The organism is Bradyrhizobium sp. (assembly GCF_016219575.1).
In the GTDB taxonomy this organism is placed as follows: Bacteria; Pseudomonadota; Alphaproteobacteria; order Rhizobiales; family Xanthobacteraceae; genus Bradyrhizobium.
The window spans coordinates 1-56388 of sequence record NZ_JACRMG010000036.1; the positions used below are offsets into that span (position 1 = coordinate 1).

Genomic DNA, 56388 nt, shown 5'->3' on the forward strand with positions numbered 1-56388 from the left:
GTGGCACCGCACCTCGAAGGAGAACACCGAGTACCACTCGGTCAAGCTCGACGATCCGTCCTTCCCGGCGCCGATCTACGCCAACCTCTTCAAGGGCGAGACCGACTACACCCTCGTCTGGTCACGCTGACCGACCGCTACCGCGACGGTTCGCCCGCCGAGCCGTCGCGGCTCTTCCCTCGGGATTATGTGGAGCGCGGCGAGCCCGAAACCCGCGGAAAACCTGCACTCAGACGCCACCACTCCGCATAACGCCACGCTTCGCATAATCCGCGCGGCCGACGTAGATGCGGTGGCTCGGAGCGTTATCATTCGACCGGTTGGTCTCGGCGACGATGCGGACGCCCTTTGCCTGCAGGCTCAGGGTGACGATCTCGCCCTGGAAATCGTTGCCGACCTTCTTGAAAGAACCGATGTTAGCCATGTCACTTCTCCTGTTGTGTTTCGAGCCCGCGACCACCGCGGCCTCGATGGCGATCTTTCAGGCCGAGGACGATCGGCGACGCACCCGCTTGCGGGCCGTAGCGCAGCGGAGGACGCCGTTGTGGCGACTTTCTTGCCTCGCGAGGAATGGGCGCACGCCCAGGGGAAGAAAGTCGCAGCAACGGCGTTGCGGCTCAGACGATCGAGGCGAAGCCGGTCTTCGGCCAGATCAAGCCATCAATGAGGCCACGTGCGTCCGCGTGCTGAACCGCAATCTCGGGAGAAGACGTGACCTATCTCGGCTGTGCTGAACAAGGGGTCGGAACGATTTGGCGCAGAAAGAGAAACAATCTGCAGCAAAGGGCGGTATCGCCTCCGAAGGAACGATCGAAATGACGCCGCTCCGCCGCAGTTATGTGGTTGAACCGGAAATGGTCGCGGCTTGGTCAGGGCATTCCGAGGAGGATTGCGCCCCTCCTCACTCAGGTCCCGATCATCCATCGTTCAACAGGCCGATCTACGCTAACCTGTTCGACGACGAGCGCGGCGAAGGCGGTGAACGGTCATCCCTCGCGCGTAGCGGCCGTAAGAATTGGTTGAGACGGCTTCTCCACCGCCCCAACCGAACTGAGCGGGCGGGCCTCCGCAAAAACAGTCAAGCGCGTCCAAGCCGTGCCGGCAACGCAAACCGCGCCGAGGCAAGCGAAGGCCTCACGCCAAGCCATCGAAGATACCCCGATCTGAGACAGGGCGAACACCAGATGATAGCCCGCGACGGCAGCAGGAACAGCGAATGCTGTCGCGATAGCGATGCGCAAGGTCAAGGAGCGACCAACGGCGACGGCGGTCTGACCGAGGACAAGCGTGAGCACGCCACCGGCCGTTCCGATGAGCAACGCACCAACGACACCGGCGCCGCTCTGTAGCGCCATCATCCCGATACTCAACGCGACGAAAAACGGCAGGGCATAAACTGCCAGCGCGAAAATCGCCCAGCAGAACAAACCAATGCCTAGTGTGTTGAGAACAAGCCCAAGAGCGAGCATGGTGGTGGCTCCATGTCATAGATTTGCCGGTCGCGCCTTCCACCACCACCACGGCGCAACTTCAGACATAAGATCGAAACGAGGCGGAGTTGCGGCGCATGCAACTCCGCTTTGAGCGCTTGGAGGCGAGAAGACGGTGCTCACGCGCCGCCGAACTTCCACACGGGGATGCCGAGGCGCCTGGCCTTGTCGGCGAGGTTGTCCTGGATTCCTGTGCCCGGGAAGTGCATGACGCCGATCGGCAGCAGTTCGAGTATAGCATCGTTGCGCTTGAAGGGGGCGGCCTTGGCGTGTTTCGTCCAGTCGGGCTTGAAGGCGACCTGAGGCACCTTGCGGCTGGTCGCCCATTTGGAGGCGATCAGTTCGCCGCCTTTCGGGGAGCCGCCGTGAAGCAGGACCATATCGGGATGCTTTGCGTGAACCTTGTCGAGGCGATCCCAGATGAGGCGGTGGTCGTTGAAGTCGAGCCCGCCGGTCAGTGCGATCTTCGGTCCCGGCGGTAACATGACCTCGGTCTCGGCACGACGCTTGGCCGCGATGAAGTCTCGGGAGTCGATCATCGCTGCGGTCAGCGTGCGGTGGTTCACAAGTGATCCCGATCGAGGGCGCCAGGACGATCCGGTGTGTGTCTCGAAGCGCTCGATGGCCTGATCGCGGAAGAGCTCCAGGCAGTTGCGGCGCTCGATCAACGTGATGCCTTCGGCCGTCAAACGCTCGAGTTCGACCGATCGCACTTCGGAGCCGTTCTGCTCGCGCTGACTCTTCTGTTGCGCCTGCTCGTTGTCGTCGAGTTGGCGTTCGACGCGGTCGACGGCACGATGGAACAGGTTGACGGTCGACCAGAGCAGATCGTCAAGGTCCGGCTCGAGCCGCGTGTCCCTCAACGTGGCGACCAGGGCATCAAAGATGTCGGCGACGGCTACGGCGACGATCTTGCCCTCGGGAAGCGGCCGTGGATCGGGCTGGTCGTCGAATGGGCGGAAGCCGAAGAGCTGCAATTCGGTGAGAACACGATCAGTTGGAGAAGAGGCGTGCGGCGGTTCGATGTCGTCGTGGTCGGTCATGGAAGAGGACCTTTGCCGAATCGGCCGCGCCCATCGCGGCCTTCGTGGCGATCACTCAGACGGCGGGCGGAACGGGCCAGAACCCGAAGGGCCGAAGCGGCAGCGGAGGATGGCGGAGGCCGGCTATTTTGCTTCGCGATGCAAAGCGCGCCGGTCAGGTGGCTAATGTGTCTTCTCATCGCCGGCGCGCGGCGGAAAATAGCCGGACATAGCCATTGCCGGCCCGGGCTGCTTGCCGTCCGATCGCCCTCTAGAAGGCCGAGGTCGCGTCCTCTTCCGGCATTGGCCGCGTCGTGGCCGACCTGTCGACGTCGATCGAAGTACCAGGGCTATTCCGCAGGTACCGTCGATGAATGCACGAAGCTGACGACGTCCTCTGGTACGAGTTGGAGCCGCAACGCTGCTCGGAGGGCCTCGAGCCCGAAGATGTGCAGATCTTCGTTGAAATCACCTAGCCGGGGCGACAGCGCGATCGCTTCAACGCCGGCAGCTTCCGCGCGCTGAGTGAGAGTCGTCTGCACAACATCTCCGGCAGCATCGGCGTCACGAGCGATATAGAGGCGACGCAGGCCAGCCGGCAGCAACATCGCTGAGAGGTGATTGGCCGAAAGCGCTGCGGCCATAGGCAAGGTCGGCAGTGCGTGACGTAGCGACAGCATGGTCTCGATACCTTCGCCAGCAGCGAGCACGTCGTCCACCACACCGAAGCGAACGGCGTTACCGAGGAGGTCGCCCATGGCCCGTCGTGGCGTTTCGACCGGAGCCTTGCCGAGTCGCACGCGATCAAAGGCGTCGGGATCGAGCCAGGTGCGGTGCGCGCCTGTGATCCGTCCATCGAGGTCGGTGACGCAGGCGATCATCGCCGGCCATGTTTCGGTCGGCAAATGTTCGTCCGGCCGATAGTAGCAACGTGGGTGGAAGCGGAGGCTCCCACCATGGTGGATGTGGGCTATTCCGCGACGCTGCAAATACGTCTCGACCACCGTCCCTTCAATCGAGCTGGACATCGCAAAGAGCCGACGAGCCGCCTCTTGCGATCCGGCTTGCGCAAACAAACGAATGGGTTTCGGCGCCAGTTGCTGATCGAGACGAGGCAGCTTCAGAAAGCGCCTCGCCTCCTCGGCGACCTCGCGGAAGTCTCGAAGGCCCAGGCTCTGGCGAATAATGTCGAGGAGATCGCCATGTTCCCCGGTCGCTGCATCAGTCCACTTTCCGGCGGGCCCCTTCGGCGATTCCTGGAGTCGCACGAAGAGCGAGCGGCCCGGTGTATTGTGGACGTCGCCGACCACCCAGTGCCGCCCCGCCCGCTTGCCATTGGAGAGATAGTGTCGGCACACCGCCTCGGCCTCGAGCGCGAGGCGGCCTGCCAGTTCGGAGGCATCGCGGGACATCAGGCGGCCTCCCGTTCACCGATGCGCGCCACGGGATAGCTGTCAAGCACCTTCGACAGGACTTCGACGCCGCTTGTGTCCGTAGACACGAACATGCGCAACTTCCAGGAGATGATCTCGCCAAAAAGGCCGTAAGCACGGAGGCGATCGCGCATCGTGTCGTTGAACCCGGACAATTCGATGCGGTATGCACCCATCACCCGGACACGGCGAAGCTGGAGTCCCTCCGTAAGATCAAGGACGGCTCGTCCCTCCATCAGTGCGGCAAAGGCAGCGTCGGGCGTCAGCGCGGGTGTATCAGCCGCAAGGACGGTTGCGACCCAGGTGGCGGAAACCTTACGGCCGATGATGCGCTCGCCCGCATCGGTCTGAAGGCGATAGACACGGGTCGATTCGTTCGGCAGCCGCTTCCAGATAGGTAGCAGCAGGCCCGCCACCACGTGGATCGTGCTGTCCGTGAACTCGGGGATCTCGGCAAGCTCGGCCAGCCAGGCCGCGGCAAAGCGTTCACGGTCCGCCTCGGCCCAATGGCTCTCCGCCATCATGGTCAGGGGGACTTTGTGCTGCTCCATCGGCCGGATCAGGCGGACGCGCCGCTCGATCTCGCCGTCGTCGAGCATCACGCTTGCCGCCGGCACCTGCACGGCGGCTCGTCCCGAGCGCTCATTGATCAGTAGGACAGCGCGACGATCGGAAAGACGATCGAGAGCGTCATCCAGACGCACAGGATGATTGCGCTGACGCTGCGTGATTGTGAGCAGCCGGGTCTCGGCGCCAGTACCCGGATGGGCATAAATCGTCCGCCGGTCGGTGACGACAAAGCTTTCGGCTCGGAGCGTTTCCAGTCCGACGTCGTAGGTGCCCGACGCGACCGCGCCCTCGATCCGAGCGGTCAAGAGGTGCTCGAAAGCGGAGAACAGAACATTCTGCAGGTCGATGGTAAGCGCCAACAGCCTGTTCAGGAAAGTCGTGATTGGCGGCAGATCATCCCTGAGCCCATTGGCATCCGTCAGCTTCAGGCCGGTCGTATCCTCGAACCTTTCGAGCGAGCATCCCTCGACCTTGCCTCGCGCAAGCAGCGTATAGAGTTGACGCAACGCATCACGACCGTACTGGCTTTCGAGATTGTCCTCGGGCCGGAACAGCCCCTGCCCTCCGGTCTGGCGCTGGCCGCGCGTAATGGCCCCCAATGTGTCGAGCCGGCGGGCAATGGTGCTGAGAAAGCGCTTTTCCGCCTTCACGTCGGTCGCAATGGGACGAAACAACGGCGGTTGCGCCTGGTTCGTCCGGTTGGTGCGGCCAAGGCCTTGAATGGCGGCGTCCGCTTTCCAACCAGGTTCGAGCAGGTAATGCACGCGAAGTCGTCTATTCCGTGCCGACAACTCGGCATGATAACTGCGCCCCGTGCCGCCCGCATCGGAGAACACGAGGATGCGCTTGACGTCATCCATGAAGGCCGAGGTCTCGGCGAGATTGGCCGAGCCGGCTCGACTTTCAACCACCAGCCGGTCGCCCTTGCGGATGACGCGGCGCGAGCGGCCGGTCACCTCGGCGACCACGTCGGTGCCGAAGCGCTGTACGACCTGATCCAGCGCGCCAGGCACTGGCGGCAGCGAGGCGAGCTTCTCGATGAGACGGTCGCGACGAGCGACGGCCTCCCGGCTCTCGACCGGCTGGCCGTCGCGATAGACAGGCCGGGAACACAGATTGCCCTCCGAGTCGGTGAAGGGCTCATAGAGTTGGACCGGAAAGGAATGGGCGAGATAGTCGAGCACATACTCGCGCGGGGTGATGTCGACCTGAATGTCGCCCCACTCCTCGGTCGGGATCTCGACGAGCCGGCGCTCCATCAGCGCTTCGCCCGTCGACACGATCTGGATCACGGCCGCATGGCCAGCGTCGAGATCGCGCTCGATCGATCGAATCAGCGAAGGCGTCTTCATCGAAGTCAGGAGATGACCGAAGAAGCGCTGCTTGGCACTTTCGAAGGCGGATCGTGCCGCGGATCTTGCCTGCCCGTTCAGCGTTCCGGTTTCGCTGGTGATGTTGGCGGCCCGCATCGCCGCGTCGAGGTTGTTGTGGATGATGCTGAACGCATCTGCATAGGCGTTGTAGATGCGAACCTGCTCTGGCGTAAGCTGGTGCTCAACGAGGTCGTACTCGACTCCCTCGTAAGAGAGCGAGCGGGCAGTGTAGAGACCGAGCGCCTTGAGATCCCGCGCCAGCACCTCCATGGCCGCGACCCCACCCTCTTCGATCGCTTCGACGAACTCGGCACGTGTGGCGAACGGGAAGTCGACGCCGCCCCAAAGGCCGAGGCGTTGGGCATAAGCGAGGTTGTGGACCGTGGTGGCGCCCGTTGCCGACACATAAACCACGCGAGCATTCGGCGACGCGTGCTGGAGCCTCAGGCCCGCGCGCCCCTGCTGAGAGGCCGCCTGGTCGCCGCGCTCGCCTTTACTCCCGACCGCATTCTGCATGGCGTGGCTCTCGTCGAAGACGATCACTCCGTCGAAGTCGGAGCCCAACCATTCAACGATCTGCCTGACACGCGAAACCTTTTCGCCGCGCTCGTCGGTCCGCAGCGTGGCGTAGGTGGTAAAAAGGATACCTTCCGAGAGTCGGATCGCCGTGCCCTGGCGGAACCGAGACAGCGGCGTTACAAGCAGCCGCTCCATGCCAAGCGCGGACCAGTCGCGCTGCGCGTCCTCGATCAGCTTGTCGGACTTGCTGATCCAGACCGCACGGCGGCGGCCCTTGAGCCAGTTGTCGAGCAAGATTCCGGCGACCTGCCGCCCCTTGCCCGCGCCGGTGCCATCGCCCAAAAACCAGCCGCGGCGAAAGCGGACGGCATTCTTGGCGTCGTAACGCGCGGCGGCCACGACGTCAAAAGTCGCATCGACGGTCCAGGAACCCGCAAGAAACTCGGAATGCGCTTCGCCGGCATAGATGATACTCTCGAGCTGCGCGTCCGACAGAAGTCCATCTGCCACCAGACTCGAAAGCAGGTGCGGACGGTAGGTCGGTTTCGGTGGCGCAACGGATGCCATCGCTGCGGACTGCACGAGCTTGGTCGGATGTGCGCACGATCCGGGAATACGGATCGACTGCAATCCGTATTCCTCATAAAGCGCATCGGTCATTCGGGCGCCTTCCGGCGGCGACCATTCGACCGTCTCGTAGATCAGCTCTACGCCTTCAGGCGCTGCGCCGCTCGAAGTGGACGATGGGCGTGGCGAAGAGACGCCGACCGATCGCGATATCGGAGGGCGCTTGGTGATGTCGACCACTACCGGCGTGACAACGGGTAGCCTCGGAGGCACCTGCTGTGTCACCCAGTCAAGCAAGGTGGCGACATCGCTCGCCATGCCTGGCGAAGCAGGAAAAACCTTCGGATCCGCGGTGGGCTGCTTGTCGATCACAAGCAGCCTCGTGCCCGTCTGGGTTCCGTGCTTGGCGTAAACGGCGCCGTCGATGGCGGCAGAAAACACCACCCGCCCGCGTTCCTGGAGGCGAACGAAAGCATCGGTCCATACCGGGTTATCCGGCGCAAGGTTCTCGCCGGTGATAGCGACGAGACGACCGCCGTCGCAAAGGCGTGCCAGGGCTGAAGCGATGTGCCGTACAGCCGCGTCCGACATCCGTCGATCGACATTCGCCACCGCCGAGAACGGCGGGTTCATCAGGACGACGCTCGGTACGACACTCGCATCGAGGTGGTCATCGATGTAGGCGGCGTCGAAGCGCGTGACTTTAGTATTGGCGAACAGATGGTCGAGCAGTGCCGCGCGGGCCTCGGCCAACTCGTTCAACATCAGGGCGCCACCGGCGAGCTCGGCAAAGATGGCGAGCAAGCCGGTTCCGGCAGAGGGCTCCAGAACACGATCGGCAGGCGTGATGACGGCTGCCGTGCATGCAGCCAGCCCAAGCGGGACCGGCGTTGAGAATTGCTGAAACGCCTGACTGTCCTCGGAGCGTCGCGTATGGGTCGGCAGACAGCTCGCGATTCTCGCAAGCATCGGCAGCATGGCAGCGGTCGAGCCAGCCTTGGAGCGGATGGCCGGGCCGAACTTGCGAAGGAACAGAACGGTTGCCGCCTCGCAGACGTCATAGGCGGTCTTCCAGTTCCAAGCGCCGGCCGCGTCCGAGGCGCCGAAGGCCGCCTCCATGGCGCTACGCAGAACGGTGGCATCGATGCGACGGCCGCGTTCGAGATCAGTCAGGAGCTGCCGCGCGGCCCTAACGGCGGCAGAAGTGAGACTTGCAGCGGCACGCATCGAGAGCGGCGCGGCGGCGGCGCCGCCGGCAAGAGATTCGGTCATGGCAGGATTTCTCGGGAGAGCGGGAACGGTCGAACCGCCCGGCGCTCTCCTTAAGACCGCGGCGATTCAAACCCTTCCCGGCCCGGCTCTACCTCTCAGCCGTCGCCAATAAAAAGGGGACCGGCGCTCTGCACCGGTCCCCAAAACTGCAGGACGGCCGGAGCCATCCCGCTCTGTGATGTCACTCAGCCGCATCGAGCCGTTGCGGATCATCGTCGCCGGCGTTCGCCCGATCCTCCTCGTCGTCGGCGAGGAAGTCGGGCAATGGGCCCGCTTCACCCTCCTCTTCCGTTGGCGATGCGTTGGGCTCGACGAGACGCAGCGGCTCCGGCAACCAGCCCGAGCCATCGAGGAGGCGCTCGGCCTCCTTGGCCATGTCCGCCTTCTTCAGGTGGTCGATCAGTTGCGCCGAAGACTCGCCTCTTGCTTCCCGCACCGCCTCCAGAATGCGGGGTTTGGTGACCCGGCCGAGATAGTTGTCGGCAGTCGGTCTCCAGCCAGCCTGGACCATGTCGAGGCCGACAGCGCGGGCCAGCACCTCCGCCTGGTCGAGCCGCGTGCGGACGCCATGAGTGGAGACACGGCCCTGATTGTAGCGGTTCGCCGGCTCATAGAGGGCGTTGACCGCAAATGACGCACAGTGAGCGAACAGGGACGCCTGCGCCTCGCCGTCGAGCGCTGTGAGCGCATCCCAGAGATCTTTTTCGCTCTTCGGCAACCGTGCTTTCCAAGACCCATGCCGCGCCTCGACAGTCTTCGCAGACGCGCTTTCCCTCAGCCCCGGGGCTTGAGCTGGAAAGGTCGGCGTGTGAAGTCCGATCTCAAGACAGCTTCCGGACGACGCGAACCGGTAGAAGGCCGTCAGCACGAAGTTGTGCAGAACCGCCTGGAACGCGACGGCAGGATTTTCTGCCAACGCATCCCGCAATGCCAGTGTACGATGCGCAGTCAGCTCGGTGATGAGCCGATCCGGCAATGGCCTTGCCGCATCGTCATCATCTTCCTCGGCATCGGCCGGGTGAGCGGCGACTGCGATCACCGTACGCTGGACCGAAGTGCTAGCCTCTTGCCCTTCGGTCGACGACGGATCGGCACCCTGCCCGACATCGGGATCGATTGCCGGCACGTCATCCTCTGGCCTGACGTAACCCCGGTCCACCGAAAGACGTCCTTCGGAATCGATGCTGATGAAGACACCGGCTCGGGCGATCTCCGTCGGATCGTAGAGCACCGGCCGGTCTTCGAACGCCATCAATGCCGACTCGATTTCGCCGAGACGCTGATCGACCTCATCGGGCAACTCGTCGGCATCCTGATAATCGGATTCAAGTTTGGCCTGCTCGGCGTTGAGCGCGTCGATGGTGGCCTGCTCCTCGGGGGATAGGCCCACAGGTTTGCCCTCGAGCTCGCGATGGCCCCGGGTGTGATCGAAGGGGAAATCGACGGCCACCGAGATCCACTTCCAACCTTCAGCGGCAATCGTCTCAGCCTCGACCTTGAGTTTTTCGGTTACGAGACGATCAAGCAACGGGATGTCCTGAAGCCAGCCGCCGTCATCGGGCTCGAACAGATCCCGCAAAACGCCGCCGCCGGCTTGCTCGTAAGCAGCGAGCCCAATGAACTGCGCGCGTCGATCAGACGCGCGGACGGTGTTCTCGGTGAGCATGCGTCGGATTTGATAGGGCTCATCGTAGCCAGAGCGGCTGACGTTTTCCCAAACCTGCTCTTGGCGAGCATGATCGCCAGTCACCGAGAACGCCATGAGCTGGTCGAGGGTCATGCCGTCTTCGGCATAGACTTCGTGCAGCTTTGGCGACACGGACGCCAGCCGCAGTCGTTGCTTCACGATGGCCGTCGTCACGAAGTGCCGGGCCGCGATCTCCTCCTCGGGCAAGCCGGCGTCGAGCAAGGTCTGAAACGCTCGGAACTGATCGAGCGGATGGAGCCCAACCCTCTCGTCATTCTCGGCAAGCGAATCGTCTTCGGCAATACCGCCCTCGCGCACGACGCAGGGAACGGGCTGCGTCTTGGCCATGCGCTTTTGCTTCACGAGAAGTTCCAGCGCGCGGTAGCGCCTGCCGCCGGCCGGGACCTCGAACATGCCAGTTTCGTTGCCCTCTGCATCGACGATGGCCCGGACATTCAGGCTCTGCAACAGGGTACGCAGCGCGATGCTCTCGGCGAGCTGCTCGATCGAAACGCCAGACTTGACGCGCCGGACGTTGGACTGGCTGAGCACAAGCTTGTTGAAGGGAATATCCCGGGATGGACTGAGTTTGATCTTCTGGGCGCTTGCCATGTCGGATTCTCCATGACGGGCGGCCGAAAGACTCTCTCTCGGCCTCCAACCCGTCACGAAAATCCCGGCTCTCCTCTTGCTCTTGACGACTCCGCAGTCAGCGTACCGCGCGTTGCGTACTAAATATCCCACGGAGAGACTCTTCGGCCGAAGCGCAGCGGAGGCAAGAGAGAAGGCAGCCGACGAAGGGGCAGTGATAGCGACGCGGGCATGAAATGACCGCGGGCACCGAGGCGACTGCAGTCGCGAGACCGGTTAAGAAGGCACCCGCGTTCGGGGCAGTGATAGCGGCGCCGGCATGCAATGCCGGCGGCCCCTAACGCGAGAGCCTCCGGCGAGCGACACCGTATGGCGCAAGGGATCGAAGCCACCGGCCGAGACGCCTCGGCGGCTCGGTTCACGAGAGCCCGGTCCGCGACCAGCGGATGCGCCCACGATCAATACGTGACGTTATCTTCCTGCGGCCAATGGAAGATGAACAACATCAATCGGAAAAAATGCTGTCCAGCAACCGGGCAAGCCTAAATCCGGCCTTCTGCAGCTGCTCCCGGACAACCGGCTCATTCGCGGCCAAATAGTCCGTGTCGACCGCTACGCTGCCCTCAGGCTTGTCGCAGGATGCCCCTTGCACGACACAGTATCGTGTCGTCGTGGATACGGTGATGGCGAAGGACTCATTGGCCCATTCACGCGGGTCGGGCGAACTCCACTTCGTCTTCATTTCTGGCGTCATCGCCTCGATCAATTCCGTCGCGGCGTCGGACACATCCGGTCCGACCGCGCCCAAAACAAGGCAACTATCCCACGCACTATGAAGATTGCCTGAGCATTGGCCGGTGACCCGGATATTGTTGCCTCCACGGTCATCCTCAAAGGACACATGGAGCGGTTGATGAACATCGCCCACCCAATGCCCGAGCGATTTGAGCGCTATCAGCCGGTCGACTGCCTTCTCATGCCTGGATTTGACGATCCTGGAATCTTTCAGGATGGCCTGCACCACGCAAGCCGGAGCTTGCGGGCATTCGTCGGATGCTAGCCCCGTCGAATTGCGTGTCAGATTGACAAAGTGCTCCGGGGCACGAACGCGTGGATGATCCGGGAACACGCAGGACTGCGAGAACGTGTCAAATTGGGTGTCGGCCTGGATCAGCTTACGAACGGCAGCGCGGGTGTCCGGCTGAACCAGCCTGAAAGCGATCTCGCAGATAATCTGATGCCCCTCGTCACCCCAGGCCAAGGCTTTGTTGCAGGAGGCAAGGACGACGACCAAAGCCAAAACGACGCCGCGCATTCCAACCTGCCTGTCCGATCAGTGCCCCTTTATCTCCCCTATTCTGCGTTTGGGAAAGAAAAATTGGGAACGCGGAATTGCTGGGCATGCACCAAAGCCTGGCGCAAGATCGAAGGACACGCGGCGACCCAAGGATGAGCCGAATCAGCGAACCGCCAGTACCAACAAGAAAATAGGAATCTCCTTCAGCAACTCAGTGACTTGCAACACGATCGAATGACGACCTCGCTAGATCGATTTTTCCGCTGCCGACATGCTATCGGTTCGGCAGGAGGCACAAATGACCGACCCGAGAGACGTTATTTGCGCTGCAATCCATTCTGCTTTTGTAAAATATCCCCGAGAAGATGACCCTGCTTCGCACGACCATTGGATGCAGCCTGAGGAGTGCGCGCACCTGACCAAGGTGGTACTGGCCGAGCTGGAAGCGAATGGCTTCCAGATCGTGAAAAAGTCCGCCTGCCACACGTCCGCTCAGTTAAGCTTCGACGCGCCAACCGGGTTAGGCTGCGGCTGCTCCAGCATTTTTAAGGAGGCGTCGATCGCATTCCTGAGATGCACCGCGGCGGCAGCGCTGCACCGAAGTCGTCCGCAGGACACGAACCGGACGTCTACCGTGTCGTCCTGGTGCGGGACGAGAATGCGGGCACCCAGCTCAACCTGCACGATGCCGCTCATGACCCCGTACGCAGGAGCAATATCAAAGTAGATTGTTGGGGCGTCGTTGCTGTTCTCGAAGGATGGCACCGAGCCCTTGCCGGGCGGATCGGTATCGACAGGGTCGGCCACGCGCTGGCTCCTCAATTCTGACCGGAAAGGCGCAGGCTATCCGAACGATTTGATCGTGTCAGGTACGTTCGCTCCCCTGTTGCCTGACGACAACACGCAACGAAATTTCCGCCGAATCGGAGCGATAGTCGCGATCACAGTCAGCATAAGTTCGGGCACAGAGCACGTAGTGGCCAAAGTCGTGGGCTGCGATGAACCTCTTCCAACCTCAGGGTGCCTCGCATCTGCTCCGATTGCGGCGCTGAGGAGCCCGGACACCTCCTGGCGGCAACCTCGAGCAATCTGGCTGCATCATCTTCCAAGGCTCGCTCGATACCAGCACGCCGATCATCGTGATGCTGCTGATGATGATGATGATCATCATCGGCGCCCAATAATGACATGCGGGCGTGATCGAACACCACGCTGCCGATCATCATCCTGCTGGCGATCGTAGCCGGAAAACCACTAGTTCCCGCTGAGCTGCCGATGGCATTGTTGGGCTCTGGCGGTCAGTTGCTCAGCGAGGCGCCCGATGATGGCGTTATCCAGGCCGTCTTTCTGCACTTGTGCTCGCACGGCAGACACAACGTCAGGAAGCTGTTCGGCCATAGAAATCAGTCCGGCGATGACCTTGTCCGGATCAAGGCGCGTTTCACGGGCGAACTTCTGCCAATGGCGCAAGCCAATCAGGCTGAGCTTGTATTCGCCGCCGATTTTCATCGCGAGCTTGATCTTCTGCATGTCGACGTCATCGTAGGGAAGAATGCTGGCGATGTCGTAGAGCGGCGCGAGCCGCACGTGTGGACCGCCAGCCAGCAGTAGCGAGTAATTCTTGGCATGCGCATCCGTACCCGCAATGAGCCAGTTGAAGCCCAGCGCGTCGACAAACGTGTCAACGTCGGCGACACGATCCGTGGAGTAGGTGCGCAAAAGCTCGATAACATCGACGGGGCTGGGGCCGCCTTCGTTTTGATACTTGCTGGTCGGCGGGATGCCGAGCGCCTGGCAGATATCCTCCTGATGAACACGGATGATCGCATTCCCGCTGAACTGCCGATCGTAGCGCTCGATGACGATGGCGACTTCTTCTCCAAAGCGCATCACCTTGGTGTCGGCGACGGGCAGACCGAGATGGCCCGCAAGCAGGAGGCATATGTGCTCATTTTCCGCATGTCCGTCGAAATGTCCGGTTGGCGGTTTTAGGATATGCGTCGTCGGAATGCGCCCGGATGGTATTCCCCACCTGCCCTTTTGCAGAAGCAAGGCGGTCTTGGGCTGGGCGCCCGCAAGGCTGAATTGTCCGGTGTCGCGCGGCAGCCGCCATGCGGCGTGATCCTCGCGCAACGCTTGCAGACGCTTGGCGATCGCCGCCTCGTCAAGCCATTCGACCTTGTCCTCGGCCCCGCTTCGCAAGGCTGCCAGCCGATCGGGCGTGACGAACTGGACGGCACCTGCGCAGTCCTCACCTACATGGGAGATAAGGGCAAACACGTTGCGCGCCGACACCTGAAATTTCTTGGCCCACCGCTCGAGCACCCGCTCGTTGTCGGGCAGAAGTCCCCAGAGGAAGGCCTGTACGCGAGAAGGACCATGCTCTTCGGCAGCAAGCGGCATGGAGAGCGACAACGGATAGGCTCCCTCGGCTTGGCGCCAATCTTCGTCATAGACGAGGGTGAGCCGGCCGCGGGCATCGTTGCGCACGCGGCCAACTTCCCGGCCATCCAGCAGAACAACGAGTTCGCTGGTCATGCCTTTTTTTTCCTGGCCCTGGCCACGATGGCATTGATATCGATGCCAGGCTTGGTGATGCGCCGGGCGGGTGTTTGTTCGGTGCCCGCATCCAGACGGATGTCGAGGGCATCAAGAGCGCGGAGGATCAGCCCGAGCTCAGCGCGCGCGTGTCCTTGCTCGACCTCGATCACCCATTGCCGGCTGACGCCAATGCGTTTGGCAAGCGTCGATTGGTCGAGTTTAAGCTTCTTGCGCCGGTCGCGAAGAATGGCGCCGAGTTCGGCAGGTGTACGGATGAGCATGCGATTTCCATATGTCAGCGTTCGCTTACTTTAGCATATGTCAGCGTTCGCTAACAATCTGAAAATGTCAACGTTCGGCAACAAACCGAAAATGTTATCGATCGTTGACATGAAGACCAGCGATTAAATTCCAATTTCCTCATTTATTTCAATTCGTTCAGCCAACAATCCGCGACGCTCAGATTTCTCTTAACCTCTCGTTGATAAATTGCGACCTAGGCGAATTTCAAAGGAGAAGCCGGGTGCTTATCGGCGTGTACGAGGAAATCTGGTCGTGGCCAGTCCGGCCCGACTCCCAGCCGACGAGCAGGCGTCCCGTCGGCGCCGCCGACGGATACGCCGCCGCCTGCACCCTGGCGCAAGCGATGGCCGGAAAATTTAACCGTTCTGCCTTCGTCGGCGAATATGACTATTGGTGGGGCCACAACGAGGACGCACCACAACTCTATCGGTATGTGATTAGACCTGCGTAGATTCGACTTATGAACCAAGAAGCCGTTCGGCATCGATGGCTCGGCTCCTTCGAACCGTTGAAGCACGACCGGGACATAGTCGTCGGGGTCTTCAGTCTCCGAGTTGCTCCTCCCAGGCATCGCCTGCCCCCTGGCTCTCGGCGGCTTCCGACCACATATAACTGCTAAGATGGCGATAACGCTTGGTAATGTATATGAAAGTTCGTCTTCGCCTCCCACTAGAATCCGTGTTATGGTTCGCTCATGACTGATAGGCGCAAAGGCTCCAGCGTCAATTCCTCCTCCCGCATCTTGGGAGACAAGACTTTTGCGGCCATTTCGGCTGTCGAAGGGTTGAAGCTGGGTAAGGCTTCTAGGGAGCGCCTGTCGGCCCTCAACAAATCAAAACTGACGCCCGCTCAAAAGCGGGCTGAGGTATTGAGGGCGTACGTCCAACCTAAAGGCCGCTAACCGAATTGAGCGGCTACGACGTATCCGACGACCCCTATTGCTACAAAGGTACATCCGTCCTTAAGAACAGAGCCCGCCTCAGGGATGCGAAAACCCTGGACGCGTTCGAACTCGAAATGATGGCGTTGAGATCGCGAGAGCCCCTACCTGAGGGACGCTTTACGCCAGCGCATTATAGAAGCGTCCATCATCATCTGTTCCAGGATGTTTATACCTGGGCCGGGAAGTACCGGACCGTCCGCACAGCAAAGGGAGGGAACTGGTTCTGCTACCCCGAGCACATCGCCTCAAGCATGAATCAGTTGTTCAAGAAGCTTGAGCCTCCGGCGTTAAAGCCTGGCGCAAGCGCAGCAGACTTTTTGGATGCAGCCGCCGATTTCTTGGCTGAACTCAATGCTATTCATCCGTTTCGCGAAGGGAACGGTAGATCCCAGTTAGCTTTTATGCATCTTCTCAGTCGCCATACCGGCCACCCGCTCAACCTTGATCGAGTCGACGCCAAAACCTTCCTGCCCGCGATGATCGCGAGCTTCCTTGGTAATAGCGGACCGCTCAGGAGCGAATTGCAAAAGCTGCTGTGACGGTCGGCTATTCGGTGCCGGCCTGCCGGGCCAGCAGACGACGCGCGCGCGCAAGCCGGGCTTTCAGGTCCTCCTGAAAGGCGGGGTCTTTGCGCCGACTTTCGATGTGCTCGCTGATGGCGGCACGAATCACATCCGAAACGGCACGCTGCTCGACTGATGCAACGGTCTCAAGCGCTTCGGCCTGTTCTTCGGTCAGGCGGATGGTCATCGCTTTGCTGGTTTTCATGGCTCCATGAATGCACCTGAACACCGGACTTGTCAAGTGGCTTGGAGTCATGGTATCTTGGTATCATCTAATGGAGGTACCACGATGGCTGAGCATGACGACGAACCCGGACGGGAAGCCCGCGAGAAGGAACTGGACGCCTTTAAGGAACGCCAGATTCGCGAGCTGCGCGAGTTCGAGGAACGGCAGAAGAAGGAGCTGGAGGAGTTCGGGCGCCGGGAGCCGGAAGAGCTGAAGGAACTTGAGGAGCGGCAGCACCCGTACGAGATCAAGATCGACCGCACCGAGTTCAAGGTGAAGGAGCACTTCCTGACGGGCGCTCAGCTTCGGGCGCTGCCCAACCCACCCATCGGCCCTGACCGTGACCTGTTCGAGGTCGTGCCGGGTGGCTCTGACGTAAAAATCGAGGACACGCAGAAAGTGAAGATGCGCGATGGCCTGCGCTTTTTCACCGCGCCCGCGCAGATCAACCCGGGCCTCATCTAAGGAATGACCGCAGTGCTGCCTTCACACGACATCGAATATCTGAACATCAAGGCCCCCGGCCATCAGATCACCGCAGAAGGCGGCGTTATCTGCGTGCTCGTTCCGTCGTACCCCCTTCCAAAGGGGTTCGATCAGGAAGCTAGCGATCTCCTCCTGCGCCTGGCTCCCGGGTATCCCGACGTACCGCCCGACATGTGGTGGTTTGATCCACCTGTACGCCGAACAGACGGCGTTGTGATTCAGGCAACCGAGGCCCGCGAGGGTCATCTCGGACGCCAGTGGCAACGCTGGTCGCGGCATTTCCAACCGGGCCAATGGCGCTCGGGGATCGACTCGCTTCAAAGCTACTTCGCCTTGATCAGAAACGAGCTGCTGAAAGCGGCGCCGGGGGGATCATGACAATCACATTGGTCCTGACAGAGCCGCTGTTCCAGGAAATCGAACAGACCGCTAGACTTTCGGTGGAAACCGCAGGCGTGCTGCTCGCGGGAATCGCCCGCGCGCCGAATGGCGATATCCGGCTTCTCGGACGTGGAATGCGCTGGGTGCCGCAAGACGCCTATCTCGCGCGTGAAGGCGATCACCTAGCAATCGCGTCGCAGGGTTACGTCCCTGCCCTAGCCGAAGCCGAGTGTATTGGCGCCATTCCGATCTGGTTTCACACGCATCCCGGCACAGTCGGTCACCCGACACCGAGCATGGCCGACCGCAAGGTCGATCAAGATATCTCCGACCTTTTCCGGCTACGTTCGGGCTCGGAACTATACGTCACGCTAATCGCGTCGCCGCGCGATGATGGAATCACCTTCACAGGCGAGGTGCATTTCGGCGACGGCGGGCAGGCGCCGATCGACCGCTTGTGGTGTGTCGGCGACAAGTGGCAGCTCGTCCACCCGTTCAATTCGACCGCTCCGTGGATTCCCGCGATCTTTGACCGGAGCGTCCGCGCATTCGGCCCTGATATCCAGCAAACGCTTGGCGCACTGCGGGTAGGCATCGTTGGCTGCGGCGGCACCGGGTCAGCGGTCGCCGAGCAGTTAGTGCGTCTCGGCGTTCGCCACCTCACCATGATCGACGCCGATACGCTGACCGAGAGCAACATCACGCGGGTCTACGGCTCAACATCTGCCGCAGTCGGCAAATCGAAAACGGCGGTGCTGCAAAGCCACCTGACGGCGATCGCGCCCGATCTTGAATGCCATACCGTGGCGGCAATGGTGACGCTTGAGAAGACGGCGCGCGAGTTGATCCCTTGCGACGTTGTCTTCGGTTGCACCGATGACAACGCCGGCCGCCTGGTTCTGTCCCGATTCTCGACCTTCCTGGCTACCCCCGTTATCGATTGCGGCGTGCTACTGGGCGGCGATGGAGCGCTGGCAAGCATCAACGGCCGCGTGACAACCCTTACGCCAGGTGGGGCTTGCCTCGTCTGCCGCGACCGGATCGACCTTGCTCGCGCGCAAACCGAGCTGCGAACGCCGGAGGAGCGGATACGGCTTGAAAACGAAGGCTATGCGCCCGTCCTGGGAGGCGTTGAACCAGCGGTGGTGACGTTCACCACGAGCATCGCGTCTGCCGCAATTAACGAGCTCCTGGAACGCCTGATCGGCTTCGGGCCCAGCCCAAGGCCAACGGAGGTTCTGTTCCGCTGGCACGAGAGAGAAATCTCAACCAACAACGCGAAGCCGCGACCAGGTCATTACTGCAACCCGGAAAGCCAGAAGATCGGCAAGGGCGAGGGTAATCCCTTTCTTGAACAAGCGTGGCCCGGGGCATGAAGATTCGTTGGTGGCAGTGGCGATGGATCGACTGGCTTCCGCAATGGCTGACACATCTGCCGCGGTGGCAGTGGCCACGGCTCGACTGGCTTCCGCAGTCGCTGACACGTCAGCCGCTGCTGTACTGCATCGGCAAGGTCGAATCGGCTGATGAAATTCCGGAGAAGCTACCGAGCAATACGGCTGTCGCCGTCGGCGCCCTAACGCGGCCGAAATGGATTGCGTTCGACTGCCCCTGCCGAAGCGGCCATCGCATCATGCTCAACCTCGATCGTGGGCGCAGTCCGTTCTGGCAAATATCTGGGGTTGAGGGTCCTCTTTCGCTTTCGCCAAGCGTGAACTACTATGATGGCCGACGCAGATGTCACTACTTCATAAGAAACGGGAAAGTCGACTGGATGAAGGATTCGTTCGGTGAGTGATGACGTTCAGGAGCCCCTTCCGGCGTCTGAGACGACGCCGGCAAAAGCTGAGCGTCCTCTCACGAAGACGCCAATGTATGCGGCGATGAACGCAGGTCGCTACCAACGCCAGGAGCTCATCAAGCAGATAAACGCATCCGAAGGCACAAAGCTTATCTGCTACATTTCAAGCTTGGAGACCGAGATCGACCGTAACGATGTGATTGGGTTTGTGGAGATGCTCCACAACATTCCCGAAAATACGCCGATCGATCTCCTTCTCAATACCGGCGGCGGTGACGTCGACGCCTGCGAGAAACTGGTCAAGCTCGTGCTGGCAAAAGCCGGCACGAAGCCATTCCGCGTGATCGTGCCCGACCTAGCGAAGAGCGCCGGCACTCTGATGGCGCTCGCCGCCAGCAAGATCATCATGAGCACCACCTCCGAGCTTGGCATGATTGATCCACAATTCCTCCTGAAGGATGCTCGCGGCAACGAGCTGACCTATTCTGTGATGGGCTATTTGGAGGCTTACGAGGAACACTGCGAAGTGATGCGCAAGAATCCTAACGATCCAATCGCGTTGTTGATGCTTGATAGTTTTGACGCCCGGACCGTTAAGAAATTTCAGGGCATCCGCGACCGCGTGAGGACGTTTGCCGAGGACATGCTCAAGCGTCGCGGCGCGCCGAGTTCGACGATTTCCCAGGCGCTGATGAGCGCCAGCCAATGGAAAACACACGGCCAACCCATTGACTACGCCGACGCGAAGCAACTCGGGCTGCCCATCGAATATCTCCCGCCGGATGACGAGCGTTGGAGCCGCTATTGGGAGCTGTATTGTCTTCTTCGCCTTGAGACGCAGGAAGGCAAGAAAATTTACGAGTCGGCTTACGCTTCACAAATTGTGTGAACGCCTTATAGCTTGGCGAGCAACGGCTGAACGAATTGCATCGTCAGCGGCTCGTGCGCTCTGCCGTCATCCCAGCTCATCGTCAGCCAGTTGGTCGAAGTCGGGTACGATATGACGATCCTTCCCGGTCGATATCGTGCTCCACGCAGAAACGGATATTTGCTCTCGTCCAGAGGTTCGAGCAGCAACACGAAGCCTAGACCTAAGATGTTTAGCGCCAGTGCTTCGATATCCTCCTGGGCATTTGTCAGGGGCTGCAGCTGGAAGCGTGTATGGTTGAACGTTCGGTCGCCTGTGTTCATGGTGCAATAGAGACCAGCACCCTCCGGCCACTCGCGGGGATCGTCGAGCATGTCCAACAGCGCTGCGTCACGCGAGAACGCGCCAGATAGCGGCGCACTGCCCCTAGCAAGATTCTTCGAGACCGCCGCCGCCTTGGCTGTCTTTAGCAGCCAACGTTCAAGATCATGCCCCGAGACAAGGGAGTGTCTCGATCCCGCTTCCCCCTCCAGATATGACTTGAGCGAAGCGAAGAAATACTTGGCAGCATCATCGAGCGGATGAAGAGCGCTGTTGTGCTTGGTGCAAAGACAATTCGTCGTAAGGTTTCCAGGAGCCAAAATCTTTTCCTCGCCTGGCGGAAGCCAGGGAAGTCCGCCAACCGAGAAATCGCCGTCACCCATTAGGACTCGGATGACCGACTCCGAGATAATGTGCTCGCCCGAGATAGGGCCGACACACGAACCCAGGTCACGCATATAGCATTTGGCGACACTCGATGCCTGGGGAAGCGCTCTCAAACCAAGGACAGTGGATGGCTTGTGCCAGTCCTTGCCATTGAAACAACACAGCCACCCCGAACGCGTCTTACCGCACGGGCAAGGGCTATTCAAAACGGCTTCTCTTTTTCGCTTTGCTTCGCCCACAGCTAGATCAGGCCTTCACTCGCGAATTGAATACTGCGATCCACGCCTCATGCTCGACCTTGAGACTTTCGACGATGGCCTTAACCGTCGCATCATTAATAGCCTGTGGCTTTCCATGACTGAACTCGTTTCTGCGGCGATGAACGTCTTTCAGTAGGTCAGCCACGTCACCAAATCCCTGCGCTCGAAGATCATCAAAATAGTTTGTCCCGAAAAACACCTTGTACAAGTCGTAGAGACGGGCTCCGATTCCGGAGTAGCGCCGCAAAGCGTCGTCTAAGACCTGCTGTGGAAGTGAGCGCATTGCCGAGCGGTGAAGTCGCTCGATGCGAGTTTCGAAGTAGCTCCAGAACAGCAACACCAATGCCGCTTGCGCTGACGGGCCCTCCGCATCTTCGAAATGCATGAAACGCTGAAATTCAACAACTGGACGCTCCCATTCGCGCTGAAGCATTTGGAGATAGATATAGTCCTCGTAGCGACTTTCCGCGCCCGCAAACGCCGCAGGTACGACAACCGTTCTGCCATCAATGGTAACAGTCTGAGGCGACGTGTCGAACGGAGCACCACCGCATGCCGGACAAGACTGATTAAACCTGCGAATGCCGGGGCATTTTCCTCCGCATGAAACGTAATCTGACCAAAGGCTCGCCCACGACGTTCCGGCTAGCTCATCGTACCACATTTGGAGCACTCCGCAGCGTCAAGAGACAACCTTGCGCCGTTGTTTTACGTAGCCCCTAGGTAGCTTCGGCCTCACGCGGACCGTACCCTTACCAAGGGAGCTACGGCACTCAGCACTTCGTGCCGCTGACCGTCTCGGAAAATAAAGTGATTGGAGCCGCCCTTGCTGAGCTCCGCGTGAAGCGCCCGACTTACCTGAAGCTGCGTTGGCTCCATCCACGCATACATTCCGGCATCAATCACCTTATCCGACAGGATGTCGATGAACTGGTTGTGCCGGCTACCGACGGCAAGCTCCCATTTTTGGCCAAGGCCTTCAGCCAGACTGTCAAACGTGATGATCTTGAAATCATCCGCTTCGACGGCCTTTACAAGCTGCCGACGGTGCTCGTTTCCCTCGTATTCTGCCCGCCGTCCAAATACGAGAACGAATTTATTGTAGGTTGGATTCTTGGCCATGTGGCGCGGCACCTGAATAGCGCTGACGGTTGAGAGAAACCCGGCCTTGTTTTGATCTGATAGAAACCACGCCTTCCACTGGTTGATCTGCTGCAACGCGTGCACGAAGTCCCCGTGAAACTCGTTGGTGTTACCCTTAAAGAAACGCGATGACGGCGTTTCAAGCTCGATAAACACAGCATTCCAATCATCGGTGCTCTTCGAGAAATAAAAAAAATCGGTCTTGTAGTCGGCGCCGAAAGGGAGCTTACGGAGAACGAGGCTGAGTCCGATGCCGTGGTTCTGCACGAACTCGCGCGGAATGAATCGGGTGTGCTTTTCGAGGTAAGCTTGGTAGGCCTGCTCCTCGCGTGTTTCATCGAGCAGAGCCAGGTACCGCGCGCGTTCTTCATCCAAATCCATCGTGGCTCCGGGCGTTGCTTTTTTGCTCCACTATCCCAACGATCGTTGACTGGGGCAAAGCCTATTCCAAGAGACGCGTGGCTAAGGGATTTTCTCTTAAACCAACTTGACCACCGCTCGGGCGGCAGTCGGGATCGAACCGGTCTCCGCCGATAGTCTCCGCAAAACGGGAATATTCGCGAACGAGGCCGGAGACTTTCGGCGATTTCCGCCTCATGTCGAGCGAACCGAGAGTCCAGAGACAAACCTGAATACGCGAAAAGCCCGGATTTGCCGGCTGTGCTCGCGTCTCTTGGGGAGCCTGGCCGAAAGCGGGAATGGGTGGCTGGGGCGGAAAGGATCGAACCTCCGAGGGGCGGAATCCAAGTTCGTCACGACGCTGAGCGAAACCAGGACTGTTCGGTTGAACGATCGAGCTCTCTTCCTCTATCGGCTGAACAAAATCTCCGCACTCGAAGCGATCCAAAAGAGCCAAAGCCGGTTGAAGCTTGTTCATGCGGCCCCCCGGACTAATATTTCGTTCGGACGTAAGTCCCGTAGGTGCCGTAGCACTGGTAGCCGGCGCGGTTTTTATGCGGCCGCAGCGTTCCGTCGTAGCTCTTGCGCTCAAACAGCTTACCACAGACCGTGCAACGAAAGACGTAGGTGGTGGTGCCGCTGGACGCCCGCGATCGGCGGCGCGTCGAAGTTCGCGGCGCCGCATTACCCGCGGGCCGTAACGTTGGAGGGATCGACCACGGGCCGGTCGGCGTCAACTCAATCGGATAGCGTGGCGAGAACGTTGTCTGCGTCTGCGAGACCCCGAGAATGCCGTCGAGGCGATAGCTACGCGGTTGACCATCTTCCGCGCGAACGGCCATCAACAGAACATCGCCAGCGCGGGAACGGCGCAGCGAGTAAGCTTCGATTGCGCGTGTCGAGCGTTTACCCTTCTGGTCGCGGTAGTCGATGTTGACCAGCAGCCGGTTGACAGCCGCGAACCGAATGATCTCGATGAAGGTTTGGCCGCGCGATCCTGCCGGAAGACCGATAATGCGCTGACGGATGATTTCGTCGGTCGCCCCGCCCATAGGCGGCATCATCGGCAGGACCGGCGCCGCAACCTGGCCGTGGAGCCACTTGAATATCTCCGGCAAAGCGTCCCAGAAGGACGTGATTGGCAGCAAAGCCGGAAGCTGATGGTTAAGCATGCCAGACCAGCCCGCCTCGACATCGCCGCGATGGGGCTCGATGTCGGCAAGCTGCGGCAGTTGGAGGCCCTTGAACGCGCATTTCTCTCGCAGCACTGTGACGAACTGCTGCTGCTCGGGCCGGGCGTCGGCGTTCCGGTAGAGGTTGACCACGTCGTAAAGGTCGCGCGGCCGGGTGCGCTCGGCGAGGGCCCTGAATTTCTCGGCGAAGGCTTCGACATAGTCGTAGGCGAGCACCTCGATCCCTTCCTCCGGCGCGTCGGAATAGGGATGGAAGATTTCCACGGTCTCGGGGTCCAGGACGACGCGTTCATCGGCGGTCAAGTCGAGCTTGATGCGTGACAAGGGCCGCGTTGGCGAAACCGGTCCCTTGTAGCTGATCTTGCCCTGGCATGAGAGGTTACCGCGCGGATTCTTGAGGATTTCGAATTCCAGCTGGTCGGCGGGGATTTCGATGCCGGTCTCGTCGTAAACCCAAGCGCCGACTTCGGCGAAGACGCGCTTAAGAAGGGCTTCGTCAAGATGCGCCTCGTTGCGCAGCGTAAAGTCGAGATCCTCGGAGAATCGGTAGGTCTCGAAGAAGCATTTCTTAAGACAGGTTCCGCCCTTGAAGATCCAGCTTTCGGCAAGCTCCTCATGGGCATAGATGCCGGCGAGCATCCAGCCGAGGACATAATCCTTCTCGATGACATGCGGGTTGAGCGATGTCTGCTCGGCGAGGTCGAGGATTTCGCGCCTGTCGATCAATCCATAGCTCCGGGCGCCCAGGATGGCGGAATGAGGAGCCGCCATCTTGAGATGAGTCGCTTGCAATCCAAAGCAGGATCGAGCTTGGCGTTGCCTGCCGTCAGGCGCGCACGGCAGAGTTCGATGAGCGCGGTGCTGTCATCGCGTCCTTCCGCGAGGAAGCCAAGCCGCTTGAACACGGCGCCGTTGCCTAGCTGATCGCCGTATTCGATCAGCTTCTGATCCATTCGGTCCGATCGTTTGAAGTACACATCGAGGCAATCCGACACTTGCTGAATGCCGCCGCCAAGCGCGGGATCGTCGAGCATATCGATGATTGTCCGGTGAACGTCGGAGACGGACACCTTGGTGTTGTGGCGCCAAATCGGCTTGGTTCCGAAGATTTTTTCGGGCTTCAGGTGCTTGAGCGTGAATTCGAAGCCCTGCTTCGTCTGATGCCTCTCGCGGATAGCTTGTCCGGTGACGACCACGATGTCTTTGAAAATCTGCTCGGTCAGATCCCAATGCTCCGCGGCGGTACGGCCAGCGATATAGGCGGGCGCGAAGAGCGCGGGTACGAGAACCCAGGCATCATCGAGAACCCGTTCCGAACCGAGCGTGTCGATCGAGGCCGGGACATAGGCGCCAGACCCGACCCGGCGCAGCCAACCTTGCTCACGCCATCGTGCGAGGCGCTTGGCGGCTTCGGTTCGCGAAACAGCGAGCGCCTTCGTCACGTCGGCAATTTTGATCACGTCACCCGATCCGGCGAGAACTTGCCGAAGTTGGGCGCGGCCACGAGGCAATTGGGACGCGTTAGTACTTTTCATGAGCTATTTTTCACGAAAAATGGGAACTATCGCACTTATAATACACAAATCTGAAGCAAAAATAGATATTATAGGCAAGACAAATCGCAAAATTTGCGAATTTTTACATATAAAATGCACAGTTGCTCGTCAACCTCGCAGCAAAGGAGGTGCCATTCGTCCCATTTGTACGCCACGGCTACCCAGAAGCCATACCTGCGCTCTAGATCTCTTTCTTGCTGGAGAAGCCTACGATGTTATTGCCTCAGACCGATCGTGGTTCGGGGCGGAGGCATGGGCGGCAAGGACGAAAAAACTCGGATCGAGGCATTTGGGACGCCACGTAGTCGGAAAATGCCGCTCTCCACGAACCGCCGCCGCAAGAATCGTGGCATGCCGCCGCCCGCGACGTTCGATATCGACACGCTGCCGGGCAGCTCTAATTTGACCGCACTCGAGGCGGCCGCGGTTATCCGACGCACGCCCGGAGCGCTAGAGCAGTGGCGGCGCGATCCCAACCACCCGCTGAAATGGCGCTACGTCGATGGCCGCCCGCTCTATCGTGTCGATGCGGTGCGCGATTATCTGGCCAGATGCGATAAGACCACTACGCCGACCCAGCCGCATAATGCTCGCGGAGACGGCCGAGCAGCTCGGCCTTGATGGGATCGAGCGGATTCGTCCGCTGCAGGCGCACGACCTTGCCGACCCGTTTCGCGCCGACCAACTCCGCGATGTAATCATGAGCCGCTTCGAACGCCATCTTGCGGATGATCCACTGTTCGTCGTGATTGTAGACCTGATCGATTCCACGCGGCTTTTGCCCGACACACAGCCGCTGGATTTCGTTGTCGTAGCCGCAGCGTGACATGACGGTGCGCAAGCTGCGCCTTAAGTCATGCATGGTGAACTTGGCGACACCCGCTTCTTTGACCAAACGATTGACCATCCTGGTGAAGCCCGACATCTGGCCACCGGTCTTCGGTGACGGGAAGACATAGTCGGACGTCGCGCGCTGGAAATGTTTTGCGGCCGCAAGCACCTCGTCAACGAGGTGAGTACGCGGCACGTCGTGGTGCAGGCCCATTTTGGTCCATGCCGCATCGAAGGTGATGCGGTCATCCATGATGTGCTTTCGCCACTCGATCATGGTTGGCTCGCTACGGCGCGGGCCACCGAGCAGGCACATGCGTGTTAGTTGCCCAAATGCCCCGAGCTTGCCGGATGCGTGCCAGACCTTGATGATTTCTTCATCGGTCAGTGCGCGGCCCTTCGTTCGGCGTCCGACCCTCTGCGCACGGGTTTCCTTGGGCGCGCGATAGCCGGCGAGCACGTTGTGCTCGACGTAACCTTCAGCGACGCACCATTCGAGGAGGGTGTGCACGTGCTTGCGCAAGTCCTTGGCTGCACCGCGCTTACCGGTTTTGGCGATCTTGTCGACTGCCGCCATGATTTGCCGTCGGGTCAGCTCGGCAATGGCGAGATCGAAGTGATCCTTAAGACCCCGTCGCAGCGCCGACATTGCCGGTTTCCAGTTGACGACCTGGCGTCCGGTCAGGGACGTTTCGTAGGGCCCATCTTCAATGATCAGGGTCGCCAGCGTGGTGCACTGCTTCTCAGCCAACTGTTGTCGCTTGGCCTCGCGCTTGGCGTCGTTTGGATCGACCCCTATGACCACCTCGCCAGCGGCGATGGTAGCGGCCTTGCGTGCTGCCTTCTCGTTGAATTTGGGCCATGCGCCCAGGGTCTTGCGTTGGGTGCCTCTCATCCCAGGCTTGGTGAAAAGGTAGACCCAGGTCCGGCCGCCGGTGGCGCGCATGCGCAGGGCGAGGCCGGGCAGCTTGTCGTCGTGGAGATAATGGTGCGCCTTACCCGGTGGCAGGGTGGCGTTGCGGATCACTGCATCGGTGAGTGTCAACTGGTTGGTCGGCTCCGTCATTATCCCTGCGCTCCCTGTCACGGTGTGCCCCGTAGCCGCCCGGATCATCCAAGCGAAGGGAAAGTGGTCATTGACTTTCCTTCGCTTTTGCCGCCTCGGGGCACACCAGCGTGGAAGGCCGCCCCTTGGAGGACAGAGGGGGCACAGACCCTCCCCGATTTGTGTGCCCCAAGGGAAGATGACGCGGGGGCACAGCGGGGGCATACAAAATGTAGTAAGGTCAGCTATGGCCTATTATGGCCGCATGTGGCGAAAGTACCTGCACTATAAAGACTTCTCCACCTTTTTACTATGGCTGGCTCAGGTTGGCTAGAGTCTACGGATTGTGGTTCACACGGGAGAGGTCCAAGGTTCGATCCCTTGTGCGTCCACCATTCCTCCGCCCCTTCCAAGGCAATCTCATTCAAGCGCAACGGCCCCGCGGTGCCGTGGACACGCACGCCACCAGCCGAGCAGCAGGGACGAACCTCGTGATATACATCGTGCTGGTTGCCGTGATCGGCATCCTGCTGCTGCAAGGGACCGGCGCCATACCGCTCGACAGCGTCGGCGGAGCGCTGGTGATCGCGACGGCTGTTCTCGCCGGCACACTGGCTGTCGCGATCCACGAGGCGTGGACGAAGAGGCGGGGTGTGCCCGGCTGGATCGTGAACATCGTCATCTCGTTCGTCGGTGCCTTTCTGGTCGCCCCCTCGGCGGCATGGCGATGGTGATACTCCTCGTCCCGTTCATGGATGGGTCTTCGTCGCTGGCGGCCGCGGCAGGCCCCCAGATGTCCGTCACGCTCGCCGGCCAGATGGCGATTACGCTACTGGGATCGTGGGGTGCGCTGTGGCTCGTGAACCGGTGGCGGTGAGCCCGCTGAACAAAAATATCGAAAACAACCCCATGCAAAGTAGCCGACGGCTGCCGACATTAGGGGCTTTCGTCTTTTCAGAATACAATTGACACGTCGGGCAAATCAATGGCACGGTGCCATCATCCAGGGATAGCTGCACGGGACGCGGCGCCGGGACCACACGACTTCGCCGTCCGCGAGAGGCGCCTCATCGGCGGAAGACCGCCTTTACGCCGGCTCGCGTCCATCGCATCTCGTACGTTACGTGACGATGCGCAGCGCCCCTCCAGAGGGTGCGGGACGGGGCGCGTTTAACGACAATCAGCATTCTCGTAGAGCGAAATATTCCTTCATGCAAATTCCGTTATTCGAAACCATCGATCACTAGTGCTCGCTACTGTATGCTTGCCTCCTTGGGTTTGGCCAAGGCTGTGGGATAGTCCATTTGTGCAACGCAAATCTGGCGCTCAAGCTTTAAAACTGCCGCTCGGCAACCTAGAGTGCGGCTTTAAAGCGGTTGGGAGCCAACATGGCCACAAGTATCGTCAATTTGGACGCGCTGATCCCGCGCGACGATTTCCAGGTGAAAAGCGGTAGCGCGGACTATAGCCGTCGAGACAAGATAGCAATCACAGATATCGAGCCCAAGGCATTTATGTACTTGGCTCTTCGAAAACCCGATTTTCAAAGAGAGACTGCAAATTGGTCACCGCAAAAGATCCAGGACTTCGTTAAGACGTTTTTGGATGGAGATTTGGTCCCGGCAATTATTCTGTGGGCCGCCGGCGAGACGGTTTTTGTGATCGATGGAGCGCATAGGCTGAGCGCTCTCATCGCTTGGGTGCAGGATGATTACGGAGATGGCGATACTTCTCGGATATTCTCAAAGAACGATATCCCGCCCGAGCAGGTCAAAGCAGCTAAGAAGACCCGAGAAATCATCGACGGCTCAATAGGCTCTTACAGCGAGCACGTATTTGCTGTTGAACATCCGGATAGGGCGAAGCCGGAAGTCCTTCAAAGGGCGAGACGACTGGCAAGCCTCTCTCTCGATCTGCAATGGATACGAAATACTGACTCCCTGAAAGCGGAGAATTCCTTCTTCAAGATCAACCAGGCCGCCACCGCGATCGATCCTACGGAGCTAAGGATCATCCGAGCGCGAAAGGCAGCCAACGCGATTGCCGCACGGGTCATCACTCGGAACTCAACAGGTCACGAATACTGGTCGGAGTTCGGAGATAAGACGAAGGCCGAAATCGAGGAAATGGGACGTGAGTTGTACCGACTACTCTTCCACCCGCCGATCGAAACTCCGATCAAGACTCTCGACCTGCCTGTAGCCGGGCGGGGATACAGCAGTCCAACGTTGCCGCTGATATTTGAGATGGTCAATCTAGCAAATAGCCAGCCCGTGCTAGACGTGACCAAAGGCAACAAGAAGCTCCTTGATCTGCCACCGCCTCCCGACGGCGATGGAAGCGAGACCATCAAATTTCTAAGAAGCACTCGAAAGATTATCAATCGAATAACAGGGCTTCATGCGTCGTCACTCGGATTGCATCCTGCTGTATATTTCTACAGCGCTACAGGTCGTCATCAGCCTACGGCGTTTCTAGCGGTCGTCGAACTGATTAGAGAATTCGAGAAGCAGGACGCCTTCGTGCAATTTACCGACGTGCGTGAACGTTTCGAGCGATTCATTCTGGAGAATAAGAGTTTCTCCAATCAAGTAACGGTCAAGATCGGCAGTGGTGCCAAAGGATTTCAAAGGCTCAAAAACCTTTACGTGAGGGTGTATGAGGCCATGGTCAATGGGCACGACAACGCTACAATTCTGGAAGCTCTTCGTAGAGACAAGGAATTCTCGTTCCTGACGCCAGATGAAAGATTGGTCGAAACCAGTTCTGGGCAATTCAGCCGAGAAACGAAATCCGCCACGTTTTTGCGCGACGCGATTGTTGGCGCTCCAAGATGTCGGATTTGCAAGGCCCTGCTGCATTTCAACTCGATACAAATCGACCATGTCGTACGTAAGGAGGATGGCGGCTTAGGAGTCTTGGAGAACGCTCAACTCGCCCATCCATTCTGCAACAGCACGATTAAGAACTGAGCTTCAAGGGCTAAAGTTACAGCATCCAATCCCTCACAAAATCGCATCGCCTTGCCTCTGCTTCCGCGATAACAAAGGGAAATTCTAAGGAACGCAAGATGAGTAATCCCCAGATCAAGGCGTTCGTTGTCGACGTCGACCGACTGCCAGTGGATTTCCCAACGCAACGGCATGATGGAGCATTCTGGGAGGCTGTGGGACGCGCCGTCGCTACATTCGGTTTTCTTGAGGAGGTCTTGGGAAGAGCCATCTTCGCATTTACGGCAACCCGTGAGTTCGCTCCCGATAAGATTGAAGCCGAATACGCCAATTGGCTTCCGACTTTGGAAAAGGCGCTCGTTGACGCGCTTGGCAGCCTGATTGCGTCGTATGGTAGGCACGCGCGCGCCCATCAGAACGCGCCTGCGTATCTTGACGACCTGTTGGCTAAGCTTCGTGAAGCCACTGTCTGGCGAAACACTATCTGTCATGCATCCTGGAGGCCACCCGACCAGCAGGGACGCTCACTCCCATTCTATGTCGACAAAAAGCAAGGCGTTTTCGAAACCTCGGTCGACATTGCTATGCTAAGACAATTGCAGCGACACGTCGCCGAACTGGCATGTGCGGTTGTGAGCACGGTCACCGAGATGGGCTATCAATTTCCAGGATCGAACGGCGCCGGCAAGCCGATAATGACCGGCTTTCCGTGAAAATCTTTTCGAAGGTGTTTCTGCATGCGACATGCTGTTCTAACTAAATCACGCCGCCTCGCCTCAACCCCTCAATCTCACCCGCGTCATACCCAAGTCCCGCCAGCACAACATCCGTAAGCTCGCTGAGCGTCGGTGGGCGCGTCGCTATTTCGCCCGATGCTTCCGACAGCCGGACGGCGGCGCGGGCGACCGGCGCGGATTTCGGCAGGCCGGGATATTCGACAAGGAACCGGCGGCGCGGATGTGCGGGTGATCGAGCGGCTGTTGCGCGCTGACGACAGGGCCGTTCTCGCCACGCTTGAGATCGTCGGCAAGCGCGGGACAAATCGAATTGATTTTGCCGATGCCCGGCCTACGCGGCCTTCTGCATATGCAGCAGGGTCGCCACGCAGCGCTCGCCCTGCCAGATCTCGATCGTCTGGTCGCCGAGCGCCTTCCGCGCTTCGGCCAACGCTGCTGCATCATCCATGAATGGCGCTATTCGCGGCGGCCGTGCTGTCCGGCCCTGGCGGTCCAACAGATAGAACTGGTAGTTGCTCATGGTCGCCCCCCGACGCGCCGATATGTTCGCTACCTTGCCCTGCGATTGCGGCAACTTCCGATAGGAAAAGAAGGCGAAATCAGGGAAACCCCGGGAATAGCGACGGCTGCCTGCCTTTCGCTGGCACCACCTCGCGCACCACGCCGGCCCTGTGCCGGCGCCTGCGGCCATGACGTGCTGGCCGACAGGGCCAACAGGAACTAGCCTGCGGCATCGCTCCCGAATTTTCCGAGGACGGACCCATGCCGAAAATCCAGCGCATCATCGTTCCCGACGTTCCGAAGCCGGTCAGCCATTATTGCCACGTGACCCGCGCAGGCCCGCACGTCTGGGTGGCCGGCGTCGTCGGCGCGGCGCAGGACGGCAGCATACCGTCCGACGTCGTTGCCCAGTTCGACATCGCCATCGCGGCGATGGACAAGTGCCTGAAGGCGGCCGGCGCCGGGCCGGAGCATGTCGTCAAGGTGCAGGTTTTCATGACCGACATCACGGAACGGCCGAAAATCAACCCGCGCCGCATCGCCTATTTCGGCGAGAACCTGCCGGCCTCCACGCTCGTCGAGGTGAAGGGGCTGGTCGATCCGCGCATGAAGGTCGAGATCGAGTGCCAGGCTTACGTCGAGTAGAGCGGGACGACTCCCCTCATGGTGAAGGCATCGGGCCGCGCTTTGCGCTTTAATTCCTCATCCTGAGGAGCGCGCAGCGCGCGCGTCTCGAAGGATGCAGGCCCGTCTGTGGCCTCATGGTTCGAGACGCGCTTCGCGCTCCTCACCATGAGGGTTCCAAGACTGCGCCACCAGTCGTAGGATGGGTAGAGCGTAGCGAAACCCATCATCGTCCGTGCAAGGAATTGATGGGTTTCGCTACGCTCTACCCATCCTACGGACTACGGACTGGACCAAACCACCGACGGAAACTTACGGCTTCGCGCCTTCGGCGGCGGCGGTGGCCATGTATTTCGTGCGGAATTCGGCAACCCGCGCGCGCCACATGCCGACGAACGCCGCCGACGTCACGTTCTCCACCGATTTCCATTCCTTCTTGAGGACCGGCAGGGTGTTGCCCCAGATCGCGCGCCTGCACCACTTCTCGCCCTTCTCCCGGCCTTCGCGGGTGGCGCACATGGATTTCCAGGCGATGCGATCGGGCCGGCTGATGTGCTCGGCGGCGCCTTCCCAGCCCTGCTGGTGGATCAAATAGAGATCGCTCAGGTCCGGCTTGCGGCGCGTCACCCACTCGAACAGGATGCCTTCGGTGATGACCTTGTAGGCGGCGGCCACCGCATTGTCGCGGGGATTGCGAATTTGGCCGGCGCCGAACTTGCCGAACTCGTATTCGCTGAGCTGGAACACGCCGATATAGGACCCGGTGCGTTGATTGGGGTTGAAATTGGACTCGATCTTCGCCACCGCTTTCATGAAATTGAAATCGAGACCGAACGCGTCGGACGCGCGCTTGATCTCCTCGACCGGCGTTCCGACCGGAATGTCCTTCCATGAATTCAGGACGGTCTGCGCCGGCTTCTCGGCGGGCGGCAGTTCGGACCAGACGTAGTAGATGAGATACTGGAAATCCTGCGCCGCCGGCGCCGGGCTGGAGGCGTCTTTGGCGGCATCGCCGGACGCATTGCGCGTTGCCGGCACCGGTAGGGCGACATCGTGGGTGTTCAGCGCCGCCAGTCTTGGCCCGATGGAATGGCCGGCGATTTCGGCTCGCGCGATCAACGGTCCGGAGACCGATCCGGTCACCGAGCCGGGTCCTGCCAGCGCCGTTTCAGCTCCGGCGGATGCCTCCCGCGGCACGGCGGCGGAGAGCAGAGGCATCACGGACTTCACGACCGCTTCGGGCATCGCGGCCTGCACAGCCGTTTCCGGCGCCGCGTCCGGCGCGGTCGCGACCGGACTGTTTGCGGCAGCCAGGTAAATTCCCGTGGATGCGATCGCACCCACGATGCAGATGACCTGCCAGGCTTTCATTTGCCCCCAACTCCGCGGCACGGTTCCCGAAACGACGCTACATGTTCGCCGTAATGAGGCGAGTTCATGACGGTAACGGCTCTTGGTGGAGGGTATGTTAACCGGGTCTGGCGGGGCTGCGTCACACGCGGCTCTAACCCCTCATCCTGAGGAGCCCGCAAAGCGGGCGTCTCGAAGGATGCAGGCCCGTCTGTGGCCTCATGTTTCACCCGGCGATGCGAAGCATCGTCCGGAGACGCGCGCAAGAGCGCGCTCCTCACCATGAGGGTAACACTGTAGCCCTAAATCACCCCGCCTCGCCTCAGCGCCGCAATCTCCGCCGCGCCATACCCGAGCTCCGCCAGCACCACATCGGTATGCTCGCCGAGTGTCGGGGGACGCGCCGCGATTTCGCCCGGGGTTTCCGACAGGCGGACCGCGGCGCGGGCGACGGGTGCGGCTTTCGGCAGGCCGGGATAGTCGACGTCCTGCAGGAAGCCGGCGGCGCGGATGTGCGGATGATCGAGCGCCTGTTGCGGGCTCAGCACCGGTCCGGCCGGAATCATTGCGTTGCCCAGCGTGTCCACGGCTTCCTGCGTGGTGCGCTCGGCACACCAGCGCGCCATCCGCGCGCTGATGATTGGGCCGTTCTCGCCGCGCTTGAGGTCGTCGGCAAAGCGGGGATCCTCCAGCCACTCCTTCTCCTCGCCCATCAACCGGGCCCAGCGGATGAACAGCGGATGGCCCGTCACCTGGCACAGCACCCAGCCGTCTTTGGTGCGGTAGATGTCGGCGGGCGCGGCGGTCTGGCCGAGATTGCCGGTCGGGACGCGGTTCGCGGCAATGACGGCCTGCTCGATCAGCGTGGCGTTGGTGAAGGACAAGGCGGTTGCCAATAGCGCGCCCTCGACGATCTGGCCGCGGCCGCTCTTGCCGCGCTCGATCAGGGCGGCGAGCGTGCCGAACGCACAATGCAGCGCGGTGCCGAAATCGACCCAGTTCACCGCGGCCCGGTAGGGCGGATCGCCGGCGCCGGTCATGTACACCGAGCCGGACATGACCTGGCCGACGCCGTCGAAGCCGACGCGGTCGGACCAGGGCCCCGGCCCGCCGAACGCCGTTGCCGTGGTCAGGATGATGTCGGGCTTGATCGCCTTCAAGGAGTCGTAGTCGAGCTTCATCGCGCGCAGGGTCTGCGGCGGCAGATTGGCGACGACGACGTCGGCGGTCGCAACCAGCCGGCGCATCACCTCCTGGCCTTCGGCCTTCATCGGATCGAGGGTGATACACTTCTTGTTGCGGTTGATCTGCAGGAACAGCGCGCCCTCGCCGCCGCTGCCGACCGGCGCCACGAAGCGGTCCTCGCTGCCGTCGCGCTTCTCCACGCGGATGACCTCGGCGCCGAACTCGGCCAGCAATGTCGCGCAATAGGGGCCGGCGATATAGCGCCCGAAATCGAGCACCCGCACCCCCGCCAGAACTCCCCCCATCGGTGTTTTTTCCCCATGTTTTCCATGAGATTACAGGGGCTGTCTTGCAGCGCAAGGCGGCCGCCGGAGCCACACCAACCGTTGTCATGCCCGGCCTTGTGCCGGGCATCCACGTCTTTGTCTCCATCAGCGAGAAAGAACGTGGATGGCCGGGCATAGGCGAGCAAAACCGACGCCGTCCTTCGGACGGCTATGCCCGGCCATGACGAAAACTGACTCAGTTTCAAGTGGTTAGAAAGACCTTAGGGCCACTGGTTGCTTTCCCGGTCAGGCTCTGCGGAGGCTTCCGTTTCCAACTGTACTCCGGTAGTTTGTTCCCGAGCGAGGACAGCCTTGCTGCGGCATAAGCCCCTCATGGTGAGGAGCGCCAACGGGTCCGCGCGCAGCGCGGCCCGATGACAGGCTCCGCGCGTCTCGAACCATGAGGCCCCGCCTGTGGCCTACATCCTTCGAGACGCCCGCTCCGCGGGCTCCTCAGGATGAGGAGTTGGGACGCTTGTGACGCAGTAGGATAGCGGGGGCGCTTGATGCGCGATGTGATCCTGAGAGTGAGGCCGTGGTCGCCGTCGGCGTTCCTGGCGGCGCTGCTGATGATCGTGCTCGCCGCATCGATCCAGGAAGTTTTCGTGGTGTTTGGCACCAAGCTCTATTTCGCCTCCTTCTTCCCCGCCATCCTCATCGCCACCCTGCTGGCCGGCGCGCCGGCGGGTGTCTTTGCAACGCTCCTGACCATTCCGGTCGTGTGGTGGGCGTTCATGCCGCCCTATTTCGAATTCGAGCCGCTCACCACGGACGACTATCACCGCTTCGCCATGTTCGTGCTCGGCAGCGCGCTGATGATCGCCTTTGCCAATCTCTGTCGCGAAGCCCTCGTGCTGTTCCGGAAATAGATGTCGCCGCAGAAAATCATGATCTGGATCATGACCGGCATCGGCGGCGCGGTCGGGCTCTTTGCTCCCGTGGGCATCGTCAAATGGCTGCTGGAAAGCGAGCCCGAGGATGCCGGCATCCTCACCTTCTTCTTCCTGCCGGTCTGGTGCCTGCTGGTGGTGATCGGCCTGCTGTTCGGACGCAGGCTCGGCGTCGCGCTGGCGGGCCTGCGGCGCGCGGCGCAGCGCTAGCTACTTCTGCCTCACCGCCAGCGCCGGCCTGGTCACGCCGTCGAGTCCGGCAAGCATCAGCACCGTGAGCAGCGCGTTCTGCGGACCCATCCAGGCATCGGTCGGCTTGTACCATTCGTTGCGCGAATGCCAGTTGCCGCCCTCGCCGCCGCCGCCGATGGTGACGGCGGGAATGCCCAGCGACATCGCGATGTTGGAATCGGTCGAGGAGCCCGCGAAGGTGACGCGCGGGCCGCGGGCGATGGCTGAGACCGCGCGCTGCGTCGCCTGTACGATCGGCGCATCCAGGGACACGATGCCCGCGGGCCGGTCGCCGATCAGCTTGATCTCCACCGTCATCTTGTCGGTGTTCCAGCGCGCGTTCTCTTCGGCGACCGCCTGCCTGACCAGCGCCAGCAATTTCTCCTCGAGCCTGAGCAGCTCGGCGGTATCGTTGGAGCGCATGTCGACCGCCATGCGGGCTTCCGCCGCGATCGCATTCACCGAGGTGCCGCCGCGGACGGTGCCGACGGTGAAGGTGGTGCGCGGCTCGGCCGGCGGCCGCAGCTCCGAGATTTTGGCGATCGCGCGGCCCATGGCGTGGATGGCGCTGGGCAGGCCGAACTCCTGGAAGGAATGCCCGCCCGGGCCCTTGAAGACCATCTCGTAGCGATGGCTGCCGGTGGACTGGTTGACGACCCGGCTGATGCCGAGCCCGTCGATCGAAATGAAGCCGTCGATGTCCTTGTGGTCCCTGAACAGCGCCTTGACGCCGCGGAGATTGCCGAGCTCTTCCTCGCCGACGGTGCCGACGACCAGGAGATCGCCGACGGTGGCAATGGCGTTTTCGTTCATCGCCTTGACCAGCGACAGCAGCGCGGCAAGGCCGCGCGAGTCATCGCCGATCCCCGGCGCTGTGATGACGCCGTCCTTCTCCTTCACGGTGACGTCGACGTCGTCGGGAAACACGGTGTCGAGATGCGCCGACACCACGAGCTTGGGCCGGCCGCCGCCCGTTCCCTTGCGCAAGGCGACCACGTTGCCCTCGCTGTCGATGGCGGCGTCCTTGAAGCCGAGCTCCTGCATCCGCTTCAGATAATATTCGGCGCGGACTTTCTCCTTGAACGGCGGCGCCGGGATTTCGGTGATGCGCTTCTGCTCTTCCAGCGCACGGGCGTCGTCGGCCCTGATGTCGTCGAGCGTCTTGACGACCTTGGGATGGGCGAGCAGCGCCTGCAGCGTCGCGTCCATCGAGGGCGCCTGCGCGAAGGCGGGAGCAGCCAGCAACAGCGTTGCGACGATCGATGCGGTGAATTTCATCATGATCCCTCCCAGGATGACGATCCGTAGGGCGGATTAGCCGAAGGCGTAATCCGCCGTTTCTCGCAGGTGTCGGCGGATTACGCTCTCGCCAATCCGCCCTGCGCCACTACGCCAGACCCAACTCCCGCAGTCGGCCGGCGAACCAGTCGGACAGCTCGCGGTCGATGATGCCGCCGAGATAGACGTCGGACGACTTCACCTTGCCCTTGGCCAGCACCAGCAGCACGCCGATGCGGTAGGCGAACCACAGATGCGGGTCGGTCAGTCCGCGCAGCTTGTGGTGATCGTGCTCGATCGGCTGGTGGTTGGTCGCCTTCCGCACCTCCACGACCAGCAGGTTCTCCGGCACCGCGCGGCGATGCACGGCGATGTCGGGGAAGATCGACTTGCCGAGCTCATCGTCGGTCGAAATGATCGTGCCGTGCGGCAGTTTCAGCAGCCGCTCGCCGAGGCGGTTGTAGTCGCAGTCGACCTCCCAGCCGTCGAACTGCCGTTCCAGGTGCACCGCCATCCGGTGCGTCAGCGTGCGCTCGCCGAGATCCTTGTCGAACAGCACGCCCTCGCTCGCGTAGAATTGCTCGATCGCCCTGACGACCTTCTCAAGCTCCGCCCGCATCAACTTCCCCAATTGGCGCGGGCAAGTGCGCCCCGCGCTACATCTGCACCTCGATCAGCCGCGGACCGGGTTCGGCCATGGCTTCTTCCAGCGCCTTGTTGAACTCGTCCGCCGTCGTCACCGCGCGCCCGGGGACGCCCATGCCCCTGGCGAGCGCGACGAAATCGATGGTCGGCCGGTCGATCCTCAGCATGTCCATCGCACGCTGGCCGGGCTCGCCGGCGCCGACCCCGTCGAACTCGCCGCGCAGAATCTGGTAGATGCGATTTGCGAACACAATCGTGACAACGTTGAGGCTTTCGCGCGCCTGCGTCCACAAAGCCTGGATCGTGTACATCGAGGAACCGTCGCCGACCATGCAGATCACCTTGCGGTCGGGACATGCAACCGCCGCGCCAGTCGCCACCGGCGGCGAGAAGCCGATCGAGCCGCCCATGTTCTGCAGCCAGTCGTGCGGCTTGGCGGCCGCGGTCGGCGGGAAGAACTGCCGGCCGGTGGTGATGGACTCGTCCACCACGATGGCATTTTCCGGGATCGCCATGGCGATCGCCTGCGCGATATTGGCGTGGTTCAGGGGACCGGTCGGCTTGGCGATGTCCATCGGCTTCTGCGGCACCACGTCCGCCGGCCTGGCGCCGAGCGCATGGGCCAGCGCTTCCAGCGCTGCGACGGAATTCTCGCCGCCGCCCGTGACGCGATGCACCTCGCAGCCCTCGGGCTTCAACATGCTCGGCTTGTTCGGATAGGCGAAGAAGGCCACGGGATCGTTGGCCTCGACCAGCAGGATGTTCTTGAAGTCCTTCAGGATCGGCAACGCCTGCTCGATCACATAGGGAATGCGGTCGATGGCGTAGCGGCCGCGGCCGCGCGCCATCCTGGGATTATAGGTCTGGCCCATCACCTTGCAGCCGGTCTTGCCGGCGATCTGCTGCGCCAGCGCGAGGCCCTTTTCGGTGAGCGCGCTGCCGGTGAGCAGCAACAGGTTCTGCGAGCCGCCGCCATTGCGCAGCACCTTTGCGGCATGATCGACGGCTTGCGCGGAATAATTGGCGCGCTGCGTCTCGCCGTTGACCTGCGCAATGCCGTCCGCCTCGTTCCAGGCGGTGTCGGCGGGCAGGATGAGCGTCGCGACCTGCGGCGGCGAGCTCCTGGCGGCGGCAATGGCGGCCGCGCCGTCGGCGGCGACGGACTTGGCATCCGGCGAGGTGCGCACCCAGGCCGACATCGGCCGCGCCAGCCCCTCGATGTCGGAGGTCAAAGGCGCGTTGTAGCCGATGTGATAGGTGGCGTGCTGGCCGACGATGTTGACGATGCCGGAATTGGCCTTCTTGGCGTTGTGCAGATTGGCGAGACCGTTGGCCAGGCCGGGGCCGAGATGCAGCAACGTCGAGGCCGGCGTGCCCTTCATGCGGAAATAGCCGTCGGCCGCGCCCGTCACCACGCCCTCGAACAGGCCGAGCACGCAGCGCATGCCCTCGACGCGGTCGAGTGCGGCGACAAAATGCATTTCCGAGGTGCCGGGGTTGGTGAAGCAGACGTCCACGCCGCCTGCGACCAATGTCCGCACCAGACTTTCCGCACCGTTCATCGTTCCGCCCCTGTCGCTGCCGTTTCCCGGGTTCATTTCGGGGTTGAGATCAACCATTGTTCGGCCGTCTCGTCAAAGGGTTAGCCGACAGGGCAGCCATCGCGCAGGACATGTTGTATTTCTTAACCGCCCGACTCGAAAATGCCGCAGTCACGGGCTCGTTGCTTGCGCAGGCGTTCCCGTTATGGCCTGTCGGGGCGAGGCATTCGAAATTGACTTGCGAGGAAGAAAGATGATCCGGGGGCTCGGTTGGCTGTATGCGGTGGCAGCGATGCTGGCGGCGGGCAATGCACAGGCGCAACTCTTCGACATGCGCGACATCATGGGCGGCGGCCCGAATTTCCGCGGCGGCGGTTACAGCGGCGGCCGCAGCCCGGTCGCGCGCTCTACGGTGATGCTCACCGGTTATGCGCCCGGCACCATCGTCATCCATACCGGCGAGCGGCGGCTATACCTGGTGCAGGGGAACGGCCAGGCGATCAGCTACGGCATCGGCGTCGGCCGCGACGGTTTTCGCTGGAGCGGAACCCACCGCATTACCGCAAAGAAGGAATGGCCGTCCTGGACACCGCCGGCGCAGATGCTGCGCCGCCGTCCCGATCTGCCGCGCCACATGCCCGGCGGCGTCGAAAATCCGCTCGGCGCGCGTGCGATGTATCTGGGCTCGACGCTCTACCGCATTCACGGCTCCAACGAGCCGGAGACGATCGGCCAGGCGGTGTCGTCCGGCTGCTTCCGCATGACCAATGAAGACGTCACCGATCTCTACAGCCGCGTCGGCGTCGGCACCACGGTGGTGGTGAAGAACTAGGGCGGAACCTGCTGGCGTCGACGCATGCGGGCCTTGCGCGCGCCTTCTTCCTGCGTCAGCGTCGTGACAATGAACAGACCTCGCCGGCACACTCTCCTGATAGCAACGGCGCTGGCGGCGTCGACGATCGGAATTGCCCTGCCCCCGCCGGCCGCGGCCGAGCTCGCCGCCATCGCCTCGCGGCAGCGCGCCGAGAAGAAGCATTTCACCGACAGCGAGATCGTCGAAGGCTTCATGAAGACGGCGTTCGGCGCCGAATACCATCTGGCCGGCCGCGTCGACCGCATCCGCAAATACGAGGTACCGGTGCGCGTGTTCGCCGACGGCCGCGCCGACCGCAGGGCGCAGATCGGCAAGATCGTCGCCGACATCGCTACGCGCGTGCGCCATCTCGACATCGCCATGGTGGACAGCAACGAGGCCGCCAACGTGCTGGTCAAGCTGGTGCGCGACCGCGACCTGTTCCGGACCATCTCGACCTTCTACGGCGGCGAGCGCGCCAGGGAGATCAAGTCCTCGCTCGATCCGCAATGCCTCTCCGGCTTCCGCAAGAACGAGAAGTTCGAGATCGAGCATTCCGACGTGATCCTCACCGTCGACAACGGCGACTTCGTCTTCCTCGACTGCGCCTATGAGGAACTGCTGCAGTCGCTCGGTCCGATCAACGACACCGCGAGCGTGCCGTGGACCATGTTCAACGACAACGTCTCCATGGGCTTCTTCGACGTCTACGACCAGTATCTGCTCAACCTGCTGTACGATCCCCGCATCAAGGCCGGCATGACCGTGCAGGAGGTGAAGGCGGTGCTGCCCGCGGTGCTCGCCGACGTGCGGATTTGGGTGAAGCAGGTCAACGGGCTGGCGGATTGAGAAGCGCTCTCGCGCCGCTGTAGGATGGGTAGAGCGCGAGCGAAACCCATCGAGGACTTTCAGCGGGCGCAGATGATGGGTTTCGCTCGCGCTCTACCCATCCTACAATTTTTCATACTTTTCCCTTGCCGCAGATTCCCTTCAGGGCCCGCCACTCCGCGTCGGTGAGCAGCGGCGGCCCCTTCGGGGTCTGGTCTTCCCTGCTCATCCGCGCCAGCCGGTCCTCGCTCAGCGGATGGGTCGAGATGATAGTCAGGCCCTTGCCGCCTTCCTTGCCGGTGACGCGCAGCATCAACTCGCCCATGGCCTTGGGCGGGCGGCCGAGCTTCTTCATCACGTCGATCGAGAACGTGTCGGCGGCGGTCTCGGCCTCGCGCGAATGGGAAGAGGTCACCAGGGTGCGCGAGGCGAAGATCACGGCGCTCGAGCCGGTGATGTCGCCGAACAACAGGCCGATCAGGAACGAGGTGCCGCCGTTGTAGATCAGGCCGCGCATGTTGTCGCGATGCCTGAGATGGCCGAGCTCGTGGGCGATCACGCCGGCGATCTCGTCGGGGTTGTGGGCCTTGGCGATCAGGCTGTCGAACATGATGATCTTGCCGCCCGGCAGCGCCAGCGCGTTCGGGATCTCGCTCGACAGCACGGCGGACTGCACGGAATCGTCGAGACCGGCGGCATTGCGCAGCGTCGTGACCAGCTTGTCGAAGGCGGCCTGTCCGGCGGGGCTGCTGTCGCAGACCTTCTCGCCGAACACGAACTTCACCTGCTTTTCGGCAACGTCGCCGAAGCGCCGCTCGAAGGATTCCGGCACCAGCGGCGCGAGGCGGTCGGCCGCGAGCGGCACGCCGTAGAGGACGACCACCACGATCGAGACGGCGGCGGCGAGCGACCAGCCGACGATCTTTGCCACGCCGCGGCGGCCGAGATGATGTTCGTCGAGATCAGCGGTGCGGGAAGTCAGCTCGGCCGCCAGCGCGGCATCGCGGATCTCGAGCCGCGCCAGCGCCGGCGCGGTCTGGCAGGAGACGCGCAGCGTGCCGGGCGCGCTGTCGGCGCGGCGGATATCGGCAAAGGGCCACCTTGCCCTGATCTCGCCGTCGACGGCGATCTCCAACGCATCGGCGAAGGCAAGCGTCGCGGCATGACGCCGGCTCGACGTACCGTCGAAGTAGATCACGGATTCGCTGCCGGTCGCGTTCATGCGTCAGAATCCCGCGACATCGAGGCCGTCGGCGATGCCTTCGCCGACCGCGCTCGCAAGCTCGCCCTTCCCCGTGACATTGGCCGCCGCCGCAATGTTGGTGACCACCGTCGTCGCCAATATCTTCGCCCAGAGATCGCGCGTCAGATAGAGCCGGGTGACGACGCTGAGCGCCAGCGCCAGCGCCATGTAGCCGATCACGGTCACGACGAGCAGCGGGATGTTCTGCATCAGGGCGTCCGGCCCCGCCGCCGCACCGGCGGCCGCGCCACCGAGACCGCCGACCAGCGCAGCCACGGCGCCAACGAGGGTGGCGAACACCGTTCCCAGCAGCATGTACCAGCCGATCGTCTTCCAGTAGAGGCCCTGCAACGCGTCGGATTGCAGTTTCGATTCCAGGGTGACGTCGCCGAAGCGGATGCCCGACACCCACCAGCGCCACTCCACGGTCTTGTAGTGCGCGTAGAGGAACGGCAGCGCGGGAAACAGCAGGAGGGCGAGCGGGGTGACGAGGTAGAGCCACCAGATGCGCTTGAAGAACTCCCAGCCGCTGCCCTCGAAGCGCCCTTGCAGGTCGCCGTACCAGGAATGCTGCATCTTGTAGCGCTCCAGCGCAGCCGCGCGCCACGGCCATGCGAGGCCGAGCGTGACGGCGGTGAGCAGCATCCACACCGAGGCATGCAAGGCATAGAGCCAGCCCGAGCCGTCCATCCAGAACCGCACGCCGCGCCACACCGTGCGGGTCAGCCGGTAGCGCCGCGCGCGATAGATCGCGAACTCGCCGAACACGAAGAAGGCGGCGATCAGCGGGATGCTGGCCAGCGCCTGCCAATGCTCGGCTTCGACGCTGACGAGGAAATAGGCGAGGTAGATCGGCACCAGGATGGCCAGCGCGATCAGGAAGCCGATCAGGAGCTCGCGGGCACGGCCGGTATACTCGGCGGCATCACCGTCGATCACCGTGTTGGACCAGAGATGCCTGCGGATGTCGGTGACCAGCCAGAACCGGTAGAAGCCGAGCGTGACCAGCTCCAGCCCTGCGCCGCGCGCGACCAGATGAAGGAAGCCGTTACGGTCGCCCGTGAATTCCACCGAGGCCGGCAGCGGCGGCGGTACCGGCACCGGCGGCACGGGCAGTGCCGGCGGGGGCACGATCGGAATCGAGGCGAACTGGCTCACGGATCAACTCCAGGCGGCGTCACGGACAGATTACAGCACGGATTAGTAGCCGGAAGTGTGATGGAGGTTTCGGACAAATGCGAGGCCTGGCTGGCTCATGTGTCGTCACCCGCGAATGCGGGTGACCCAGCCCCGTAGGGCGGATTAGCGAAGCGTAATCCGCCGCTAGTCATCCATGATGGCGGATTACGCCTTCGGCTAATCCGCCCTACGGGTCCTTGATCACGCCGTCTTGTCGAACAGTTCGCGGCCGATCAGCATGCGGCGGATTTCGCTGGTGCCGGCGCCGATTTCGTACAGCTTGGCGTCGCGCAGCAGGCGGCCGGTCGGATATTCGTTGATGTAGCCGTTGCCGCCCAGGAGCTGGATCGCGTCCAGCGCGCATTGCGTGGCCTTTTCCGCGGCATAAAGAATCGCGCCGGCGGCGTCTTCGCGGGTGGTCTCGCCGCGGTCGCAGGCTTTCGCCACCGCATACACATAGGCGCGCGAGGCGTTCATCGTCGTATACATGTCGGCGAGCTTGCCTTGCACCAGCTGGAACGCGCCAATCGGCTGGCCGAACTGCTTGCGCTCGTGCACGTAGGGCAGCACCACGTCCATGCAGGCCTGCATGATGCCGATCGGACCCGCCGCCAGCACCGCGCGCTCATAGTCCAGTCCGCTCATCAAGACGTTGACGCCGCGGCCGACCTCGGCCAGCACGTTTTCTTCCGGCACCTCGCAATCCTCGAACACCAGCTCGCAGGTGTCGGAGCCGCGCATGCCGAGCTTGTCGAGCTTCTGCGCGGTAGAAAATCCCTTCATGCCCTTTTCGATGATGAAGGCGGTGATGCCGCGCGGCCCCGCATTCGGATCGGTCTTGGCATAGACCACCAGCGTGTCGGCGACCGGGCCGTTGGTGATCCACATCTTGTTGCCGTTGAGCACGAAGCGGTCGCCCTTCTTGTCGGCGCGAGTCTTCATCGAGACCACGTCGCTACCGGCGCCGGGCTCGGACATCGCGAGCGAGCCGACGTGATCGCCGGAAATCAACTTGGGCAGATATTTGCGCTTCTGCGCCTCGTTGCCGTTGCGGCGGATCTGGTTGACGCAGAGGTTGGAATGGGCGCCGTAGGACAACCCGACCGCGGCGGATGCGCGCGACATCTCTTCCACGGCGAGGCAATGCTCGAGATAGCCCAGCCCCGCACCGCCATATTCCTCCTCCACGGTGATGCCGTGCAGGCCGAGCGCGCCGATCTTCGGCCACAGATCGCGCGGAAACTGGTTGGAGCGGTCGATCTCGGCGGCGCGCGGGGCGATCTCGTTGGAGGAGAAGTCGTGCACGGTCTCGCGGATCGCATCCGCTGTCTCGCCGAGGTCGAAATTGAACATTTTATGCGCGTTGGCGATCATGGCGGGCCTCCCGGCAAAGTGGCTTTGTTGCACAAGCCTTTAGCTTGGTGCGGCGCGGTTGTCACGGGAAAATGATACGGTGCCGTATCGTTTCCCGGAAAACTCCGCCCTTGCGGCCGGCCGCCGCAAGGGGTGTAATAGCCTAAAACATTGCCGCGCCGGCCATGTACCGGCGCCTGCACTCTCGGGAGAAGCCGCATGCACGGAACCATCGAACAAGCGGGCGAAGCCTCACTGCGCGAGGCGCGGGAAAAAGCCAATTCGATGCGGCTGGAGGATTTCGATCCCGGCCATCCCGAGCTGTTCCAGACGGATACGCACTGGCCGTATTTCGACCGGCTGCGCAAGGAAGACCCCGTCCATTACTGCAAGGATTCGATGTTCGGGCCGTACTGGTCGGTGACCAAGTACAACGACATCATGGCCGTCGACACCAATCACGGCGTGTTCTCCTCGGCTGCCGCGCTCGGCGGCATCACCATCCGCGACGCCCCGCCGGACCTGCGCCGCGAAAGCTTCATCGCCATGGACCAGCCGCGCCATTCGGCGCAGCGCAAGACCGTGGCGCCGATGTTCACGCCGGACAATCTCGACGAGCTCGCCATCAACATCCGCAAGCGCTCGGCAAGCTGCCTCGACAATCTGCCGCGAAACGAGGTGTTCGATTTCGTCGACACCGTCGCGATCGAGCTGACCACGCAGATGCTGGCGGTGCTGTTCGACTTCCCCTGGGAGGACCGCCGCAAGCTGACGCGCTGGTCCGACGTCGCCACCACCCTGCCCGGCCCCGGCGGCCTGGTCGCGACCGACGAGGAGCGGATGGCCGAGCTGAACGAATGCGCCGGCTATTTCGCCAAGCTGTGGAAGGAACGCGCCAGCGGGCCGCCGCGCAACGACCTGTTGTCGCTGATGGCGCACAACGATGCGACGCGGAACATGGACCCGAAAAACTTCCTCGGCAACCTGATCCTGCTGATCGTCGGCGGCAACGACACCACGCGCAACACCATGACAGGCAGCCTCTATGCCCTGCACAGGCATCCCGACCAATACAGGAAATTGCGCGAGAATCCGGCGCTGCTCGACACCTTCGTGCCCGAAGTGATCCGCTGGCAGACGCCGCTCGCGCACATGCGCCGCACCGCGCTGGCCGACACCGAGATTGGCGGCAAGAAGATCAGGAAGGGCGAAAAGGTCGTGATGTGGTACGTCTCCGGCAACCGCGACGATGAGGTGATCGAGAAGCCCTACGACTTCATCATCGACCGCGCGCGGCCGCGCACCCATATCTCGTTCGGCTTCGGTATCCACCGCTGCGTCGGCATGCGGCTGGCCGAGCTGCAACTGAAGATCATCTGGGAAGAGATCTTCAAGCGCTTCGACAGGATCGAGGTGGTCGATGAGCCGAAGCGGGTTTATTCCAGCTTCATCAAGGGCTACGAGACCCTCCCGGTACGCATTGCCGCATAGCCGATATGCCCGAGACAGCGCGCACCCCTGCGCGTAAAATGATGGCCAAATCTGACTCGCATCCGGGAACGAACACGATGAACGTCCACGCAGCCGTCCGCCCCGACAAGGCCGAACGCCTCGCTCGCGCCCGCGACGAGGCTTATTCGACTCCCTTGAAGGATTTCCATCCCGGCGCGCCAAGACTGTTCCAGGACGATACGCTGTGGCCGTGGTTCGAGCGGCTGCGCAAGGAAGAACCGGTGCATTACTGCACCAACGCGCCGATCGAGCCGTACTGGTCCGTCGTGAAGTACAACGACATCATGACGGTCGACACCAGCCATCATTTGTTCTCCTCGGATGCGGCGCTCGGCGGCATCAACATCCGCGACGCCCCGGTCGGCTACGACTGGCCGAGCTTCATCGCCATGGACCAACCGAAGCATTCGGCGCAGCGCAAGACGGTGTCGCCGATGTTCACGCCGACGCATCTGGACGAGCTGGCAAGGCTGATCCGCGGCCGCACCATCAAGGTGCTGGACAATCTGCCGCGCAACGAGACCTTCAACTTCGTCGAGCGCGTCTCGATCGAGCTCACCACGCAGATGCTGGCGACGCTGTTCGATTTCCCGTTCGAGGAGCGGCGCAAGCTGACGCGCTGGTCCGACGTCTCGACCGCGCTGCCCAAGAGCGGCGTCGTCTCCTCGCCGGAAGAGCGCCGCCGCGAGATGGACGAATGCCGCGCCTACATGTCGAAGCTGTGGAACGAGCGCGTCAACGCGCCGCCGAAGAACGACCTGCTGTCGATGATGGCGCACAGCGACGCCACGCGGCACATGGATCCCGACAATCTGATGGGCAACATCATCCTGCTCATCGTCGGCGGCAACGACACCACCCGCAACACCATGAGCGGCTCGGTGCTGGCGCTCAACGAGCATCCCGATCAATACAGGAAGCTGCGCGAGAATCCGGACCTCATCGAATCGATGGTGCCGGAAGTGATCCGCTGGCAGACGCCGCTCGCCCATATGCGGCGCACGGCGCTGCAAGACACCGAGCTCGGCGGCAAGAAGATCAAGAAGGGCGACCGCGTCGTGATGTGGTACGTCTCAGGCAACCGCGACGAGGAAGCGATCGAGCGGCCGGAGGAATTTCTGATCGACCGCGCCCGGCCGCGCACGCATCTGTCGTTCGGCTTCGGCATCCACCGCTGCGTCGGCATGCGGCTCGCCGAGCTGCAGCTGCGCATCGTCTGGCAGGAGATGCTGAAGCGTTTCGAGAAGATCGAGGTGGTCGGCGAGCCGAAGCGGGTCTATTCCTCCTTCGTGCGCGGCATCGAGCAGCTGCCGGTGCGCATCCCCGGATAAGGCGCAGGCGCCATGAGCGGGGCGGATCGCATCAAGCAGCTCGCCGGCATCATGGAACTGCCGGGATTCTCGAAGTCGGTCGGGATGCGCGTCGTGTCGGCCGAATCGGGCAAGCTAACGATGGCACTCGTGAAGCGGCCTGACTTGACGCAGTTCTTCGGCCATTTCCATGGCGGCGTCATCGCCGGCCTTGCCGATCATGCCGCGGGCGCGTGCGCCACATTGTCGATGCCTGAAGGCAAGATCGCGGTGAGCGTCGAGATCAAGATCAACTTCCTAGCGCCAGCGGATGGCGAGGAAATCATCGCTCGTGCCGAGATAATCCAGGGTGGCTCTACCATCAGCGTCGTCAAGGTCGAGGTATCGTCGCGAAAGGCGGGCGCCGAGCGCATCTGCGCCTTTGCCACCGCCACGATGCGCGCGATGGACTTGCCGGCCGGTTTCCGCTGAGCAGCAGCCTATACAATTCCGGCATAGCGGCTGGAACCAGATAGGAAGAGGAACAAGCCCGCTTCCGGTTTAAAGGCTTGGGCCGAGACGGCGCGCATACGCGCCCTCACCAGCCGAGGCCCCGATGAACATCGCCGCTCCCGCCGATACCGCCGTCCAGACCGACTGGCCCGACGCCATCTACCGCACGCTGAAGGCGCATGGCGTCGCGCAAATCTCCTATGTGCCGGATGCCGGCCATTCCCGGCTGATCGAGCTGTCCCATGCCGATCCGGCGATTGCGACCACGGTGCTGACGACGGAAGAGGAAGGCGTGGCGCTTTCCGCCGGCGCCTGGCTCGGCGGCGACCGCGCGGCGCTGCTGATGCAGTCCTCGGGCGTCGGCAACTGCGTCAACATGCTGTCGCTGCTGGCAAGCTGCCGTTTTCCGTTCCTCACGCTGGTGACCATGCGCGGCGAGTGGGCCGAGTTCAATCCGTGGCAGATCCCGATGGGCAAGGCCACCGCTCAGGCCTTCGAGATCATGGGCGTCACCGTGTTCCGGCTGGAGCAGCCGGAGGATGCCGAGGAAGTGGTTTCGGCCGCCTGCTCGCTCGCCTTCGAGAGCGACCAGCCGATCGCAATCCTGATCGCGCAGCGCATGCTCGGCCGCAAGAAATGGACGGAGACGAAGTGATGACGAAGAACTCCCTGCTCGATCGCCGCGAGGCGGTGAAGGCGTTGCTGGCCGATCGCGGCGATCTGCTTGTCGTCACCGGCCTCGGCTCATCGTCCTACGACGCCTTCGATGCCGGCGACCATGCCGGCAATTTCTATCTCTGGGGCGCGATGGGCGGCGCGGGCGTGATGGGCCTTGGGCTGGCGCAGGCGCAACCGAAGCGGCCCGTGCTTGTCATCACCGGCGACGGCGAGCAGTTGATGGGCATCGGCGGGCTGCTGACCATCGCCGCGCGCAAGCCGCAGAACCTGTCCATCGCCGTGCTCGACAACGGGCATTTCGGCGAGACCGGCATGCAGCGCAGCCATTCCGGCCTCGGCGCGAAGCTGGACGCGATCGCGCGCGGCGCAGGCATTCCGTCGGTGGTCGAGATCACCGACATGGCCGGCGTCGCGGCGTTCCGCAGCGAAGTCCATCGTATCGGAAACGGACCGAAGCTGGCGCTGATCCGCATCTCGACCGATCACGTCGACCGCGCGCTGCCGCCGCGCGACGGCGTGTTCCTGAAGAACCGCTTTCGCCAGCACCTCGGCCTTGCGGTGTCGTGAGAAAGGCGTCACCCGAGCTTGATATCCCACAGGCCTTCGCTGCGGCAGGCGGCGGTTTCGCTGCGCAGAAGCTCGGTGATGACGGAGGTGGCGGTCGAATCCGGATGATCGATCGGGGAGGCAATGACGAGTTCGCGCATCGGCGCCGGCGAAGAGATCGCCGCGGCCTCGAGCCGGCGTGCCTCGATCTCGCCGCGCACCGACGACGGCGGCAGCAGCGAATAGCCGAGCCCCTCCTCGACCAGGCTGGTGAGCACGCGAAAGGAATCCGCCTCGAGCTGCACGTCGAGCTTGAGCTTGCGTTGCGCTGCGGCGCGCTCGATCAGCGCGCGCAGGCCGTGCGAATGGCTGGGCAGCACCAGCCGCTGGCGCAGCAGCCAGTCCATGCCGACCTGCTTCTTCTTCGCAAGGCCCGAGCCGCGCGGCCCCACCGCGACGATGCGGTCGCGGCCAAGCCCCTGGATGGCGAGATGCAGATCCGCCGACGGGCCATAGATGATCGCGAGATCCATCTCGCCGCGATGCAGCCATTCGATCAGATGGCCGCTATAGCTCTCGACGATGCAGAGCGAGATGCCGGGATAGGTCTCGACCGTGCGCCGCGCCAGCCGCGCCGACAATACGCAACTCACGGTGGGGACCAGCCCCAGCACGACCCGCCCCGAGGGCGCACCTGCCGCCGATTGGATGTCGTCGCGGATCTGGTCGATTTGCCGCACGATGCCCGAGGTTCGCGCCAGCAACAGCCGGCCGGCTTCGGTCAGCACCATTCCCCTGCCGCTGCGGGTAAAAAGTTCCGCGCGCAGCTCGTGCTCCAGCAGCTTGATCTGGCGGCTGAGCGCCGGCTGCGCGATCCTGAGCTTGTCGGAAGCTTTGCTCAGGCTGCCGAGTTCGGCTACGCAACTGAACGTCCTGAGCTGACGGAAATCCATGCTTGCCGGTCTTGGAATGCGGGGCCATACGCTATAACAATCGAGCATAGGGAGTCCGCGGTGGTTTCACAATAACGAGAACACAAAGATCAACCCGAAATACCACCGACGGAAATCGAACATGAGCAAAGAACAACATCAAGAACAACATCACGAGCAGGACTATTCCGACATCCGCGACGCCGTCGCCAAGCTGTGCGCCCAGTTTCCCGGCGAATACTGGCGCAAGCTCGACCGCGCGATGGCCTACCCCACCGACTTCGTCAACGCGCTGACGGAAGCGGGCTATCTCTCGGTGCTGATCCCGGAAGAGTATGGCGGGGCCGGCCTGAAGCTTTCGGCAGCGACCGCGATCCTGGAAGAGATCCATCGCGCCGGCTGCAACGCCGGCGCCTGCCACGCCCAGATGTACACCATGGGCACGGTGCTGCGGCACGGCAACGACGAGCAGAAGGCGAAATGGCTGCCGCAGATCGCCAGCGGCAAATTGCGCCTGCAGGCGTTCGGCGTCACCGAGCCGACCAGCGGCACGGATACCTCGTCGCTGAAGACGGTGGCGCGCAAGGAAGGCAATGACGGCTACATCGTCAACGGCCAGAAGATCTGGACCAGCCGCGCCGAATATTCCGACCTGATGGTACTGCTGGCGCGCACCACGCCGAAGGAACAGGCGCGCAAGCGCACCGAAGGACTGTCGGTGTTCCTCGTCGACATGCGCGAAGCACGCAAGGCCGGGCTCTCGATCCGCCCGATCCGCACCATGATGAACCACTCCACCACCGAAGTGTTCTTCACCGACATGAAGGTGCCGGCGGAAAACCTGATCGGCGACGAGGGCAAGGGCTTTCGCTACATCCTCTCCGGCATGAATGCGGAGCGCATCCTGATCGCATCGGAATGCATCGGCGACGCCAAATGGTTCATCGAGAAGGCATCGCACTACGCCAAAGAGCGCGCCGTGTTCGGCAGGCCGATCGGCCAGAACCAGGGCATCCAGTTCCCGATCGCAAAGGCCTACGCCTCGATGCGCGCGGCGGAACTGATGGTGAAGGAAGCCACACGCAAATATGAGGCCGGGCTCGATTGCGGCGCCGAGGCCAACATGGCCAAGATGCTGGCGGCCGATGCGTCCTGGGAAGCGGCCAATGCCGCGATCCAGACCCATGGCGGCTTCGGCTTCGCCGAGGAATACGACGTCGAGCGCAAGTTCCGCGAGACCCGGCTCTACCAGGTGGCGCCGATCTCGACCAACCTGGTGCTGTCGTTCATCGCCGAGCATGTGCTCGGCATGCCCCGCTCCTACTGAGAGGCGACCATGCTGCCACTTCAGGGAATCGTCGTCATTGCGGTGGAACAGGCGGTGGCTGCGCCGTTCTGCTCCTCGCGGCTGGCGGATGCCGGCGCGCATGTCATCAAGATCGAACGACCGGAGGGCGATTTCGCCCGCGGCTATGACGTCGCCGCAAAAGGCCAGAGCAGCTATTTCGTCTGGCTCAACCGCGGCAAGGATTCCGTGGTGATCGATCTGGCGACGAAGGAAGGCCGACAATCGCTGGAAGAACTGATCGCCGGCGCCGACGTGTTGCTGCAGAACCTCAAGCCCGGCTCGATGGACAAGCTCGGCTTCTCGCTGGAGCGTCTGCGCAAGGATTATCCCTCGCTGATCACCTGCACCATCTCGGGCTATGGCGACGACGGCCCCTACGCGCACCGCAAGGCCTACGACCTGCTGATCCAGGCCGAGAGCGGACTTTGCTCCATCACCGGCGGCCCGGAAGGCGCCTCGCGGGTCGGCATGTCGATCGTGGACGTCGCCACCGGCGCCACCGCGCACGCCTCGATCCTGGAAGCGCTGATCGGGCGCGGCCGCACCGGCAAGGGCGTCGACATCCGCATCTCCATGTTCGACGTGATGGCGGACTGGTGTACGGTGCCGCTGCTCAATGCCGAAGACGGCAAGCCGCCGCAGCGCATGGGCCTCGCCCATCCCTCGGTCGCGCCCTACGGCGTGTTCCGCTCCAAGGACGGCAAGGACGTTCTGATCTCGATCCAGAGCGAGCGCGAGTGGAAGACACTGTGCGCCAAGGTATTGGGCCAGCCCGACCTGCCCAATGATCCGCGCCTCGCCAACAATATCGAGCGCGTGAAAAACCGTTCGCTCACAGACAAGACGGTGAGCGACAGCTTTGCCAGACTGACCCGCGATGAGCTCCTGAAGAAGCTGGCGGATGCCGACATTGCGTTTGCCGAAGTGAACAGCATGGCCGACCTTTCCACCCATCCGCATCTGCGCCGCATCGAGGTCGACACGCCGAACGGCAAGGTCAGCTATCCCGCGCCGGCCATGATCGTGGTCGGCGAGAAACGCCAATATGGTGCGGTGCCTGCCATCGGCGATCACCACGAGCTGCCGAAAGCCCAACCCATCAGGAAGTCGTCATGAGTGCGCCGGCCATCGCGGGCGAAAAGCCCGACATCGATCAACTCAGGCAATGGATCGGCCGCACCGAGGAAGCGACCGACATCGTCACGGCGCAGCTCGTCAAGGGACTGCGCGCGACGCTGTTCCAGGAGATCGGCCGGCCCAGGACGGGCGATGCGGCGCCCTTCACCACGCATTGGTGCCTGGCGCCACCGGTGTACCCGATGTCGCAACTGAGCCAGGACGGCCATCCGACCCGCGGCGGTTTCCTGCCTCCGGTGCCGTTGCCGCGCCGGATGTGGGCCGGCGGGCAGCTCGAATTCATCGAGCCGCTGCGCGTCGGCGACGAGGTGAAGCGTTCCTCGCGCATCTCGGACGTGACCCTGAAGAGCGGCTCGACCGGCACGCTGTGCTTCGTCGCGGTCGATCATGTCATCACGACGCCGCGCGGCACCGCCATCAAGGAGCGGCACGACATCGTCTATCGCGAGGCGACCAGCGGCCCGCAGGCGGCAACGAAGGCTCCGCCTCCGCCGCCCGTTGCGAAGCATCGCGAGAGCCATGTCTCCGATCCCGTGCTGCTGTTCCGCTATTCGGCGCTGACCTTCAACGGCCACCGCATCCACTACGACCGCGACTATGTCACCAAGGTCGAGGGTTATCCGGGCCTGGTGTTCCATGGCCCGCTGCAGGCGGCGTTCATCATCGAGTTCGCGGCCAAACTGCACGGCGGCACGGCGCCGAAGAAGTTCGTCTATCGCGGCGTGCAGCCGCTGTTCGAAGGCAGCGAGTTCTCGATCAATGCCAATGACAATGCCGGCGGCGGCATGGAGCTGTGGACCGCGAACGCGGAAGGGCAGCCGACGATGAAGGGCGTGGCGACGTGGTGACGCTTAGCGTCATTCCGGGATGGTCCGAAGGACCAGACCCGGAATCTCGAGATTCCGGGTTCGATGCTTCGCATCGCCCCGGAATGACGGAGTAATCATGTCCTCCCGCAAGCCAGCCAAGGCAAAATCCGTCAGCGTCAAGGACGCCACCTTCGGCCTGCTGCGCGCGTTCGGCATCAGAAAGGTGTTCGGCAATCCCGGCTCGACCGAGTTGCCGTTTCTCGCCGACTGGCCGGACGACATCGACTACGTGCTGGGCTTGCAGGAGGCCTCCGTCATCGGCATGGCCGACGGCTATGCACAGGCCACCCGCAATGCCGGCTTCGTCAATTTGCATTCGGCGGCCGGCGTCGGCAACGCGCTCGGCAATATCTACACCGCGCATCGCAACCAGACGCCGCTGGTGATCACCGCCGGCCAGCAGGCACGCTCGATCCTGCCGCTGCAGGCGTTCCTCTATGCCGAGCGTGCTTCCGAATTCCCGCGACCATACGTGAAATACAGCGTCGAGCCGGCGCGGCCCGAGGACGTGCCGGCCGCGATCGCGCGTGCCTATTACACGGCGATGCAGCCGCCCTGCGGGCCGACCTTCGTTTCCGTGCCAATCGACGACTGGACGCACGCGACCTCGCTCGTCGAGGCACGCCAGGTCAGCCGCGAACTCGGGCCGGATGTGTCGTCCATGAAGGCGCTGGCGGCGGCGATTGCCGAGAGCAGGCGCCCGGCCCTCGTCGTCGGCCCCGGCGTCGATCGGGCGCAGGCCGTCGACCTCATGGTGCAGGTGGCGGAGAAGACCAGGGCGTCCGTCTGGGTCAGCCCGTTCTCGGCACGCTGCTCCTTTCCGGAGCGGCATCCGCAATTCGCCGGCTTCCTCCATGCCTCGCCCGGACAACTGTCGGACGCGCTGGGCCTCCATGACCTCGTGGTCGTGATCGGCGCGCCGGTCTTCACCTTCCATGTCGAGGGGCATGCCTCGATCTTCGACGGCGCGACCACCATCTTCCAGATCACCGACGATCCCGCGGCCGCCGCCGTGACCCCGCGCGGCACCAGCATTATCGCCACCATGAAGCCAGCGCTGGCGATGCTGCTGGAAATGCTGCCGGCGGCCAAACGCGTGATGCCGGCCGCCCGCCTGCTGCCGCCGGCGCCGGCCGCCGACGATCCGATCCCCGTGGAATACCTGCTGCACACGTTGTCCAACGCGATGCCCGGCGATGCCGTGCTGGTGGAGGAAGCGCCGTCGCATCGCCCGGCGATGCAAAAATTCATGCCGATGCGCGGCCAGGACAGTTTTTACACCATGGCGAGCGGCGGGCTCGGCTATGGCCTGCCCGCCGCCGTCGGCATGGCGCTCGGCCGCGGTAATGTCCGCACCGTCTGCCTCGTCGGCGACGGCTCGGCGATGTATTCGATCCAGGCGCTGTGGACCGCAGCGCAGCGCAAGCTGCCGCTCACCGTGGTCGTCATCAACAATTCGGGTTATGGCGCGATGCGCTCGTTCAGCCAGGTGATGCAGGTGCGCAACGTGCCGGGCCTCGACATTCCCGGCCTCGACTTCGTCAAGCTCGCGCAAGGCCATGGCTGCGATGCGGTGCGGGTGACCAAGTCATCCGAGCTTGCGCCCGCGCTGAAGCAGGCGCTCGCGCACAAGGGCACGAGCCTCGTCGAGGTAGCCGTGGATTCCGCCGTGCCGCTGCTTTACGCGCGGAAGGGCTGACGGTGGAATTTGTGTCGTGGCACGTCAGCTGACCTTACCTGAATATTTCGCTATGCGGTTGTATCAAACTCCGATAGCGTCGCGTTTCGCGGCAATAAGACCGTTTTTTTATTGGTTTGTTAGAAACAAATGACCGTGCAATCGCGCGAGTTCACATAACTCCTCGCCGGCTGGCCTCTCGAAAACTCGGAATGAGTGTTTTGTCGCGCCCGAATTGGGTCGGGCGACGGGAGGTTGACTTTGTTCAAATTTGTCGCGCGGCTCCTGCCGCTGCTGCTGCTTTTTCATTTGTTTTCATCTGGCGCCGACGCACAGCAACCCGTTCCCGGCCTGAACCTTGGCGATGCCGTGGTGACCGGATTTGCCGGCACCATCGCTCCCGACCCGGGCAAGCCGCGCCCGGCGAACAAATCCGCCATCGATCTCACTTTCATCAATCCGGACGGCCCTGCCGCCCGCATCGTCGGCGTCGGCCGGCCCGGCTATGTCTGGGACGGCCGACTGTTCCAGGCACCGAAGACCTTCGACGTGTTCGCGAAAGACACCGGTCAGGTGTTCGGCGTAGCGCTCGACGACCAGCCTGCAACCAACATCTACCTCGCCGCCAGCTCGGCGTTCGGCCTCAATCTCGTTGGCCGCGGGGCTGATGGCCTGCCTGAGCGCAGGAAGGTCGGCGGTCCAGGCACAGGTTGGATGAAGGGGCAGTTCGGACTCGACCTGCAGGGCGATCCCGGCAGCATCTACAGGGTCGACGGCACCACCGGCGCAGTAACCCTGTTCGCCAAGGTGATGCTCGACGGCGTGCCCAACCCGGGTCCCGCGCTGGGCAACCTCGCCCACGATGCCGCGCACAAGCAGCTGTTTGTTTCGGATCTCTATACCGGAATGATCCATCGCTTCGCCCTCGCCGATGGCAGCGAACCCGGCGCCCCCTTCGATCACGGCGTGACCGGCCGCAGCGCGGCCAACCTGGCGCCGATGCCGTTCAATCCGGCCAATCGGCCCAATATCGCCAACAACAAATTCAACGCCGAGAATCCGGACAGTTGGGGTTTTGCTCCGCCGGAACGGCGGGTGTGGGG

Annotated in this window: 54 protein-coding genes and 1 pseudogene (1 of these 55 only partly in view); 27 read left to right on the forward strand and 28 right to left on the reverse strand. The window is 62.3% G+C overall.

From position 1 onward, the window contains the following. A partial coding sequence (locus tag HZB49_RS26875) for a DUF736 family protein (protein WP_291617069.1) occupies window positions 1-130 on the forward strand: 130 nt, incomplete at its 5' end. A gap of 138 nt (window positions 131-268) precedes the next feature. On the opposite strand, the pseudogene HZB49_RS26880 reads toward HZB49_RS26875, so the two are convergent. The 10 genes and pseudogenes from HZB49_RS26880 to HZB49_RS26925 all read right to left on the reverse strand — a co-directional run. After that, window positions 269-424, reverse strand: a pseudogene (locus tag HZB49_RS26880) (DUF736 family protein); the annotation flags it as partial. 562 nt (window positions 425-986) lie between these two features. Further along, the gene (locus HZB49_RS26885) at window positions 987-1469 is read right to left on the reverse strand and encodes a hypothetical protein (RefSeq protein ID WP_291616949.1); all 483 of its coding nucleotides are present in this window, start codon (window positions 1467-1469) and stop codon (window positions 987-989) included. 140 nt (window positions 1470-1609) lie between these two features. Then, the gene (locus tag HZB49_RS26890; protein WP_291616951.1) at window positions 1610-2533 is read right to left on the reverse strand and encodes a DUF2493 domain-containing protein; all 924 of its coding nucleotides are present in this window, start codon (window positions 2531-2533) and stop codon (window positions 1610-1612) included. A 329-nt stretch (window positions 2534-2862) separates the two neighbouring features. Continuing rightward, window positions 2863-3924, reverse strand: coding sequence for a toprim domain-containing protein (locus HZB49_RS26895; RefSeq protein ID WP_291616953.1), 1062 nt, complete (start codon window positions 3922-3924; stop codon window positions 2863-2865). Then, entirely contained in the window at window positions 3924-8246 is a 4323-nt protein-coding gene (locus HZB49_RS26900) for a strawberry notch family protein (RefSeq protein ID WP_291616955.1), read from the reverse strand. The genes HZB49_RS26895 and HZB49_RS26900 overlap by 1 nt, the downstream gene beginning before the upstream one ends. 181 nt (window positions 8247-8427) lie before the next feature. After that, window positions 8428-10545 carry a ParB/RepB/Spo0J family partition protein gene (locus tag HZB49_RS26905; protein WP_291616957.1) on the reverse strand — a complete coding sequence of 706 codons (2118 nt, stop codon included), beginning with the start codon at window positions 10543-10545 and terminating at the stop codon, window positions 8428-8430. Between the two features lie 484 nt (window positions 10546-11029). Then, entirely contained in the window at window positions 11030-11839 is an 810-nt protein-coding gene (locus tag HZB49_RS26910; RefSeq protein ID WP_291616959.1) for a S1/P1 nuclease, read from the reverse strand. A gap of 474 nt (window positions 11840-12313) precedes the next feature. Then, complete coding sequence (locus tag HZB49_RS26915; RefSeq protein ID WP_291616961.1) at window positions 12314-12628, reverse strand: hypothetical protein; 315 nt, start codon at window positions 12626-12628, stop codon at window positions 12314-12316. A gap of 447 nt (window positions 12629-13075) precedes the next feature. Then, window positions 13076-14359 carry a type II toxin-antitoxin system HipA family toxin gene (locus HZB49_RS26920; RefSeq protein ID WP_291616963.1) on the reverse strand — a complete coding sequence of 428 codons (1284 nt, stop codon included), beginning with the start codon at window positions 14357-14359 and terminating at the stop codon, window positions 13076-13078. Next, window positions 14356-14643 carry a helix-turn-helix domain-containing protein gene (locus HZB49_RS26925; protein WP_291616965.1) on the reverse strand — a complete coding sequence of 96 codons (288 nt, stop codon included), beginning with the start codon at window positions 14641-14643 and terminating at the stop codon, window positions 14356-14358. Before HZB49_RS26925 ends, HZB49_RS26920 begins: the two co-directional genes overlap by 4 nt. Window positions 14644-14885: 242 nt before the next feature. On the opposite strand from HZB49_RS26925, the gene HZB49_RS26930 reads away from it, so the two are divergent. Together HZB49_RS26930 and HZB49_RS26935 are read left to right on the forward strand one after the other, a co-directional pair. After that, window positions 14886-15116 carry a hypothetical protein gene (locus HZB49_RS26930; RefSeq protein ID WP_291616967.1) on the forward strand — a complete coding sequence of 77 codons (231 nt, stop codon included), beginning with the start codon at window positions 14886-14888 and terminating at the stop codon, window positions 15114-15116. Window positions 15117-15571: 455 nt separating this feature from the next. Continuing rightward, a complete protein-coding gene (locus tag HZB49_RS26935) occupies window positions 15572-16147 on the forward strand; it encodes a Fic family protein (protein WP_291616969.1) in 576 nt (191 codons plus the stop codon). Between the two features lie 7 nt (window positions 16148-16154). Here HZB49_RS26935 and HZB49_RS26940 read toward each other — a convergent pair whose 3' ends face one another. Continuing rightward, a complete protein-coding gene (locus HZB49_RS26940) occupies window positions 16155-16376 on the reverse strand; it encodes a DUF6290 family protein (protein ID WP_291616971.1) in 222 nt (73 codons plus the stop codon). A gap of 84 nt (window positions 16377-16460) precedes the next feature. Between HZB49_RS26940 and HZB49_RS26945 the strand changes: the two genes are divergently transcribed. From HZB49_RS26945 to HZB49_RS26965, 5 genes are read left to right on the forward strand one after another with little or no spacing between them, the layout of a single operon-like run. Then, complete coding sequence (locus HZB49_RS26945; RefSeq protein WP_291616973.1) at window positions 16461-16862, forward strand: multiubiquitin domain-containing protein; 402 nt, start codon at window positions 16461-16463, stop codon at window positions 16860-16862. Between the two features lie 3 nt (window positions 16863-16865). After that, a complete protein-coding gene (locus HZB49_RS26950; protein ID WP_291616975.1) occupies window positions 16866-17261 on the forward strand; it encodes an E2/UBC family protein in 396 nt (131 codons plus the stop codon). After that, the gene (locus HZB49_RS26955) at window positions 17258-18640 is read left to right on the forward strand and encodes a ThiF family adenylyltransferase (RefSeq protein ID WP_291616977.1); all 1383 of its coding nucleotides are present in this window, start codon (window positions 17258-17260) and stop codon (window positions 18638-18640) included. Before HZB49_RS26950 ends, HZB49_RS26955 begins: the two co-directional genes overlap by 4 nt. Continuing rightward, window positions 18637-19062 (forward strand): DUF6527 family protein, encoded by a 426-nt coding sequence (locus HZB49_RS26960; protein WP_291616979.1) that lies wholly within the window; start codon window positions 18637-18639, stop codon window positions 19060-19062. Before HZB49_RS26955 ends, HZB49_RS26960 begins: the two co-directional genes overlap by 4 nt. Next, entirely contained in the window at window positions 19055-19954 is a 900-nt protein-coding gene (locus tag HZB49_RS26965) for a hypothetical protein (protein WP_291616981.1), read from the forward strand. The genes HZB49_RS26960 and HZB49_RS26965 overlap by 8 nt, the downstream gene beginning before the upstream one ends. A gap of 5 nt (window positions 19955-19959) precedes the next feature. Here HZB49_RS26965 and HZB49_RS26970 read toward each other — a convergent pair whose 3' ends face one another. From HZB49_RS26970 to HZB49_RS26995, 6 genes are all read right to left on the reverse strand, one after another. Then, complete coding sequence (locus HZB49_RS26970) at window positions 19960-20637, reverse strand: hypothetical protein (RefSeq protein ID WP_291616983.1); 678 nt, start codon at window positions 20635-20637, stop codon at window positions 19960-19962. 250 nt (window positions 20638-20887) lie between these two features. Next, the gene (locus HZB49_RS26975; protein ID WP_291616985.1) at window positions 20888-21565 is read right to left on the reverse strand and encodes a hypothetical protein; all 678 of its coding nucleotides are present in this window, start codon (window positions 21563-21565) and stop codon (window positions 20888-20890) included. 71 nt (window positions 21566-21636) lie between these two features. Beyond that, window positions 21637-22425: a Shedu anti-phage system protein SduA domain-containing protein gene (locus HZB49_RS26980; protein ID WP_291616987.1), complete on the reverse strand. Its 789-nt coding sequence runs from the start codon at window positions 22423-22425 to the stop codon at window positions 21637-21639. Window positions 22426-22486: 61 nt separating this feature from the next. After that, entirely contained in the window at window positions 22487-22921 is a 435-nt protein-coding gene (locus HZB49_RS26985; protein WP_291616989.1) for a hypothetical protein, read from the reverse strand. A gap of 13 nt (window positions 22922-22934) precedes the next feature. Beyond that, window positions 22935-24362: a nucleotidyl transferase AbiEii/AbiGii toxin family protein gene (locus tag HZB49_RS26990; protein WP_291616991.1), complete on the reverse strand. Its 1428-nt coding sequence runs from the start codon at window positions 24360-24362 to the stop codon at window positions 22935-22937. Beyond that, window positions 24359-25171, reverse strand: coding sequence for a type IV toxin-antitoxin system AbiEi family antitoxin domain-containing protein (locus tag HZB49_RS26995; RefSeq protein WP_291616993.1), 813 nt, complete (start codon window positions 25169-25171; stop codon window positions 24359-24361). The genes HZB49_RS26990 and HZB49_RS26995 overlap by 4 nt, the downstream gene beginning before the upstream one ends. 273 nt (window positions 25172-25444) lie before the next feature. Between HZB49_RS26995 and HZB49_RS27000 the strand changes: the two genes are divergently transcribed. Beyond that, the gene (locus HZB49_RS27000; RefSeq protein ID WP_291616995.1) at window positions 25445-25813 is read left to right on the forward strand and encodes a hypothetical protein; all 369 of its coding nucleotides are present in this window, start codon (window positions 25445-25447) and stop codon (window positions 25811-25813) included. Here the strand turns inward: HZB49_RS27000 and HZB49_RS27005 are convergent. Continuing rightward, entirely contained in the window at window positions 25758-27089 is a 1332-nt protein-coding gene (locus HZB49_RS27005) for an integrase arm-type DNA-binding domain-containing protein (protein WP_291616997.1), read from the reverse strand. The two genes, HZB49_RS27000 and HZB49_RS27005, sit on opposite strands and share 56 nt — an antisense overlap. A gap of 470 nt (window positions 27090-27559) precedes the next feature. Between HZB49_RS27005 and HZB49_RS27010 the strand changes: the two genes are divergently transcribed. The 3 genes from HZB49_RS27010 to HZB49_RS27020 all read left to right on the forward strand — a co-directional run bounded on the left by HZB49_RS27010 (window position 27560) and on the right by HZB49_RS27020 (window position 30732). After that, complete coding sequence (locus HZB49_RS27010) at window positions 27560-27802, forward strand: hypothetical protein (RefSeq protein ID WP_291617000.1); 243 nt, start codon at window positions 27560-27562, stop codon at window positions 27800-27802. Between the two features lie 654 nt (window positions 27803-28456). Next, complete coding sequence (locus HZB49_RS27015; RefSeq protein WP_291617002.1) at window positions 28457-30040, forward strand: DUF262 domain-containing protein; 1584 nt, start codon at window positions 28457-28459, stop codon at window positions 30038-30040. 98 nt (window positions 30041-30138) lie between these two features. Continuing rightward, complete coding sequence (locus HZB49_RS27020; protein WP_291617005.1) at window positions 30139-30732, forward strand: hypothetical protein; 594 nt, start codon at window positions 30139-30141, stop codon at window positions 30730-30732. Between the two features lie 355 nt (window positions 30733-31087). Here the strand turns inward: HZB49_RS27020 and HZB49_RS27025 are convergent, their stop codons facing one another. After that, window positions 31088-31276 carry a hypothetical protein gene (locus tag HZB49_RS27025; protein WP_291617006.1) on the reverse strand — a complete coding sequence of 63 codons (189 nt, stop codon included), beginning with the start codon at window positions 31274-31276 and terminating at the stop codon, window positions 31088-31090. Window positions 31277-31518: 242 nt separating this feature from the next. Between HZB49_RS27025 and HZB49_RS27030 the strand changes: the two genes are divergently transcribed. Beyond that, on the forward strand, window positions 31519-31902 hold the full coding sequence (locus HZB49_RS27030) for a Rid family hydrolase (protein WP_291617008.1): 384 nt from the start codon (window positions 31519-31521) through the stop codon (window positions 31900-31902). 291 nt (window positions 31903-32193) lie between these two features. On the opposite strand, the gene HZB49_RS27035 is transcribed toward HZB49_RS27030, so the two are convergent. Both HZB49_RS27035 and HZB49_RS27040 read right to left on the reverse strand, forming a co-directional pair. Then, window positions 32194-33252 carry a transglycosylase gene (locus HZB49_RS27035; protein WP_291617010.1) on the reverse strand — a complete coding sequence of 353 codons (1059 nt, stop codon included), beginning with the start codon at window positions 33250-33252 and terminating at the stop codon, window positions 32194-32196. Window positions 33253-33533: 281 nt separating this feature from the next. Continuing rightward, window positions 33534-34721 carry a CoA transferase gene (locus tag HZB49_RS27040; RefSeq protein ID WP_291617012.1) on the reverse strand — a complete coding sequence of 396 codons (1188 nt, stop codon included), beginning with the start codon at window positions 34719-34721 and terminating at the stop codon, window positions 33534-33536. Between the two features lie 527 nt (window positions 34722-35248). On the opposite strand from HZB49_RS27040, the gene HZB49_RS27045 reads away from it, so the two are divergent. Both HZB49_RS27045 and HZB49_RS27050 read left to right on the forward strand, forming a co-directional pair. Beyond that, window positions 35249-35611, forward strand: coding sequence for a DUF4118 domain-containing protein (locus HZB49_RS27045; RefSeq protein WP_291617014.1), 363 nt, complete (start codon window positions 35249-35251; stop codon window positions 35609-35611). Beyond that, entirely contained in the window at window positions 35612-35842 is a 231-nt protein-coding gene (locus tag HZB49_RS27050; RefSeq protein ID WP_291617016.1) for a hypothetical protein, read from the forward strand. Here the strand turns inward: HZB49_RS27050 and HZB49_RS27055 are convergent, their stop codons facing one another. The 3 genes from HZB49_RS27055 to HZB49_RS27065 form a co-directional block, all read right to left on the reverse strand. After that, entirely contained in the window at window positions 35843-37144 is a 1302-nt protein-coding gene (locus tag HZB49_RS27055; protein WP_291617018.1) for a M20/M25/M40 family metallo-hydrolase, read from the reverse strand. Between the two features lie 106 nt (window positions 37145-37250). Further along, a complete protein-coding gene (locus tag HZB49_RS27060; RefSeq protein WP_291617020.1) occupies window positions 37251-37760 on the reverse strand; it encodes a hypothetical protein in 510 nt (169 codons plus the stop codon). Between the two features lie 37 nt (window positions 37761-37797). Continuing rightward, complete coding sequence (locus HZB49_RS27065) at window positions 37798-39348, reverse strand: acetolactate synthase large subunit (protein ID WP_291617022.1); 1551 nt, start codon at window positions 39346-39348, stop codon at window positions 37798-37800. A 232-nt stretch (window positions 39349-39580) separates the two neighbouring features. Here HZB49_RS27065 and HZB49_RS27070 point away from each other — a divergent pair, with 232 nt between their 5' ends. Together HZB49_RS27070 and HZB49_RS27075 are read left to right on the forward strand one after the other, a co-directional pair. Then, window positions 39581-40159: a L,D-transpeptidase gene (locus HZB49_RS27070; RefSeq protein WP_291617024.1), complete on the forward strand. Its 579-nt coding sequence runs from the start codon at window positions 39581-39583 to the stop codon at window positions 40157-40159. 69 nt (window positions 40160-40228) lie between these two features. After that, entirely contained in the window at window positions 40229-41029 is an 801-nt protein-coding gene (locus HZB49_RS27075; RefSeq protein WP_291617026.1) for a DUF2927 domain-containing protein, read from the forward strand. Window positions 41030-41141: 112 nt separating this feature from the next. On the opposite strand, the gene HZB49_RS27080 is transcribed toward HZB49_RS27075, so the two are convergent. The 3 genes from HZB49_RS27080 to HZB49_RS27090 form a co-directional block, all read right to left on the reverse strand. Then, window positions 41142-42230: a M48 family metallopeptidase gene (locus HZB49_RS27080; protein ID WP_291617028.1), complete on the reverse strand. Its 1089-nt coding sequence runs from the start codon at window positions 42228-42230 to the stop codon at window positions 41142-41144. 3 nt (window positions 42231-42233) lie between these two features. Next, window positions 42234-43409, reverse strand: a complete 1176-nt coding sequence (locus tag HZB49_RS27085) for a DUF898 family protein (protein ID WP_291617029.1) — start codon at window positions 43407-43409, stop codon at window positions 42234-42236. 222 nt (window positions 43410-43631) lie between these two features. Further along, on the reverse strand, window positions 43632-44804 hold the full coding sequence (locus tag HZB49_RS27090) for an isovaleryl-CoA dehydrogenase (protein ID WP_291617031.1): 1173 nt from the start codon (window positions 44802-44804) through the stop codon (window positions 43632-43634). Window positions 44805-45002: 198 nt separating this feature from the next. Between HZB49_RS27090 and HZB49_RS27095 the strand changes: the two genes are divergently transcribed. From HZB49_RS27095 to HZB49_RS27115, 5 genes are all read left to right on the forward strand, one after another. Further along, window positions 45003-46274 (forward strand): cytochrome P450, encoded by a 1272-nt coding sequence (locus HZB49_RS27095; protein WP_291617033.1) that lies wholly within the window; start codon window positions 45003-45005, stop codon window positions 46272-46274. Window positions 46275-46351: 77 nt separating this feature from the next. Next, the gene (locus tag HZB49_RS27100; RefSeq protein WP_291617035.1) at window positions 46352-47626 is read left to right on the forward strand and encodes a cytochrome P450; all 1275 of its coding nucleotides are present in this window, start codon (window positions 46352-46354) and stop codon (window positions 47624-47626) included. Window positions 47627-47638: 12 nt separating this feature from the next. Further along, window positions 47639-48076 (forward strand): PaaI family thioesterase, encoded by a 438-nt coding sequence (locus HZB49_RS27105; protein WP_291617037.1) that lies wholly within the window; start codon window positions 47639-47641, stop codon window positions 48074-48076. Between the two features lie 124 nt (window positions 48077-48200). Further along, complete coding sequence (locus tag HZB49_RS27110) at window positions 48201-48752, forward strand: thiamine pyrophosphate-binding protein (protein WP_291617039.1); 552 nt, start codon at window positions 48201-48203, stop codon at window positions 48750-48752. Then, window positions 48752-49342, forward strand: a complete 591-nt coding sequence (locus HZB49_RS27115; RefSeq protein WP_291617041.1) for a thiamine pyrophosphate-dependent enzyme — start codon at window positions 48752-48754, stop codon at window positions 49340-49342. Before HZB49_RS27110 ends, HZB49_RS27115 begins: the two co-directional genes overlap by 1 nt. Before the next feature lie 8 nt (window positions 49343-49350). Here the strand turns inward: HZB49_RS27115 and HZB49_RS27120 are convergent, their stop codons facing one another. Continuing rightward, window positions 49351-50274, reverse strand: a complete 924-nt coding sequence (locus HZB49_RS27120; protein WP_291617043.1) for a LysR substrate-binding domain-containing protein — start codon at window positions 50272-50274, stop codon at window positions 49351-49353. A gap of 121 nt (window positions 50275-50395) precedes the next feature. Between HZB49_RS27120 and HZB49_RS27125 the strand changes: the two genes are divergently transcribed. The 5 genes from HZB49_RS27125 to HZB49_RS27145 form a co-directional block, all read left to right on the forward strand. Beyond that, on the forward strand, window positions 50396-51580 hold the full coding sequence (locus tag HZB49_RS27125) for an acyl-CoA dehydrogenase family protein (RefSeq protein WP_291617045.1): 1185 nt from the start codon (window positions 50396-50398) through the stop codon (window positions 51578-51580). 9 nt (window positions 51581-51589) lie between these two features. Further along, entirely contained in the window at window positions 51590-52717 is a 1128-nt protein-coding gene (locus HZB49_RS27130; RefSeq protein WP_291617047.1) for a CaiB/BaiF CoA-transferase family protein, read from the forward strand. After that, window positions 52714-53586, forward strand: coding sequence for a MaoC family dehydratase N-terminal domain-containing protein (locus HZB49_RS27135; RefSeq protein WP_291617049.1), 873 nt, complete (start codon window positions 52714-52716; stop codon window positions 53584-53586). Before HZB49_RS27130 ends, HZB49_RS27135 begins: the two co-directional genes overlap by 4 nt. A gap of 97 nt (window positions 53587-53683) precedes the next feature. After that, window positions 53684-55306, forward strand: coding sequence for a benzoylformate decarboxylase (gene mdlC, locus HZB49_RS27140; RefSeq protein ID WP_291617050.1), 1623 nt, complete (start codon window positions 53684-53686; stop codon window positions 55304-55306). A gap of 240 nt (window positions 55307-55546) precedes the next feature. Continuing rightward, window positions 55547-56388, forward strand: partial view of a hypothetical protein gene (locus HZB49_RS27145; protein ID WP_291617053.1) — the start only. Its footprint extends 2770 nt past the window's final position; 842 of the gene's 3612 nt are visible here — the first part of the coding sequence; it begins with the start codon at window positions 55547-55549; the stop codon falls past the right edge of the window.

Excerpts from the sequence above, each read along its gene's own strand:
- HZB49_RS26885 (WP_291616949.1), bottom strand. The coding sequence starts at position 1,469 with ATGCTCGCTCTTGGGCTTGTTCTCAACACACTAGGCATTGGTTTGTTC.
- HZB49_RS26890 (WP_291616951.1), bottom strand. The coding sequence starts at position 2,533 with ATGACCGACCACGACGACATCGAACCGCCGCACGCCTCTTCTCCAACT.
- HZB49_RS26895 (WP_291616953.1), bottom strand. The coding sequence starts at position 3,924 with ATGTCCCGCGATGCCTCCGAACTGGCAGGCCGCCTCGCGCTCGAGGCC.
- HZB49_RS26900 (WP_291616955.1), bottom strand. The coding sequence starts at position 8,246 with ATGACCGAATCTCTTGCCGGCGGCGCCGCCGCCGCGCCGCTCTCGATG.
- HZB49_RS26905 (WP_291616957.1), bottom strand. The coding sequence starts at position 10,545 with ATGGCAAGCGCCCAGAAGATCAAACTCAGTCCATCCCGGGATATTCCC.
- HZB49_RS26910 (WP_291616959.1), bottom strand. The coding sequence starts at position 11,839 with ATGCGCGGCGTCGTTTTGGCTTTGGTCGTCGTCCTTGCCTCCTGCAAC.
- HZB49_RS26920 (WP_291616963.1), bottom strand. The coding sequence starts at position 14,359 with ATGACCAGCGAACTCGTTGTTCTGCTGGATGGCCGGGAAGTTGGCCGC.
- HZB49_RS26925 (WP_291616965.1), bottom strand. The coding sequence starts at position 14,643 with ATGCTCATCCGTACACCTGCCGAACTCGGCGCCATTCTTCGCGACCGG.
- HZB49_RS26940 (WP_291616971.1), bottom strand. The coding sequence starts at position 16,376 with ATGAAAACCAGCAAAGCGATGACCATCCGCCTGACCGAAGAACAGGCC.
- HZB49_RS26945 (WP_291616973.1), top strand. The coding sequence starts at position 16,461 with ATGGCTGAGCATGACGACGAACCCGGACGGGAAGCCCGCGAGAAGGAA.
- HZB49_RS26950 (WP_291616975.1), top strand. The coding sequence starts at position 16,866 with ATGACCGCAGTGCTGCCTTCACACGACATCGAATATCTGAACATCAAG.
- HZB49_RS26955 (WP_291616977.1), top strand. The coding sequence starts at position 17,258 with ATGACAATCACATTGGTCCTGACAGAGCCGCTGTTCCAGGAAATCGAA.
- HZB49_RS26960 (WP_291616979.1), top strand. The coding sequence starts at position 18,637 with ATGAAGATTCGTTGGTGGCAGTGGCGATGGATCGACTGGCTTCCGCAA.
- HZB49_RS26970 (WP_291616983.1), bottom strand. The coding sequence starts at position 20,637 with ATGGGTGACGGCGATTTCTCGGTTGGCGGACTTCCCTGGCTTCCGCCA.
- HZB49_RS26975 (WP_291616985.1), bottom strand. The coding sequence starts at position 21,565 with ATGTGGTACGATGAGCTAGCCGGAACGTCGTGGGCGAGCCTTTGGTCA.
- HZB49_RS26980 (WP_291616987.1), bottom strand. The coding sequence starts at position 22,425 with ATGGATTTGGATGAAGAACGCGCGCGGTACCTGGCTCTGCTCGATGAA.
- HZB49_RS26985 (WP_291616989.1), bottom strand. The coding sequence starts at position 22,921 with ATGAACAAGCTTCAACCGGCTTTGGCTCTTTTGGATCGCTTCGAGTGC.
- HZB49_RS26995 (WP_291616993.1), bottom strand. The coding sequence starts at position 25,171 with ATGAAAAGTACTAACGCGTCCCAATTGCCTCGTGGCCGCGCCCAACTT.
- HZB49_RS27000 (WP_291616995.1), top strand. The coding sequence starts at position 25,445 with ATGGGCGGCAAGGACGAAAAAACTCGGATCGAGGCATTTGGGACGCCA.
- HZB49_RS27005 (WP_291616997.1), bottom strand. The coding sequence starts at position 27,089 with ATGACGGAGCCGACCAACCAGTTGACACTCACCGATGCAGTGATCCGC.
- HZB49_RS27015 (WP_291617002.1), top strand. The coding sequence starts at position 28,457 with ATGGCCACAAGTATCGTCAATTTGGACGCGCTGATCCCGCGCGACGAT.
- HZB49_RS27020 (WP_291617005.1), top strand. The coding sequence starts at position 30,139 with ATGAGTAATCCCCAGATCAAGGCGTTCGTTGTCGACGTCGACCGACTG.
- HZB49_RS27025 (WP_291617006.1), bottom strand. The coding sequence starts at position 31,276 with ATGAGCAACTACCAGTTCTATCTGTTGGACCGCCAGGGCCGGACAGCA.
- HZB49_RS27030 (WP_291617008.1), top strand. The coding sequence starts at position 31,519 with ATGCCGAAAATCCAGCGCATCATCGTTCCCGACGTTCCGAAGCCGGTC.
- HZB49_RS27035 (WP_291617010.1), bottom strand. The coding sequence starts at position 33,252 with ATGAAAGCCTGGCAGGTCATCTGCATCGTGGGTGCGATCGCATCCACG.
- HZB49_RS27040 (WP_291617012.1), bottom strand. The coding sequence starts at position 34,721 with ATGGGGGGAGTTCTGGCGGGGGTGCGGGTGCTCGATTTCGGGCGCTAT.
- HZB49_RS27045 (WP_291617014.1), top strand. The coding sequence starts at position 35,249 with ATGCGCGATGTGATCCTGAGAGTGAGGCCGTGGTCGCCGTCGGCGTTC.
- HZB49_RS27050 (WP_291617016.1), top strand. The coding sequence starts at position 35,612 with ATGTCGCCGCAGAAAATCATGATCTGGATCATGACCGGCATCGGCGGC.
- HZB49_RS27055 (WP_291617018.1), bottom strand. The coding sequence starts at position 37,144 with ATGATGAAATTCACCGCATCGATCGTCGCAACGCTGTTGCTGGCTGCT.
- HZB49_RS27060 (WP_291617020.1), bottom strand. The coding sequence starts at position 37,760 with ATGCGGGCGGAGCTTGAGAAGGTCGTCAGGGCGATCGAGCAATTCTAC.
- HZB49_RS27065 (WP_291617022.1), bottom strand. The coding sequence starts at position 39,348 with ATGAACGGTGCGGAAAGTCTGGTGCGGACATTGGTCGCAGGCGGCGTG.
- HZB49_RS27070 (WP_291617024.1), top strand. The coding sequence starts at position 39,581 with ATGATCCGGGGGCTCGGTTGGCTGTATGCGGTGGCAGCGATGCTGGCG.
- HZB49_RS27075 (WP_291617026.1), top strand. The coding sequence starts at position 40,229 with ATGAACAGACCTCGCCGGCACACTCTCCTGATAGCAACGGCGCTGGCG.
- HZB49_RS27080 (WP_291617028.1), bottom strand. The coding sequence starts at position 42,230 with ATGAACGCGACCGGCAGCGAATCCGTGATCTACTTCGACGGTACGTCG.
- HZB49_RS27090 (WP_291617031.1), bottom strand. The coding sequence starts at position 44,804 with ATGATCGCCAACGCGCATAAAATGTTCAATTTCGACCTCGGCGAGACA.
- HZB49_RS27095 (WP_291617033.1), top strand. The coding sequence starts at position 45,003 with ATGCACGGAACCATCGAACAAGCGGGCGAAGCCTCACTGCGCGAGGCG.
- HZB49_RS27100 (WP_291617035.1), top strand. The coding sequence starts at position 46,352 with ATGAACGTCCACGCAGCCGTCCGCCCCGACAAGGCCGAACGCCTCGCT.
- HZB49_RS27105 (WP_291617037.1), top strand. The coding sequence starts at position 47,639 with ATGAGCGGGGCGGATCGCATCAAGCAGCTCGCCGGCATCATGGAACTG.
- HZB49_RS27110 (WP_291617039.1), top strand. The coding sequence starts at position 48,201 with ATGAACATCGCCGCTCCCGCCGATACCGCCGTCCAGACCGACTGGCCC.
- HZB49_RS27115 (WP_291617041.1), top strand. The coding sequence starts at position 48,752 with ATGACGAAGAACTCCCTGCTCGATCGCCGCGAGGCGGTGAAGGCGTTG.
- HZB49_RS27120 (WP_291617043.1), bottom strand. The coding sequence starts at position 50,274 with ATGGATTTCCGTCAGCTCAGGACGTTCAGTTGCGTAGCCGAACTCGGC.
- HZB49_RS27125 (WP_291617045.1), top strand. The coding sequence starts at position 50,396 with ATGAGCAAAGAACAACATCAAGAACAACATCACGAGCAGGACTATTCC.
- HZB49_RS27130 (WP_291617047.1), top strand. The coding sequence starts at position 51,590 with ATGCTGCCACTTCAGGGAATCGTCGTCATTGCGGTGGAACAGGCGGTG.
- HZB49_RS27135 (WP_291617049.1), top strand. The coding sequence starts at position 52,714 with ATGAGTGCGCCGGCCATCGCGGGCGAAAAGCCCGACATCGATCAACTC.
- mdlC (WP_291617050.1), top strand. The coding sequence starts at position 53,684 with ATGTCCTCCCGCAAGCCAGCCAAGGCAAAATCCGTCAGCGTCAAGGAC.